This is a genomic window from Staphylococcus sp. HMSC062H10 (genome assembly GCF_001836945.1).
GTDB lineage: Bacteria > Bacillota > Bacilli > Staphylococcales > Staphylococcaceae > Staphylococcus > Staphylococcus aureus.
In genome coordinates this window covers 1-57671 of the sequence record NZ_KV831003.1, presented here as the reverse complement: position 1 = coordinate 57671, position 57671 = coordinate 1, and the positions used below count along the sequence as shown (strand labels likewise).

The following is a 57671-nucleotide window of genomic DNA, read 5'->3' as shown; positions in this document are numbered from 1 at the left end:
TCGGTCAATTGTTGTAGTAATGATGGTAGAGATATTTCATCATTTGTAACATCATCAATTTTGATATTGTGGTGATTTAGCATAACGACATCGTCGATATTGAATTGGTATGAAAATCCTGCTGTTGCTGAATCTGTTAATTTGGCTCCAATATTTAAAATTAAATCGCTGTTGTCCACATAATCGCGTATTTTATCTTCGGCAATTTTCCCATCGTATATACCCATATAATATGGATTTTCCTCATTAAAAGCACCTTTTCCTAATGAAAGTTGTGCTACTGGTATCTGTGTTTGATTTACAAAATCTTCTAATTCTTGATGGAGGTGAAAACTGTTAATTTCATGTCCAGTAATGATGATAGGCTGCTTCGATTGATGCAATTTAGATGCTAATAACTCTATATATGTTGATGCATCAGTATCTTTGGCTGTCGTCACTTCGAATGGTGTTGGTATCTCAATTTCAGAGATTGCGACATCGATCGGTAAATGTAAATGAACTGGGCGTCTTTCGGCGATTGCTGTATTAATTAAACGTGGTATTTCGGTTGTTGCATTTTCAGGTGTGATATAACCTTGTGCAACGGTTATATGCGCAAACATTTTTCGGTAGTCGTCAAATGTACCTTCACCAAGTGAGTGATGTACATATTTACCGGCTTGTTCAACAGCACGTGTCGGCGCACCTGTAATCGCAATGACAGGTATACGTTCAGCATACGAACCTGCGATACCGTTGACGGCACTTAATTCGCCAACACCAAATGTAGTAACTAATGCAGCGAGTCCATTAAGACGGGCATAACCGTCCGCTGCGTAACTTGCGTTTAATTCATTTGTATTTCCTACCCAATCTACATTGGGATTACTGATAATATCGTCTAGAAAAGCGAGATTAAAATCACCAGGAACACCAAAAATTTTATCGACGCCTGCTCGATGAATAGCGTCAATTAAGTAAGCTCCAATGCGTTGTTTCATAAAAAAACCACCTTTTCTCTATATTTACACTTAAAATGATAGCCTCGAATATAGTGTAAGGTCAAGGAAGTTGACTTTGTTGTGAAAACGCTAACAATAGTGAGCAATTAATATTTTTTAGGAAATGAGTATGAAGGGGGATTTAATTGATGATCTTAAAATTCAAAATTTAAGGGGAGAGCGAACTATCAATGATGCTGCAAAACACAATAGCAATGAAAAAACAGGCGCGTCACCTTATGAAGGTATACGCACCTGTTTATAGTAAGCATTATTTAGCTTCAAATAATTGATCGCCAAATGAAATGTTGCCATGTTCACCTTGTTTAAAATCAAGGTTTGTAATGTTTCCTTGTGTAACGATAATAGGCGTAATATCACTCTTTGCATGATTGCGGATGTAGTCTAAATCAAAGTTGATTAATAAATCACCTTGTTTAACTTCTTGACCTTCCTCAACATGTAAAGTAAAGCCTTCTCCGTTTAATTTAACAGTGTCTAAACCGATGTGGATTAATAGTTCTAAACCACTATCTGATACAAGACCAATTGCATGTTTTGTTGGGAAAATCATTTGTACTTTACCGTTGAATGGTGCACGAACGTCACCTTGTGAAGGTTTAATAGCGATACCGTCACCCATCATTTTTTCGCTGAACACTTGATCAGGCACTTCTGATAATGGTGTTACTTCACCAGTTAATGGTGCATGAACGATATGGCTCAATTCGCTTGTTGCAGATGTATCTTCTGCAACAACAACAGTTTCGTCTTTATCGTCTTCCATCGTAGTAGGGTTTTCTACTACTTGACCATTCATAATCTGTTGCATTTCATGTTTGATTTGGTCAGATTTAGGACCAAAAATTGCTTGCATATTATTGCCGACTTCTAATACACCAGATGCGCCTAAATCTTTCAAACCAGGAACATCAACTTTAGATTTGTCGTTAACTTCAACACGTAGACGTGTGATACAAGCGTCTAAATGTTTAATGTTTGCTTTGCCACCCATAGCTTCTAATACTGCATATGGTAATTCAGTTGCTGAAGCAGTAGCCGCTTGTGATTGTTTATCTTCACGACCTGGTGTTTTGTATTTTAATTTTACAATTAGGAATCGGAATACGAAGTAGTAAATAACTGCGTATACAAGACCTACAGGAATGACTAACCACCATTGTGTCTTATTAGGTAGTATACCGAGTAAGAAGTAGTCGATGAAACCACCTGAGAATGTATAACCTAGATGAAGATCTAATAAGTACAATGTTAAGAATGATAAACCATCAAGTACTGCGTGAATAAAGAATAATAATGGTGCTACGAATAAGAATGAGAATTCTAAAGGTTCTGTAATACCAGTTAAGAATGATGTTAAAGCAGCAGAACCCATTAAACCGGCTACTACTTTCTTGTTTTCAGGTTTAGCTGTGTGATAAATTGCTAAAGCTGCTGCAGGTAAACCGAACATCATAACAGGGAATTCACCTTGCATGAATTTACCAGCTGTTAAATGTGCACCTTCACGAATTTGTTCGATAAAGATACGTTGGTCACCGTGAATAATTTCACCAGCTGCATTTTTCCATGAACCAAACTCGAACCAGAACGGTGCGTGGAAAATGTGATGTAGACCGAATGGAATTAATAAACGCTTGATGAAACCAAATAAGAATACGGCAACACCAGTATTTGAATCTAATAATCCTGTACTGAATGCATTTAATCCTGATTGAATCGTTGGCCAAATTAATGCCATTGGGAATGCTAAAATAAATGATGTTGTAGCCATCATAATAGGTACGAAACGCTTACCAGCGAAGAAACCTAAATAAGATGGTAAGTTAATGTTATAGAACTTGTTATAACACCAAGCTGCCAGAGCCCCGATTATAATACCGCCGAACACACCTGTTTGTAATGTTGGGATACCTAAAATGCTAGCGTAACCACTCGCTGGATCACCAATGTTCTTAGGTGTTACTTGTAAAAAGTCACCCATTGTTTTGTTCATGATTATGTAACCGACGAATGCTGCGATAGCTGCTACACCATCACCGCCAGCTAATCCGATTGCGACACCTAATGCGAAAATCATAGGCAAGTTATCAAAAATGATACCACCAGCACCTGTCATTAATTTAGCGACAGTTTGTACGCCACCATTTTGTATAAACGGCAAGTAGTGTTGTAATGCTTCACCTTGCATAGCTGTACCGATAGCTAATAACAGACCCGCTGCTGGTAAAATCGCAACAGGTAACATTAGTGCCTTACCAATACGTTGCAATTGACCGAAAAGTTTCTTCCTCACTTGTCCAACCTCCAAAGTTGTAGTTATTATTTAAGATTCAATAAAAAAGACACGAGCAAATAGACTGTGTTGGTAACCATCACAGCTTAATTTAACTCATGCCTAATCTTACTTAGTAACACGTTGGTGTATGTAATTAATGTAAAAGAAGCAATTGACTAAGTAGTATATAAAACTGATACGTTAGTTTATCTAGCTTACCATCACATCTTATTGAATCTTATTTGTTTGCGACTCCTATTTTAGCATGGTGAAGTATGCGTTTTCAATACAATTATTAAATTCAATTTCAAATCTCTTAATTGTTCACAAATTATTATTAAAATATAATATAAGATAATCCTGAATAAAATGTATAAAAGTTGTTGCAACAATTCAGCAGTAGCAACTGTTTTCGAGCGTTAAATGATAAGAAAAATATGTCGTTTTAAAAAATTAACTTGTGACAGAAATATGTAAGATTATTACAATGAATAGGCTTTAACTGATTAATATTGTAATGTGTTTTCTCTTATAGTAAAATGTAAGCGATTACACAACTCAACTATATTTTCCTAATAATTATATTGTTAAGGAGGGCTACTTTGACAGGCTTTTCAGTGTATTTAGGACAACCTTTAGATGAAGCGTATATTAAGCGAATGATTAAACAAGGTTACCAAATGATTTTTACATCTGTACAAATACCAGAAGAAGATGACGAGACAAAATATCATTATTTCACAAAACTACTCAATTTATTAAAACATGAACAAGTGACTTACCTCATAGATGCTAATCCATCTATATTAACACCATCTTTTTATGAGCATCTTCGACAATATGATGCACAATTTATGATTCGTATCGATCATAGTACATCAATTGAGGCAATCGAAGCGATAATGGCACAGGGTTTAAAGTGCTGTTTGAATGCAAGTATTATTTCCCGGGAATTGTTAACAAGCTTACATCAACAATTGAATGATTTTACATTACTTTCATTTTGTCATAACTATTATCCAAGACCAGATACGGGATTATCTGTTGACTTGGTCAATAAGAAAAATGAACTCATTTATCAATTTAATCCAAAGGCACAAATATATGGTTTTATTGTAGGGAGTGGTTTGCGAGGTCCTTTGCATAAAGGCTTGCCAACAATTGAAGCAACGAGACATAGTCATCCTGTCGTTGCAGCTAAATTATTACAAGAAACTGGTGTATCTGAAGTGTTAGTTGGAGACGCATTGATTGAAATGAGGCAGGCAAAACAACTTATAGATTTTTGCAAGCATAGGCATTTCACGTTATGTATTGAAGAAGTGTTTGATACGACAGTGACTTACCTTTTCGATATGTGTCATAAAGTACGTCCGGATAATCCGGAAAATGTCATTCGTTCGGAAACATCAAGACAAATATGTCCACATTCGATACAACCACAGTTTACAACGCAACGACGCATTGGTTCAGTAACCGTTGATAATTTGAATAACGGACGTTATCAAGGTGAAATGCAAATTGTGAGACAAACGCTTAGTGCACATGACAATGTGAATGTTGTTGCACAAATTATTAAAGAAGACTTACCACTGTTAAGCTGTATCGAGCCGAATGATACATTTGATTTTCAAAAAACTAGGGAGTGTAAGAAGTGATGGAAAATAGTACGACCGAAGCGCGTAATGAAGCGACGATGCATCTTGATGAAATGACTGTGGAAGAGGCTTTAATTACGATGAATAAAGAAGATCAGCAAGTCCCGTTAGCAGTTCAAAAGGCAATACCACAATTGACAAAAGTAATTAAAAAAACAATTGCACAGTATAAAAAAGGTGGACGATTGATCTATATCGGTGCAGGTACAAGTGGACGATTGGGTGTCTTAGATGCAGCGGAGTGTGTACCTACATTCAATACTGATCCTCATGAAATTATAGGTATTATTGCTGGTGGACAACATGCTATGACGATGGCTGTAGAAGGTGCGGAAGATCACAAAAAATTAGCGGAAGAAGATTTGAAAAATATAGATTTAACATCAAAAGATGTCGTTATAGGAATTGCCGCGAGTGGCAAAACGCCATATGTTATAGGCGGTTTAACATTTGCTAACACAATCGGTGCTACAACAGTATCTATTTCATGCAATGAACATGCAGTTATAAGTGAAATTGCGCAGTATCCAGTAGAAGTTAAAGTTGGTCCAGAAGTATTAACTGGTTCAACGCGTTTAAAGTCTGGTACAGCACAAAAATTAATTTTAAATATGATTTCAACCATAACAATGGTTGGTGTCGGAAAAGTTTACGATAACCTCATGATTGATGTTAAAGCAACCAATCAAAAACTGATCGACCGTTCAGTGCGTATTATTCAAGAAATATGTGCTATCACATATGATGAAGCAATGGCGTTATATCAGGTATCTGAGCATGATGTGAAAGTTGCGACAGTTATGGGTATGTGTGGCATTTCTAAGGAAGAAGCAACAAGACGGTTATTAAACAATGGTGACATTGTTAAACGAGCAATCAGAGATAGACAACCTTAGGAGGGATTTAAATGACCAAAGAACAACAACTTGCAGAACGAATTATTGCTGCAGTAGGTGGTATGGATAATATAGATAGTGTCATGAACTGTATGACACGTGTGCGTATTAAAGTATTAGATGAGAATAAAGTAGATGACCAAGAACTAAGGCACATTGATGGTGTCATGGGTGTTATACACGATGAACGCATTCAAGTTGTGGTTGGACCTGGTACAGTCAATAAAGTGGCTAATCATATGGCGGAATTAAGTGGTGTTAAACTAGGTGACCGAATACCACACAATCACAATGATAGTGAAAAAATGGACTATAAATCATATGCAGCTGATAAAGCAAAGGCGAATAAAGAAGCACATAAAGCAAAACAAAAGAATGGTAAGTTGAATAAAGTATTGAAATCAATTGCCAATATCTTTATACCGTTGATTCCTGCATTTATTGGAGCTGGATTAATTGGTGGTATTGCAGCAGTACTGAGTAACTTAATGGTGGCAGGCTACATTTCAGGTGCTTGGATTACGCAACTTATAACAGTATTTAATGTCATTAAAGACGGTATGTTAGCATACTTAGCTATTTTCACTGGTATTAATGCGGCTAAAGAATTTGGTGCGACACCAGGACTTGGTGGCGTGATTGGTGGTACAACGTTATTAACGGGTATTGCTGGTAAAAATATTTTAATGAATGTCTTCACTGGAGAACCATTGCAACCTGGACAAGGTGGAATTATTGGCGTTATTTTTGCCGTTTGGATTTTAAGTATTGTCGAAAAGAGATTGCATAAAATTGTGCCAAATGCGATTGATATTATTGTAACGCCGACTATTGCATTGTTGATTGTAGGACTATTAACTATCTTTATCTTTATGCCATTAGCAGGTTTTGTTTCAGACAGTTTAGTTTCAGTAGTTAACGGAATTATTAGTATTGGTGGCGTATTTAGTGGATTTATCATTGGTGCAAGCTTCCTACCGTTAGTTATGTTAGGGCTTCATCATATTTTTACGCCAATTCATATAGAAATGATTAACCAATCTGGTGCTACTTACTTATTGCCAATAGCAGCGATGGCTGGTGCTGGACAAGTAGGTGCCGCATTAGCACTTTGGGTAAGATGTAAACGCAACACAACATTACGTAATACTTTAAAAGGTGCATTGCCAGTTGGTTTCCTAGGTATCGGAGAACCATTAATCTATGGTGTGACTTTGCCATTAGGTCGACCTTTCTTAACTGCTTGTATTGGCGGTGGTATTGGTGGCGCTGTAATAGGTGGAATTGGACATATTGGTGCCAAAGCAATAGGCCCAAGTGGTGTGTCACTATTACCATTAATCTCAGATAATATGTATTTAGGTTATATTGCAGGGTTACTTGCTGCGTATGCTGGTGGATTCGTTTGTACATATTTATTTGGAACAACAAAGGCGATGCGACAGACAGATTTGTTGGGTGATTAATGATGACAAATATTTTATATCGCATTGATAAGCAGTTGAGTGATTTTACGAAGACAGAAAAGATAATCGCTGATTACATTTTAAAGAATCCACATAAAATCATTGATATGACTGTGAATGATTTAGCAGATGTTACGAATGTTAGTACAGCATCAATTGTTAGATTTAGTCGGAAAATGACACATCAAGGTTTTCAAGAGCTAAAGATTGCGATATCTCGATACTTACCCGAAGATATTGCAACCAATCCACATTTAGAATTGATTGAAAATGAATCTGTAGAAACTTTGAAAAATAAAATGATTGCTAGAGCAACCAATACGATGCGATTTGTAGCTACTAATATCATGGATGCGCAAATTGATGCAATTTGTGATGTGTTGAAAAATGCCAGGACAATATTTTTATTTGGATTTGGCGCATCGAGTTTGACTATTGGTGATCTTTTTCAAAAGTTATCTCGTATTGGCTTAAATGTCAGATTATTACATGAAACGCATTTACTTGTGTCAACATTTGCGACGCATGATGATAGAGATTGCATGATTTTTGTGACGAATCAAGGTAGTCATAGTGAATTGCAGTCAATTGCACAGGTGGCCACACATTACAGTATTCCCATCATAACTATATCTAGTACAGCTAATAATCCAGTGGCCCAAATTGCAGACTATGCATTGATTTATGGCAGAACTGATGAAAATGAAATGCGTATGGCGGCTACAACGTCACTATTTGCACAGTTATTCACAGTAGATATATTGTACTATCGATTTGTAGCATTAAATTATCATGCGATTCTAGATTGTATAACCCAATCGAAAATGGCACTTGATAATTACAGGAAGCATCTTGCGACGATAGATTTTAAACATTAGATATTGTGTGTGTTCTAATATAAAGTTAGTTGCAACGTAAACAATTGAAGTTTTTGATGTGATTCAGTTGCTTGATGAAAAATTGTTGATACAAGTTTGTAAAACTGGCATAGAGGCTATTTTGAAAATGATAAAGGCGTGACAAATTAAAGCAAAGTTCAGATTTGAGCTTTGCTTTTTTCATAGTATAGAAATTAAATGCTGAAGAATAATTTTAATGCTAAATGAACTAATACGAAGGTGCTAAAAGTAATTATTATCAAATTAGTGATATGAATGAAATGTTTAAATCGTTTGCGTTGATTGTATTCGGGACTTTTATAGAGTAGGTAGTAGTACATAAAGAGTATGGCTGCGAACATGCCGAATATTGAAGTGAAGTTACCTACAGTGACTGCCATGAAATGATTTAATGTTAAATAATAACTTAGACTGATAATTAAAAATAAAATAATTTGATAGGCAATTAACACCATTCAAGTCCCTCCATTAATCGTAGGCAAAAAATTTATCAATGATTTGATTATTTATATTCAAATTTTAGTATACGACTTACCTCAAAGACAAATATTAAAAGATAAGACAATAAAATTAGAATAAATTTACGTTTGAAGATAAAAAACAAACATTTTTCATTAAAGTTTATGATATATTTAGAGCAATAGAAAGTGTGTGGAAGGGGATATGAATGGCATACCAAAGTGAATACGCATTAGAAAATGAAATGATGAATCAACTTGAACAATTGGGTTACGAAAGGGTATCGATACGTGATAATAAGCAATTGCTTGATAATTTCAGAACGATTTTAAATGAGCGTCATGCGGACAAATTAGAAGGCAATCCCTTAACAGATAAAGAGTTTCAACGTCTGTTAACGATGATTGATGGGAAAAGTATTTTCGAGAGTGCCCGTATTTTACGTGATAAATTACCACTTAGACGTGATGATGAGTCTGAGATTTATTTGTCGTTTTTAGATACGAAAAGTTGGTGTAAAAATAAGTTTCAAGTGACGAATCAAGTATCTGTCGAAGATACATATAAAGCACGTTATGATGTAACGATATTAATCAACGGACTACCCCTTGTCCAAGTTGAATTGAAACGTCGAGGTATTGATATTAATGAGGCGTTTAACCAAGTAAAACGTTACCGTAAACAAAATTACACAGGCTTATTCCGCTACATACAAATGTTTATCATTAGTAATGGTGTTGAAACGCGATACTTTTCTAATAATGATAGCGAACTATTGAAGAGTCACATGTTTTATTGGAGTGATAAACAGAATAACCGAATCAATACATTGCAATCGTTTGCTGAGTCGTTTATGAGACCTTGTCAATTAGCTAAGATGATATCGCGCTATATGATTATTAATGAAACAGATAGAATACTGATGGCAATGCGCCCGTATCAAGTGTATGCGGTAGAAGCACTAATTCAACAAGCGACTGAGACAGGGAATAATGGATATGTATGGCATACAACTGGAAGTGGTAAGACATTGACTTCTTTTAAAGCGAGTCAGATTTTATCACAACAAGATGACATTAAGAAAGTTATCTTTTTGGTTGACCGTAAAGACTTGGATAGTCAAACAGAAGAGGAATTTAATAAATTTGCTAAGGGTGCTGTCGACAAAACTTTTAATACCTCGCAACTGGTACGCCAACTAAATGATAAAAGTTTGCCACTTATTGTAACGACAATTCAAAAAATGGCTAAAGCGATTCAAGGTAATGCCCATTTATTAGAACAGTATAAAACGAATAAAGTTGTATTTATTATTGATGAGTGTCATCGCAGTCAATTTGGTGACATGCATCGTCTAGTTAAACAACATTTCAAAAATGCCCAATATTTTGGATTCACTGGTACGCCACGTTTCCCAGAAAATAGTAGTCAAGATGGTAGAACAACTGCAGATATTTTCGGTAGATGCTTACATACGTATTTAATTAGAGATGCCATTCATGATGGTAATGTACTTGGTTTCTCAGTTGACTATATTAATACTTTTAAAAATAAAGCTTTAAAAGCAGAAGATAACAGCATGGTTGAAGCAATTGATACGGAAGAAGTATGGTTAGCGGATAAACGTGTGGAATTAGTAACACGACATATCATCAATAATCATGATAAATATACACGTAATCGTCAATATTCAAGTATATTTACAGTTCAAAGTATTCACGCGCTTATTAAATATTATGAGACATTTAAGCGACTTAACAAAAAGTTGGAACAACCATTAACGGTAGCTGGTATATTTACTTTTAAACCTAATGAAGATGATCGTGATGGTGAAGTGCCATATCATTCACGTGAAAAATTAGAGATAATGATTAGTGATTATAATAAAAAGTTCGAGACGAATTTTTCAACAGACACGACTAATGAGTATTTTAATCATATTTCAAAAAACGTTAAAAAGGGCGTTAAAGATAGTAAAATTGATATCTTAATCGTTGTTAATATGTTCTTAACTGGTTTTGATAGTAAAGTACTGAACACTTTATATGTTGATAAGAATTTAATGTATCATGATTTAATTCAAGCGTATTCACGTACAAATAGGGTTGAAAAAGAATCAAAGCCATTTGGTAAAATTGTAAACTATCGTGACTTGAAAAAAGAGACAGACGATGCACTGAGAGTATTCTCACAAACAAATGATACGGATACAATTTTAATGCGTAGTTATGAAGAGTATAAAAAAGAATTTATGGACGCTTATCGTGAGCTTAAAATGATTGTGCCGACACCACACATGGTTGATGACATTCAAGATGAAGAAGAGCTAAAGCGCTTTGTTGAAGCTTATCGTTTATTAGCTAAAATAATATTACGTTTAAAAGCATTTGATGAGTTTGAGTTTACAATTGATGAAATTGGAATGGATGAACAAGAGAATGAAGACTATAAAAGTAAATATTTAGCCGTGTACGATCAAGTAAAAAGAGCGACGGCTGAGAAAAATAAAGTATCCATTTTAAATGATATTGATTTCGAAATAGAAATGATGCGTAATGATACGATTAATGTGAATTATATTATGAATATATTGAGACAAATTGATCTTGAAGACAAAGCGGAACAACGTCGTAACCAAGAACAAATTAGACGTATTTTAGATCATGCAGATGATCCGACATTGAGGTTAAAACGAGATTTAATTAGAGAATTCATCGACAATGTTGTACCTTCTTTAAATAAGGATGATGATATCGATCAAGAATATGTTAATTTCGAAAGTATTAAAAAAGAAGCGGAGTTCAAAGGCTTTGCTGGAGAGAGATCTATCGATGAACAAGCCCTAAAAACAATTTCAAATGACTACCAGTATAGTGGTGTAGTAAACCCACATCACCTTAAAAAAATGATTGGTGATTTGCCATTGAGAGAAAAACGTAAAGCAAGAAAAGCCATTGAATCTTTCGTGGCAGAAACAACTGAAAAATACGGTGTGTAATGATTCAGCCCCCTCGCTAGATTAGTGTAGGGGGCATTATTATTTCATTAGAAAAGGCTCATGTGTTTGGCAATCATCACTTGGTTTCAATACAATTTTATCATCGTATGTGTATAGAAATAATGTCTATAGGCATTTAAAATAGTTTATAATATTAACAGGATAAGTATTAAATGTATGTTGAAGGAGGTGCGTAGCTATGGATAATAGAAATATGATTAATCGTGTTTTTAGTCAAAAGATATTACATCAAATTGCAATCAAAAATAAAAGTGATGTTGTTGATGAGGCATATGATTTTTATATACAGGGACCTAAAAATATCAATGTAATACAGAAGATGAAATCTTTATATAATTATCTTAAAAAGTCTTATCGTAACGAATATTTTTACAAAAACACAATGCTTAATAAACTCCTTCTAGGACGACATTCTGTTAATACAACTACTGCACTTTCTGAGATGCCCATAGGGAAAAGTATTGCTGATTTTATATTGTTAAACGGCAAAGGTGTTGTCTATGAGATTAAAACAGAATTAGATAAGTTGGATAGATTAGATAATCAAATTAATGATTATTATGAAGTGTTTAATTATGTCGTAGTCATTACAAATGACAAACATCTGAATAAAGTTATGGCTAGATACAAAGATACAACAGTTGGAATTTTAGTGTTAACTTCTAGAAATACACTGAGTGAAGTTCAAAAACCTAAAGAAAACAATAGTCTCTTAAACACAAAAGCGATGTACAACTTTTTACGAAAAGAAGAAAGAAAAAGAGTTATTGCACAAAATCATATGGATGTGCCAACTTATAATGATTTCACAGAGTATGATGTGTTATTTGACGTGTTTAAAGAAATACCAATGACGAAACTGCATAACAATATGATTTCTGAGTTGAAAAAAAGAGGCAACATGAAAGAATACAAAGATGAATTTTTAGCAGCTCCGACTGAAATTAAGTTCTTGTTATATTTCGCAAAAATGACAAAGAAAGATAAAAATAAACTATATCATTTTCTTAAGGATGCAAATAATCCCCCGCACTTTATATAGTGGCGGGGGATTTATTCTGGCGTCAAAATACCCAAAGTATGGGTGTGACTCTTAAATCATGGCAAAGCATCTAACACTTGATATGGTGCCGAGCCCTAACTTAGCACAATATAGTTAGTATGACAAAGACATCTAACATAACACATCAGAAGTTGCCCAATTTATTCCAGACCATACAGTGATATAGTTGCACAACGCATGACTTTTATTTAGCAATAACTGCTACTTCTGAAATAAGTTGTTTTGCATAGTCTGATTGCGGATGTTTGATAATATCTTCTGTGTTATTCAGTTCAACGATTTCGCCATTTTTCATAACTGCAACGCGATCACATATTTCATTGATAACACCCATGTCATGTGTGATGAATAAATAAGTGATGCCGAAGTCTAACTGTAATTGTTTTAATAACTCGATGATATCTTTTTGAATTGAAACGTCTAAAGCTGACACTGCTTCGTCGCAAACAATCACTTTAGGTTCTACAGCAAGTGCTCTCGCGATACTTACACGCTGGCGTTGCCCACCAGATAATTCGTGTGGATAGCGATATAAGAAACTTTGATCTAGACCAACTTTTTCTAACAACGATACGACAGTTTTAATAATGTCGTCATTATCTTTGACTTTCCCATGAATGATTAGTGGTCGTTTAATCACATCAATGACTTTAAATCTTGGATTAATAGATGCGAATGGATCTTGGAAAATCATTTGTATCTCTTGTCGTAAAGATTTCAATTCATCATCTTTAAATAAACTTAATGGTAATTCGTTATACCAAATAAAGCCTTCTGACACTTCCTTTAGACCGACGACCGTCTTAGCTAATGTCGATTTCCCTGACCCTGATTCACCGACAATGCCTAATGTTTCGCCTTTTCTAATAGCCAAGTTAATATCATTAACTGCTCGGTATAGGCTACCATTTGGCGATGTATAATCTACACTAACGCGATCAAATTTTAATAAAATATCATTGTTTAACGTTCTTGGCGGACGCGTTTGATGAATATCAGGAATCGCATCTATTAAGCGTTTCGTATAGGTATGTTGTGGCGATTTAAAAATACTTTCAACCGTGCCACTTTCAACGACACTGCCATCTTTCATTACAATCACATCGTCGCAAAATTGATACACAGCGCCTAAATCGTGAGTGATAAAAATAATAGACGTTTCTGTGTACTCATAAAGGGACTTCATTAACTGCAGTAATTGATTTTGTGTACTGGCATCTAATGCCGTTGTTGGTTCATCCGCGATTAAAATTTGTGGCTTTAAAATCAATGCCATTGCTATCATGACACGTTGACGCATACCACCAGAAAGTTCATGCGGATAAGCATCAAATTGTCGAGTTGCATGTTTTATACCTACTTTTTCTAAAATGTCTATTGTCATCGACTTTGCTTCAGATTTAGATACACGTTTATGTTGAAATAGTACTTCTGTAATTTGTTTGCCAATCGTTAATCTTGGATTCAACGAAGAGAGTGGATCTTGAAAAATCATTGAAATATCCTTACCTCGAATTTGTTGTAACGCTGAAGTTGATAAATTAGTTAACGATTGCCCATTAAAAATAATTTCTCCTGTTAACGTGTGATCTGGATAATCTGGTAGTAGCCCTAAAATAGATTTAGCGGTAATACTTTTTCCTGATCCTGATTCACCAACAATACCTAGGATATGTTTTTTTCGTAATTCGAAAGAGACGTTTTTTACCGCTTGAACTGTAGTTTCATCATAATTGAATTGTACATTCAGACTGTTGACTTCTAATAAATTTGACATGATGTTGTGCCTCCCTATTCACAAATGTGTAAATTTATTCTATACTTTTGTATATCATAGTAATCTACTCAAGATTATTTTACAAGGAGTGATTATCATAATTACTTATTTAGAATCTTTTAAGTCGTTGTATCACAAGGCATTTTACAAGTTTGTATTATCGGTATTAAGCTTGCCAATATTTTTATATGCAGTGATAAAGTTTTTCTTTTCTGCTAAGAGAAAAAATTTTTACGCTAATAATTCTGAAATTTCAGAAATTGAACAGGCGTTACATCAAAAATATAAATATTTATCGCAGCAAAAGTCATCCACACAAATACATAAAGAAGCATTAAAAATATTCAAGGCACAAAGTTCTAATACGAATTCAAAGAATATTGAACAAGCACATTTTTCAACATACTTTGAAAATGTATTATTTCATAAGTTCATCATAATCAAAGTGATATTGGCGTTACCGATGTTCATCTTATTGACTATTTATTTACAGCCATTAGTTAGATATATTTTTGAGCGAATTGTCATGGCTGTGATTGTCATCATTGGTGTTATTGTCAGTGTGTTTACCATTCTGTATTTTTCACCGCTTGATGCGGCTTATAGCATACTGGGACAAAATGCAACAAAGGCACAGATACATCAATTCAATGTATTACATCATCTTAACGAGCCTTATTTTATTCAATTGTGGGATACCATCAAGGGTGTTTTTACTTTTGACTTAGGTACGACTTACAAAGGGAATGAGGTTGTGACTAAAGCAGTTGGCGAAAGAATTCCAATTACAATAATTGTCGCAGTATTAGCGCTAATTGTGGCATTAATTATTGCGATACCAATTGGAATTATCAGTGCGATGAAGCGAAATAGTTGGCTTGATATCACGTTAATGATAATTGCATTAATTGGTTTATCTATTCCAAGTTTCTGGCAAGGGTTATTATTCATTTTAGCGTTCTCATTGAAATTGGATATTTTGCCACCATCTTATATGCCAGAACATCCAATATCGTTGATTTTACCTGTACTTGTCATTGGAACAAGTATTGCTGCTTCTATCACGCGTATGACAAGGTCTTCTGTACTTGAAGTAATGCGCAGCGATTATGTTTTAACTGCTTATGCAAAAGGATTATCGACGACACAAGTAGTTATTAAACATATTTTGAAAAATGCCATTATTCCAATTGTAACGCTAGTTGGTCTTCTAGTGGCAGAGTTACTAGGCGGTTCAGCAGTGACTGAACAAGTATTTAACATTAATGGTATCGGTCGTTATATCGTCCAAAAACAACTAATACCTGATATCCCAGCAGTCATGGGTGGGGTCGTATATATATCAATTGTAATATCTTTAGCAAACTTAATTATTGATATATTTTATGCTTTAATCGATCCAAAATTACGTAGTGAAATTAACGAAAGGAAGTGAGGCATATGGTAAAACTTACAACAAAGGTAGCTTCCTTAAAACTATTCGCAAGTTATGCTATTGCAACTTATATTTTAGTTATATTAACGAGTGCATTAAATCTTTTTAAAGGTTATGTGGCCGATACATTCTATATTGCTGAAACATTGCTAATCGTTTTAACCATCATTTTAATTATCATCTTAACAACGGAACAAACATGGAAGCATCGTGACCTATGGCGACGTATCGTCGAAGTGTTGTTATTGTTGATGACATTAACAGGCAACGTTTTTACATTATTAATGTTTGTAAGTATTAGACGTTACCAACGTACATCGCAAATACATAGTTATAACGGGTGGGAATCGTTTATACGAAAAACTACTAGACATCGTATTGCGATTATCGGGTTACTTATTTTAGTCTACATGCTGACATTATCAATTGTGTCACAATTTACATTTGATACGACATTGGCTACTAAAAATCAGTTCAATGCACTGTTACATGGACCGAGTCTAGCCTATCCGTTTGGTACTGATGATTTCGGTAGAGATTTATTTACACGCGTAGTTGTCGGAACGAAACTGACATTTTCAATTTCAATTATTTCAGTAGTTATTGCAGTTATTTTTGGTGTGTTACTAGGCACTATCGCAGGTTATTTTAATCATATTGATAATTTAATAATGCGAATTTTAGATGTAGTGTTTGCAATTCCATCATTATTGTTAGCGGTGGCAATTATTGCATCATTTGGAGCAAGTATTCCAAATTTAATTATTGCTTTAAGTATCGGTAATATACCATCATTTGCACGGACAATGCGTGCCAGTGTTTTAGAAATTAAACGCATGGAATATGTAGATGCAGCACGTATCACTGGTGAAAACACTTGGAATATCATATGGCGTTATATTTTACCGAATGCGATTGCGCCTATGATTGTACGTTTTTCATTAAATATAGGTGTGGTTGTATTAACAACAAGTAGTTTAAGTTTCCTAGGACTTGGTGTTGCACCTGATGTAGCTGAATGGGGCAACATTTTACGTACCGGTAGTAACTACTTGGAAACGCACAGTAATTTAGCTATTGTACCTGGTATTTGTATTATGTTCGTCGTTTTAGCATTTAATTTTATAGGTGATGCAGTGCGTGATGCACTAGATCCAAGAATTCATTAAAAAGGTAGGGATAGATGTGAAGAAAATCATTAGTATCGCAATTATAGTTTTAGCGTTGGTATTAAGTGGTTGTGGTGTCCCTACGAAATCAGAAGTGGCTCAAAAGTCATCGAAAGTTGAAGTGAAAGGCGAGCGACCAACGATACATTTCCTAGGACAAGCAAGCTATGAAAATGATATGAATATCGTTAAAGATCAATTGGAAAATGCAGGATTTAACGTGAAGATGAATATCCAACCAGATTATGGTAGCTATCGTACACAACGTCAAGCCGGCAATTATGATATCCAAATCGATGACTGGATGACAGTATTCGGTGACCCGAACTATGCTATGACGGCATTATTTAGTTCTACAGGATCAAATAGTTTATTGAAAGATAAACATGTAGACCAGTTGTTAAATAAAGCTTCTACTCAAAATGAAGCAGATGTTAAACAAACATATAAGCAAATTGAAGATGAAGTTGTATTTGATAAAGGGTATATGGCGCCTTTATATGGATCAAAAAAGAATTTAGTATATGACAATAAAGTGTTAGATAAAAATAGTGTTGGATTGCCAAATTCACGTGCATTAATATGGCAACAATTTGATTACAACAATAGTAGAGAACGAGATACGCGGCCACTTGTGATGACACAACAAGATGGTGAAATTCCTACATTGGATCCAATACGTTCAATTGCGCCGTCAGTATATTCAATTAATATGAATATGTACACAAGGTTATTATTATTAGATGAAAATGACCACTTAACAACGAAAGGTTCGTTAAGTCGTGATTATGCTGTGAATAAGGACAATAAAGCATTTTATTTCTTGTTAAGAGATGATGATTATTTTGCGAAAGTGGTCAATGGACAAGCACGTAATACTGGAGAGCGTGTATCGGCTGAAGATGTTAAGTTTTCTTTAGATAGAGCACGTGATAAAAAGTCTGTGCCTAACAATAATACTTACAATATGCACAAACATATAAATGACATCAAGATATTAAAAGATGAGGACATCGATCAGTTGCGTAAAGAGAAAGACAAGGACGATAAATCCATCTATGATAAGTTGATTAAAGCTTATAACGTCAAATCGTTAACGACAGATGGTCAAAAAGTAAATAATAAAGACGGTATTTATCAAATTGTTAAAATTACGACAGATCAATCGATGCCTCGAGAGGTAAATTACTTAACACACTCTTCGGCAGGCATTTTATCTAAAAAATTTGTTAATCAAGTAAATCAAGAATATCCAAAAGGATATGGGGATAGCAGTACAATTCCTGCAAATTCAGATGGGAAAAATGCGCTGTATGCAAGTGGCGCATACATTATGACACAGAAAAATGCATATCAAGCAACGTTTCAACGTAATCCAGGATTCAACGAAACAGAAAAAGGTAGTTATGGACCAGCTAAAATTAAAAATATTACATTGAAGTTTAATGGTGACCCGAATAATGCATTGTCAGAACTTAGAAATCATTCAATTGATATGTTGGCAGATGTGAATCAAAAACATTTTGATTTAATTAAGTCGGATAAAAATTTAAGCATTATTCGCAAAAATGGACGCAAGTCAGTCTTTTTAATGCTAAATATTAAAAAAGGTATATTTAAGACGCATCCAAACTTGAGACAAGCAGTAGTTAATGCGATAGATCAGGATCAATTTATTAAGTTTTATCGTGGCGATAAATTTAAAATTGCATCACCGATTACACCACTTGTCGATACTGGTAACGAGCAACGTCAAGATTTAGAAAAAGTAGAAAAAGCCATTAATCAATAATGTTTTAAATATTTAACAGAAAGTAGGAGGATATAGTATGGTCATTAACTTAAATGACAAACAGACAAAAACATCTAAAGAAGGGTTAATTTCCGTATCACATCCTCTTGCGGCTAAAATTGGTAAGGATGTATTAGATCAAGGTGGCAACGCCATGGATGCAGTGATTGCAATTCAACTGGCATTGAATGTGGTAGAGCCATTTGCATCAGGTATTGGTGGTGGCGGGTACTTGCTATATTATGAGCAAAGTACTGGCAGTATAACTGCGTTTGATGCGCGTGAGACAGCCCCTGCACATGTAGACAAACAATTTTATCTAGATGATTCAGGCGAATATAAATCATTTTTTGATATGACTACACATGGTAAAACTGTCGCTGTGCCAGCAATTCCAAAGCTGTTTGATTATATTCACAAGCGTTATGCTAAATTGTCATTGGAAGATTTAATTAATCCTGCAATTGAACTAGCCATTGAAGGTCATGCAGCCAATTGGGCTACTGAAAAATATTCACGCCAGCAACACGCACGGTTGACAAAGTATCATGAAACGGCGAAAGTCTTTACGAATGAAAATCAATATTGGCGTGAAGATGATTGGATTGTACAAACCGAATTAGGTAAGACACTTCAAATATTAAGAGAGCAAGGATTTAATGCATTTTATAAAGGTGACATTGCGAAACAACTAGTTAATGTTGTTAAAGCATGTGGTGGGACAATCACTTTAGAGGATCTAGCAAATTATGACATTCAGATTAAAGCGCCAATCAGTGCGACATTTAAAGACTATGACATTTATTCAATGGGGCCATCTAGTTCTGGCGGTATCACGGTAATTCAAATATTGAAGTTATTAGAACATGTCGATTTACCATCTATGGGTCCAAGATCTGTTGATTACTTGCATCATTTGATACAGGCGATGCATTTAGCATATAGTGATCGCGCGCAATACTTGGCGGATGATAATTTTCATGAGGTGCCTGTACAGTCATTAATTGATGACGATTATTTAAAAGCACGCAGTAAGCTCATTGATAGCAATAAAGCAAATATTGATATAGAGCATGGTGTTGTGTCTGATTGCATTAGTCATACAGATGTTGAAGAAAATCATACCGAAACAACTCATTTTTGTGTGATTGATAAGGAAGGTAATATTGCTTCATTTACGACATCAATCGGTATGATTTACGGATCGGGTATCACGATTCCAGGCTACGGCGTGTTATTGAATACCACAATGGATGGTTTTGATGTTGTGGCGGGTGGGATCAATGAAATTGCACCTTATAAACGACCACTAAGTAACATGGCTCCAACGATTGTGATGCATCACGGGAAGCCAATATTAACAGTAGGTGCACCTGGTGCTATAAGTATCATTGCAAGTGTTGCGCAAACATTAATCAATGTATTAGTGTTTGGTATGGATATTCAGCAGGCTATAGATGAACCTAGAATTTATAGTAGCCATCCTAATCGCATTGAATGGGAGCCTCAATTTTCACAATCTACAATATTAGCATTGATTGCACGTGGACATGCAATGGAACATAAACCAGATGCCTATATTGGAGATGTACATGGACTACATGTTGACCCAACAACGTATGAAGCTTCGGGTGGCAGTGATGATACTAGAGAAGGCACCGTAATGGGTGGCGAGGTGTTAGTGATTAGAAAACAGCCATTACCATATCGGCAAATGTATGATTGTAATGTATATCGTGTATATTTCAATGATGTGCAGTTACCTTTATTGGCAGATCAAGTGCGATGGATGCATGACAAATATTGGGTTGATGAAAGTGTCGTTAGAATCATCTTCTCTGAAGTTAGTGCACATATTGAAGATTTAAGAAGTTATGAAAACGCAGGAGAAAATTATATAGATATTGCCTGGTTAGCACGAAAGAAAGGTTATCAAGTAACATTGAAGGATGACGGTTTATACTTAACTGATGATACATATACTTCAGTGAAACGGAACACAAATGCGTACTATAGATATGATCGAGATAGTATCACAAGATAGTTTATACGCTTGATATGAAATTTGTAGTGGATAAGGGCTTTTGTTGAAAGAAAGGATTCGATTTCGAACTTTAGCGTGACGCTTGAGTGTAGTAATGTTGGAAATGCTATACGAAACGCTAGTCACCTTTGTAAATTATACAACGCCTCACAAATTCGTTTTTGATGTACATTACAATAGTTAGTCTAAAATCTAATGTGATGTGGTTTGGTACAGTTGAACGAGTTATGTGAGGTGTTTTTATAATGTGGGATTTTAGAATGTTAAATGCTAATAAATGATTTGGATATTTTTATAGTTACATCATAAATATTAATGTTCACTTATTTTATTATAAGTAAGGCTTTCTTTATAAATGATTTGGTCTTTTCCAGGACTTGAAAAATAAAAATAAAGTTTCTGATCTTGATGATTATTGCCTTTTAAATCACTCATTCCCTTTAATTCCACCTTTGTTGATGCATTTTGGGGAATATTATATCTACGTTTTAATTGTTTAACGTTTGGATTATCATTCGACAACTTACCAGATAAATTATAATAATCAGTGGTAGGATCATGTGTGACTTTCAAATCATTGCTATTTAAAATGCTTGTTAAATCACCATTTTGAATCAAAAATTGATTGTTTTCGATTTTTTGTTTCAGCGCGGGATCTTTTACGTCTTTTGTGAAAACGATTTTATTATTAACTACTTTTACTGGATAACTTTTGTATGTCGAGTCAGTAGCATTTTTTCTATCGTTTGTAGTTGTGTCATATTCACCAGTTATTTTATGTGTGTTCTTATCTACCTTTAACAACATACGGTCTTCTTTTAAAAGCTCATCTGATCCAACAACTGAATAAGAGGATTCTATATACCATGTGTCTTGATCATTATTTTCATAATGGGGATTATCGTGACCATCAATTTCATAAAGCGTTTCTAAGTTTTTAATAGGATATGTACTTAGTACTTTTTTAAGGCCATCTTTCAAATGAATTTGTTCCCACTTCATTGCCAAAAACATACCGCCACTGACTACAATTGAAATAATAATAATTGCTGCTAAGTTTAACCAGAAAATTTTATACGCTTTCATACATTCCCACCGTTTCTTAAAATACTTCATTAACATTATAATAATATATTTTAAAAAATATTTACATCAGTATTAAAGTGAATATCAAATTTTAAATTTATGAAAATAATAGATATTTATAAAAAACGGGAAAGGTATACAATAAAAAACACTGTATGACGTTTGATCAGTCACACAGTGTAGATAACAATTAAAATGTTGTTGCCAATTTTTCAGCATTATTAATACTAGTTGCTTTAATTTCTTCAGTCTTATGAGGTTCGGCATTGTGGCCTTCGATAATGATTGTTTCATATGATGGCACACCTAAGAATGTCATAATTGTTCTTAAATAACGATCACCCATTTCAAAATCAGCAGCAGGGCCTTCTGTATAATAGCCACCACGTGATTGAATGTGTAATACTTTTTTGTCAGTTAGTAAACCTTGTGGTCCTTCAGCAGAATATTTAAAAGTTTTACCTGCAATTGAAATTGCATCAATATATGCTTTAACTACAGGTGGGAAAGAAAGGTTCCACATAGGCGTTACAAATACATATTTATCTGCACTTAAAAATTCTTCTAAAATGTCACTCAATCTTGAAACTTTCATTTGTTCATCATCAGTTAACGGTTCGCCATTACTCATTTTCCCCCAACCAGTTAATACATCTTTGTCAATAACTGGAATATAAGTTTCAAATAAATCAATATGTTTCACTTCATCTTCAGGATGTTGTTGTTGATATGTTTCGATAAATGCTTTACCAGCCGCCATAGAATTTGATACCAGTTCATTAAAAGGATGTGCTGTAATATACAATACTTTTGCCATTTGAAAATTCTCCTCTGTTTCTGTTATTTTCTTAAGTATAATTATTATACTCGATATAAAATTTAATATCAATCAAAATATTCAAATTACCATCATTTTCTTCATCTATATTTGGCAGTACTACTAAAGTATGAGTGCATTTAATTATGAAATAGTTGATTTAGAATATATACTTAATACCCAAAATATATGAAGGATGGATGCCACTATGACAAAGCGACCAAAACGTATTTTGGCAACAATTATCATTTTTCTTTCACTATTATTTACGATTATTTATATAGATGACATTCAAAAATGGTTTAACCAATATACCGATAAATTGACACAAAATCATAAAGGAAAAGGACACTCAAAATGGGAAGACTTTTTTAGAGGGAGTCGGATTACTGAAACTTTTGGTAAATATCAGCATTCACCATTTGATGGTAAGCATTATGGCATTGATTTTGCATTGCCAAAAGGTACACCAATTAAAGCACCGACGAATGGTAAAGTAACACGTATCTTTAATAATGAATTAGGCGGCAAGGTATTACAGATTGCCGAAGACAATGGAGAATATCACCAGTGGTATCTACACTTAGACAAATATAATGTCAAAGTAGGTGATCGAGTCAAAGCAGGTGATATTATTGCATATTCAGGCAATACAGGTAAACAAACGACAGGCGCACATTTACATTTTCAAAGAATGAAGGGTGGCGTAGGTAATGCATATGCAGAAGATCCAAAACCGTTTATCGATCAGTTACCTGATGGGGAACGTAGCCTATATGATTTGTAGTTATAGAAGAGTGCCCGCAGTCTAAAAAATTAAGCAATTATTATGTGAGTAGAATGCTTACATAATGGTTGCTTTTTTCAATGAAAATCGAAATGCTAAGTCATACTTGTTTGATTTAGATATTACTACAAAAATGTAAGACAAGGTTGTTAGCATTGGCAGTGAAATTTCGCACGTAAAAAAATCATCATTGTCACACTAAAAATAGTTGTGCGCTATATCAATTTTCTGTATAAAAGTTTAATTCTGACAGTAATGTAAACGTTTACAATTTATGATTGACATTAATAATAAGTGACTATATGATTTATGTAAGTACTTGTGCAAACGTTTTCACAAAGTGTATTGCACAATCAAATTGTAAACAAAGTATGGGAGGCATAACATGGCAGAATTAAAGTTAGAGCATATTAAAAAGACGTATGATAACAACAATACTGTAGTGAAAGATTTTAATCTACATATTACTGACAAAGAATTCATTGTATTTGTTGGACCATCGGGATGTGGTAAATCAACAACATTACGAATGGTTGCTGGACTAGAGTCTATCACATCTGGAGATTTTTATATTGATGGGGAACGCATGAACGATGTTGAACCAAAGAATAGAGATATTGCGATGGTATTTCAAAACTATGCATTATATCCACATATGACTGTTTTTGAAAATATGGCATTTGGGCTAAAGCTACGTAAAGTGAATAAAAAAGAGATTGAACAAAAAGTTAATGAAGCAGCAGAAATATTAGGATTAACTGAGTATCTTGGTCGTAAACCAAAAGCGTTATCTGGTGGACAGCGTCAACGTGTTGCTTTGGGCAGAGCTATTGTTAGGGATGCGAAAGTCTTTTTAATGGATGAACCATTATCGAATCTAGATGCGAAGCTTCGAGTACAAATGCGCACAGAAATATTGAAATTACATAAGCGACTTAATACTACGACAATTTATGTTACACATGATCAAACTGAAGCATTGACGATGGCTAGTCGAATTGTTGTTTTGAAAGATGGCGACATTATGCAAGTCGGCACACCTAGAGAAATATATGATGCCCCTAATTGCATATTTGTGGCGCAATTTATCGGCTCACCAGCAATGAATATGTTGAATGCCACAGTTGAAATGGATGGATTGAAGATAGGAACACACCATTTTAAATTACATAATAAAAAATTTGAAAAGTTAAAAGCTGCTGGCTACTTAGATAAGGAAATTATTTTAGGTATTCGAGCTGAAGACATTCATGAAGAACCAATATTTATTCAAACTTCTCCAGAAACACAATTTGAATCTGAAGTAGTTGTATCCGAACTGTTAGGTTCAGAAATTATGGTACATAGCACATTCCAAGGAATGGAAATGATTTCTAAATTAGATTCAAGAACACAAGTGATGGCGAACGACAAGATTACACTAGCATTTGATATGAATAAGTGTCACTTTTTTGATGAAAAAACAGGAAATCGTATCGTCTAAGGGGGAGTATTCATGTCTAAAATTATAAAATGTATCACGTTAGCCGTGGTAATGTTATTAATCGTAACTGCATGTGGCCCTAATCGTTCGAAAGAAGATATAGATAAAGCATTGAATAAAGATAATTCTAAAGACAAGCCTAACCAACTTACGATGTGGGTGGATGGCGACAAGCAAATGGCGTTTTATAAAAAAATTACGGATCAATATACTAAAAAAACTGGCATAAAAGTAAAGCTTGTAAATATTGGTCAAAATGATCAACTAGAAAATATTTCGCTAGACGCTCCTGCTGGAAAAGGTCCAGATATCTTTTTCTTAGCACATGATAATACTGGAAGTGCCTATCTACAAGGCTTAGCTGCTGAAATCAAATTATCAAAAGATGAGTTGAAAGGTTTCAATAAGCAAGCACTTAAAGCGATGAATTATGACAATAAGCAACTAGCATTGCCAGCTATCGTTGAAACAACCGCACTTTTCTATAATAAAAAATTAGTGAAAAATGCACCGCAAACGTTAGAAGAAGTTGAAGCTAATGCTACCAAACTAACTGATAGTAAAAAGAAACAATACGGTATGTTATTTGATGCTAAAAATTTCTATTTTAATTATCCGTTTTTATTCGGCAATGATGATTATATTTTCAAGAAAAATGGCAGTGAATATGATATTCATCAGCTAGGACTAAATTCAAAACATGTCGTCAAGAATGCTGAACGATTACAAAAATGGTACGACAAAGGGTATCTTCCTAAGGCAGCAACACATGATGTCATGATTGGTCTTTTTAAAGAAGGAAAAGTAGGACAATTTGTCACTGGACCGTGGAACATTAATGAATATCAAGAAACGTTTGGTAAAGATTTAGGAGTAACAACATTGCCTACAGATGGTGGCAAACCTATGAAACCATTTCTCGGTGTACGTGGTTGGTATTTATCTGAATATAGTAAACATAAGTATTGGGCTAAAGATTTAATGCTGTATATCACTAGTAAAGATACATTACAAAAATATACAGATGAAATGAGCGAAATTACTGGACGTGTTGACGTGAAATCTTCTAATCCAAATTTAAAAGTGTTTGAAAAGCAAGCACGTCATGCTGAACCGATGCCTAATATCCCTGAAATGCGACAAGTTTGGGAGCCGATGGGCAATGCAAGCATATTTATCTCAAATGGTAAGAATCCTAAACAAGCGTTAGATGAGGCGACGAATGATATAACGCAAAATATTAAGATTCTTCATCCGTCACAAAATGATAAGAAAGGAGATTAGTTATGAAGAAACGTAACCCTAAATTAGCGGCGTTATTATCTGTTATACCTGGTTTGGGACAGTTTTATAATAAAAGACCCATTAAAGGTACGATATTTTTTATCTTTTTCATCAGCTTTATTTCTGTATTTTATAGCTTTTTAAATATTGGTTTTTGGGGATTGTTCACATTAGGGACAGTACCTAAGTTAGACGATTCTCGTGTCTTACTTGCACAAGGTATTATTTCTATCTTACTCGTTGCTTTTGCAATCATGCTATATGTCATTAATATTTTAGATGCATATCGTAATGCTGAACGATTTAATCGCAATGAGGAAATAAAGGATCCGAAGGCACGTATGGTTGCAACATGGGACAAGACGTTCCCATACTTACTAATCTCACCAGGTACATTCTTATTGATATTTGTAGTTGTATTTCCATTAATATTTATGTTTGGAGTAGCATTTACAAACTACAATTTATACAACGCGCCTCCGAGACACACATTAGAATGGGTTGGTTTAGATAACTTTAAAACGTTATTCACAATTGGCGTTTGGCGTAAAACATTTTTCAGTGTTATTACTTGGACATTAGTATGGACGCTTGTTGCAACGACACTTCAAATTGCATTAGGGCTGTTTTTGGCAATTATTGTAAATCACCCTGTCGTCAAAGGTAAGAAATTTATCCGTACTGTGTTAATCCTACCCTGGGCTGTACCATCATTTGTGACAATTTTAATATTTGTAGCGTTATTTAATGATGAATTTGGTGCGATAAATAATGATATATTGCAACCTTTATTAGGTGTTGCACCAGCATGGTTAAGTGATCCATTTTGGGCAAAAGTGGCATTAATTGGCATTCAAGTATGGCTTGGTTTCCCATTTGTCTTTGCACTGTTCACTGGTGTACTGCAAAGTATTTCATCAGATTGGTACGAAGCAGCAGATATGGATGGTGCGTCTAGTTGGCAAAAGTTTAGAAACATCACATTCCCGCATGTCATTTACGCCACAGCGCCATTGTTAATTATGCAATATGCAGGTAATTTCAATAATTTTAATCTTATTTATCTATTTAATAAAGGTGGTCCACCAGTGTCAGGGCAGAATGCTGGTAGTACAGATATCTTGATATCTTGGGTGTATAATCTGACATTTGAGTTTAACAACTTTAACATGGGTGCAGTTGTGTCATTAATTATTGGCTTTATTGTTGCTATTGTCGCATTTATTCAATTCAGACGTACAAGTACGTTTAAAGATGAGGGAGGTTTATAAGGTGGCAAAGAAGAAAAACATATTAAAAGCAATCGGTATTTATAGTTTTATAGCGATGATGTTTGTCATCATTTTATATCCACTACTGTGGACATTTGGCATTTCCCTTAATCCAGGTACGAACTTGTATGGTGCCAAAATGATACCAGACAATGCAACATTTAAAAATTATGCATTCTTACTATTCGATGACAGTAGTCAATACCTGACTTGGTATAAAAATACGCTTATCGTAGCATCTGCAAATGCACTGTTTAGCGTGATATTTGTCACGTTAACAGCATATGCTTTTTCTAGATATCGCTTTGTTGGTCGTAAATACGGGCTGATTACATTTTTGATTTTACAAATGTTCCCTGTATTAATGGCAATGGTCGCAATCTATATTTTGCTAAATACAATTGGATTATTAGATTCTTTATTTGGACTAACACTAGTATATATTGGTGGATCAATACCGATGAATGCCTTTTTAGTGAAAGGTTACTTCGATACGATTCCAAAAGAACTTGATGAATCTGCCAAAATTGATGGTGCAGGGCATATGCGTATTTTCTTACAAATTATGCTACCGCTCGCTAAGCCGATTTTAGCAGTTGTTGCTTTATTCAATTTTATGGGGCCATTTATGGACTTTATATTACCTAAAATACTATTAAGAAGTCCTGAAAAATTCACATTAGCAGTTGGATTGTTCAACTTTATTAATGATAAGTATGCAAATAATTTCACAGTGTTTGCAGCAGGGGCAATTATGATTGCAGTACCTATAGCAATCGTATTCTTGTTCTTGCAACGCTATTTAGTATCAGGTTTAACAACAGGTGCGACAAAAGGTTAGTTTGAAATTAGGAGCGGGGCAGAAATAGTAAAGAACCACTAATGAATTTATTGTGTAGTGGCTCTTACAAACTAGCCACAGCTAATATGTACCTAAAAATAGGAATACATGAGTAAAACTCATGTATAAGAAATACTAATTTCTAAAGAAAAAGTATTTCTTATGTTGAGGGCTCACCAATATAACATTGTATAGCCTAGAACGTTGATTGATGTTTAAGGCTCGACATACGCACTAATGACGATAAAGATTTAAAGGAGGACGTTATGATGACGATTAAAGTTGGAATCATTGGGTGTGGTGGTATTGCGAATGGCAAGCACATGCCAAGTTTACAAAAAGTTGAAAATGTTGAAATGACTGCATTTTGTGACGTAGACATTTCGAAAGCAGCGTGTGCGGCAGAAGCATACGGTACTGACAATGCAAAGGTTTATGATGATTACAAAGCATTGTTAAAAGATGACACGATTGATGTTATCCATGTTTGTACGCCAAATAATTCGCATTGTGAAATTACTGTAGCAGGATTGCATGCCGGTAAACATGTGATGTGTGAAAAACCAATGGCTAAAACGACAGCAGAAGCTCAAAAAATGATAGATACAGCTAAATCAACAGGTAAAAAATTAACAATAGGTTATCAAAATCGCTTCAGAGCAGATAGTCAATTTTTATATAAATCAGCGCAACGTGGCGACTTAGGTGACATTTATTTCGGAAAGGCACATGCCATTCGTCGTCGAGCAGTACCAACATGGGGTGTCTTTCTTGATGAAGAAGCTCAAGGTGGAGGACCATTAATCGATATCGGTACACACGCTTTAGATTTAACGTTATGGATGATGGATAATTATGAACCAGAATCAGTGATGGGTTCAACATTCCATAAATTAAATAAACAGCATGATGCGGCAAACGCATGGGGTTCATGGAATCCAGATGAATTTACAGTTGAAGACTCTGCGTTTGGCTTTATTAAAATGAAGAATGGAGCGACGATCATTTTAGAATCCGCTTGGGCGATTAATTCTTTAGAAGTGGATGAGGCAAAATGTTCATTATCAGGAACGAAAGCAGGGGCTGATATGAAAGATGGTCTACGTATTCATGGTGAAGATATGGGCACACTTTATACCAAACACGTTGAATTGGAAAACAAAGGCGTCGACTTTTATGAAGGTAATGAAGTGGATGAAGCTGAAGAAGAAGCAAAAGCTTGGATTGATGCAGTTGTAAATGATACTGAACCAGTTGTGAAACCGGAACAAGCAATGGTAGTTACAAAAATTCTTGAAGCGATTTATCAGTCTGCAAAATCAGGCAAAGCAATTTACTTTGAATAACATCATACGGTAAGGAGGCACATCATGACAAAATTAAAAGTTGGTGTGATAGGTGTTGGTGGTATTGCACAAGACCGTCATATTCCAGCATTGCTGAAACTCAAAGACACAGTCTCGTTAGTTGCAGTACAAGATATTAATACAGTGCAGATGATTGATGTTGCGAAGCGCTTTAATATACCTCATGCAGTTGAGACACCTAGCGAGCTGTTTAAACTTGTTGATGCGGTGGTCATTTGTACACCTAATAAATTCCATGCTGATCTTTCTATAGAAGCATTGAATCATGGCGTCCATGTATTGTGTGAAAAGCCAATGGCAATGACGACGGAAGAATGTGATCGCATGATTGAAGCGGCTAATAAAAATCACAAATTATTAACTGTCGCATATCATTATCGCCATACGGATGTCGCAATTACTGCTAAAAAAGCAATTGAATCAGGTGTGGTTGGTAAACCTTTAGTAGCACGTGTACAAGCGATGCGTAGGCGTAAAGTGCCTGGCTGGGGCGTTTTTACTAATAAAGCGTTGCAAGGTGGCGGTAGCTTAATCGATTATGGTTGCCACTTGTTAGATTTATCTTTGTGGCTACTAGGTAAAGATATGGTGCCGCATGAAGTGCTAGGAAAAACATATAATCAATTGAGCAAACAACCGAATCAAATTAATGATTGGGGAACATTTGATCACACTAAATTTGATGTAGATGATCATGTTACTAGTTATATGACATTTGCCAATCGAGCAAGCATGCAGTTTGAATGTTCGTGGTCTGCAAATATAAAGGAAGATAAGGTACACGTTAGTTTATCAGGCGAAGATGGCGGTATCAATTTATTTCCATTTGAAATATATGAGCCCCGCTTTGGAACTATTTTTGAAAGCAAAGCTAATGTTGAGCATAACGAAGACATTGCTGGTGAGAGACAGGCGCGTAACTTTGTCAATGCGTGTATAGGGATAGAAGAGATTGTCGTGAAACCGGAAGAAGCACGCAATGTCAACGCCCTTATAGAAGCGATTTATCGTAGCGATCTTGATAACAAGAGCATACAACTTTAATGATTATTATATATAATACAAAATTCTCAATATAAAAAGAAGGAGTGCTTTTCAATGAAAATAGGTGTATTTTCAGTATTATTTTACGATAAAAATTTTGAAGATATGTTAGATTATGTCGCAGAATCTGGATTGGATATGATTGAAGTTGGAACAGGTGGTAACCCAGGAGATAAATTTTGTAAGTTAGATGAGTTGTTAGAAAATGAAGACAAGCGACAAGCATTTATGAAGTCAATCACAGACAGAGGCTTACAAATAAGTGGTTTCAGTTGTCATAACAATCCAATTTCTCCAGATCCGATAGAAGCGAAAGAAGCCGATGAAACGTTACGTAAAACAATCCGTTTAGCAAATCTATTAGACGTGCCAGTTGTTAATACATTTTCTGGCATTGCAGGATCAGATGATACCGCTAAAAAGCCTAATTGGCCTGTTACACCTTGGCCAACAGCCTACTCTGAAATTTATGATTATCAGTGGAGTGAAAAGTTGATACCATATTGGCAAGATTTAGCTGAGTTTGCAAAAGAGCAAGATGTAAAAATTGCCATAGAGTTGCATGCAGGATTTTTAGTGCATACACCATATACGATGTTGAAGTTGCGTGAGGCTACAAATGAATATATCGGTGCTAACTTAGATCCTAGTCATTTATGGTGGCAAGGTATTGACCCAATTGCTGCGATTCGCATATTAGGCCAAGCAAATGCAATTCATCACTTCCATGCTAAAGATACGTATATTAATCAAGAAAATGTAAATATGTATGGTCTAACTGATATGCAACCATATGGTAACGTTGCAACAAGAGCATGGACATTCCGTACAGTTGGTTATGGACATAGTCCATATGTATGGGCAGATATCATAAGTCAACTTATTATTAATGGATATGATTATGTATTAAGTATTGAACATGAAGATCCTATTATGTCAGTAGAAGAAGGTTTCCAAAAAGCTTGTCAAACTTTGAAATCTGTTAATATTTACGACAAGCCAGCAGACATGTGGTGGGCATAATACGAACTCGAGGTTAGTCTGAAGTTTGTCTGAAGTAAGACTGGTGGCAGTGTTGAATAAATGCATATGTCGCCATGCCATTGCCAAAAATTTCACACCTTAAATTAAGTCATTGTTTGTAAAGAAGGTGTACTTTATATAAGTATATAGCGATGGTCATACCCATTTACAGTAACAATCCTCACCATTGAAAAGAGTATATAACCTTTTCAATGGTGAGGTATATGATAATAAAAAAGCCTGTTGTCACAATGGTCATAGACACGACATACTTTAAAGGTTTCTGAATATAATATATCAGAACGCACTTTAAAGATGGACGTCGATGTCGACTAATGTGATGACAGGCTTTCATTTTTAAATATTCATTAATTTTTCTTCTTGTTTAATACGTACATATAAGAAATACGCATACGGTACTAATAAAATAGTTGTATATGTTGCGTGTGTTAATAATAATACACCGATTAATTCAGGAATAATATTTAAGAAGTAATTTGGGTGTTTTGTAATTTTATATAATCCAGATTTAATAATAGGATGGTTAGGTAAAATGAATAATTTTAATGTCCAAATACCACCTAAAGTTTTAATAACCATAAATAACATGATATAAGCAAAGATTAATATAACTAAGCCAATACCATTTGCAAAGCTAAATGTATCTTTATTAATAAATGCCTCTACACCAGCCAATACATAAATTAAAACGTGTGTCATTGCTAAAAACTTCGAATTTTTAACGCCATATTCAACTGCACCGTCTGCTTTTAATTGTTTTGAGTGATTAATAGATATCTTTAAGCTGACAAGTCTGATACAGAAAAAGATAAGTAATATAGATAGAATCATGATGTCCTCCGTCATTATGTCATATGTATAAGCGTTGATTTTGACAACATAAAGTATTTTATAGATAAAACTTGTCAAATACTATTAACTATTTATTAATTTTAGTACATAAATATGTTTCTAAGTATGTGTTTATGTTCAGTATTTTGGATAATTTAATAATTTTAAGGATATTAAGCGCTTACACCGACGTGATATATTTGGCTTAACGAAAATGATTGAGGTGACAGAGATGAACTTTTTTGATATCCATAAGATTCCGAACAAAGGCATTCCATTATCGGTGCAACGTAAATTATGGCTTAGAAACTTCATGCAAGCTTTCTTCGTAGTGTTCTTTGTTTATATGGCTATGTATTTAATTCGAAACAACTTTAAGGCGGCACAACCGTTTTTAAAAGAGGAAATTGGATTATCTACATTAGAACTTGGTTATATCGGATTAGCATTTAGTATCACGTACGGTTTAGGGAAAACATTACTTGGATATTTTGTCGATGGACGTAACACAAAACGTATTATCTCATTCTTACTTATCTTGTCTGCGATTACAGTTTTAATTATGGGATTTGTGTTAAGTTACTTTGGTTCTGTAATGGGATTATTAATTGTACTTTGGGGACTTAACGGGGTGTTCCAATCAGTTGGTGGACCTGCAAGTTATTCAACGATTTCAAGATGGGCGCCAAGAACGAAACGTGGCCGATACTTAGGTTTCTGGAATACATCACATAATATCGGTGGTGCCATTGCAGGTGGTGTTGCACTTTGGGGTGCTAATGTATTCTTCCATGGAAATGTTATAGGGATGTTCATTTTCCCATCGGTGATTGCATTACTTATTGGTATCGCAACATTATTTATCGGAAAAGATGATCCAGAAGAATTAGGCTGGAATCGTGCTGAAGAAATTTGGGAAGAGCCGGTTGATAAAGAAAATATTGATTCTCAAGGTATGACAAAATGGGAGATCTTTAAAAAATATATCCTGGGAAATCCTGTTATATGGATTCTATGTGTTTCAAACGTCTTTGTATACATTGTACGAATCGGTATTGATAACTGGGCACCGTTATATGTGTCAGAGCATTTACACTTTAGTAAAGGCGATGCAGTTAATACGATATTCTATTTTGAAATTGGTGCTTTAGTTGCAAGTTTATTATGGGGCTACGTATCAGACTTATTAAAAGGTCGTCGTGCAATTGTAGCTATTGGCTGTATGTTTATGATTACATTTGTTGTCTTATTCTACACAAATGCTACAAGTGTAATGATGGTTAACATTTCATTGTTTGCATTAGGTGCATTAATCTTTGGTCCGCAATTATTAATTGGTGTATCATTGACTGGTTTTGTTCCTAAAAATGCCATCAGTGTAGCAAACGGAATGACAGGTTCATTCGCGTATCTATTCGGTGACTCAATGGCAAAAGTTGGTTTGGCGGCTATTGCTGATCCAACACGTAACGGTTTAAACATCTTTGGATATACATTAAGTGGATGGACAGATGTTTTCATCGTCTTCTATATTGCATTATTCCTAGGCATGATTTTATTAGGAATCGTTGCTTTCTATGAAGAAAAGAAAATTAGAAGTTTAAAAATCTAATATCAATCGGATTAAAAGTATCGCCAATTTATTGCAGTATAGTTGGCAATCCTGCCCCGACGGCATGTGCGTGAAGAGATGAAAGATACTGCTTCTACCCTTGCAAATATATCATCTCTATGTCTCGGGGCAGATCATAATTCCCTGTTATGAAGTATCCTTATTTGCCCGACTTAGGGTGACTCAATGAATTTACTCCTTACAATAAAGACATATAGCGGTGTCAATATTGTAGGGAGTATTGTTTTATATTTAAACTCTCTAAAAAGCGGACTGAAAGAAAAGTGAAAACTTCTCTAGCAGTCCGCTTTTTCATAGAACAAAATGGATGTGCCATAATCATTAGTTATTTGTTAATCTATTTTGCTTGCTTACAATAATCACTTGGCGACATTTGTAAATATTTTTTAAAATGATAGCTAAACATTTTATACTCTGAAAAGCCTACTTTGTCTGCAATTTCATAGTGCTTATAATGTCGATCTAACAATTGCAGAGATTGTAAAATACGATAGCGATTTAAATAATCGACAATTGTAATACCAACATGATCTTTAAATGTTCGCATCGCATACGATTCACTAACATCGATATGTTGAATTAAATCTGAAACAGTCACTTTCGTTTGATAAGATTGCTTAATTTGATCAACAATCTGATTTACATAATAATCATCGTATTCTACTTTTAATAATGGTTGGAAGGCATCATGACAAGATGCTAAGCTACGGCCGTTCTGTGATTGTTGCTCTAATAAGGTACGAACAAGTCTTCCTAAAATAACTTCTAATTGTGCATGGTCTACTGGTTTTAATAAATAATCAAGAACATGATGTTGAATGCCGGCTTTCATATATTCAAAGTCATCGTAACTCGATAATATGATGACATTACAATCTAGATGCGCAATATCATTGAGTAAATCGACGCCATTTTTACGTGGCATACGAATATCAGTAATTACTAATTCTGGCTGATGTTGTTGAATTAGTGATAATGCTTCAACACCATCTTTAGCAGTGTATATTGTATTGAAATGATAGTCTCCCCAAGGAATGATTTGCTTTAAACCTTCTCGAATAATTCGCTCATCATCACAAATAACTACCTTAAACATCTACATTCCCCCTTGAAAGTGGTATTTTATAACAAATTAACGTACCTTGATTACGCTTTGAAAAAATATGGAGTCGTGCATGTGAACCATATTGAATCATTGCTTTATTGTGTAAATGATTTAATCCCAAATGCTTAGTATCAAATACATCATTATTAAGAGATTGGCGTACATATTGCAGGCGAGATGACGACATCCCAATACCATTGTCGCAAACTAAAACATGTAAATTCTGACGTGCCAATGTCAGGCGTATAGTAATGTCTAGTGACTCAGTATCTCTACCATGTTTAATAGCATTTTCTATGAGTGGCTGAAGCATCATTTTACCAATTGTCTGGTGACGCGCTTCTTCAGAACTTTCGATATGGAGCTTAATCATGTCATCAAAACGGATGTTTTGTATCGCAACATACTGTTCAATGTAGTTCAACTCTTCGTTTAATTCCACTGTATGTGAGTTTGTACGTAATGAGTAACGTAACATTTGCGATAATTGTTGGACCACAGTTTGTGCTAATTTCGGAGATAACGTAATTAAATATTGTATTGTTTGCATCGTATTGAATAGGAAATGAGGTTGGAATTGGCGTTCTATTTCCTTTAACTGAATATCACGCAAGCGACGTTCTGTATGCTCAATAGAATGGATCAGTTGCTCATTTGATTCAAATAAATCGTAAATATAATTATTAATTTCTTCTAGTTCACTGTTGTTTTTTAAAGGCGTATATGTACCTAGATGACGATTTTTGGCATAGTAAATTTTTTGAATAATCGTTTCGATATCTTTTGTTTGTCGTTTAGCCATATTATCTGCGCTAATGAAACCAAATATTACTAGTAAAACAAGAACTACGGCCATAACAATTAACAACGTGATACCATCTTCAATGTTTTCATGTATATCTTTATAAATAATGAGACGATGGTCAGCACGGTTTAATTTTACAGATTCATTCATAAATCCGAATTGTTGTGGTCTATACTTTTCACCTATAGTAAAACGGTCATCGTTGGCGTATAAAATATTGTCATATTGATCAACGATAAGTGCGAATTGTCGGTTATCTTTCTTAATTTCACTTAAACGTGGGGTGTTAGCCATATAAATTTTAAGCATATATGTACTATTTTTGAATTTAAGCTGATGCGTTGAAAATAAATACATATTTTTAGTGTTTAAATGTTCATAATTATTGGTTATAAACTGATTTGGTCCAGATAATTCATAATAAAGTGTTGCGGGCTGTTGGTGTATTAATTTTAATAATTCACGTTTTGTAGCGGTAACATCATGATGATTTGTTAAATCGAGCTCTTGAAACGAATTATTATGCTGTGTAATAAATGTCTGAATCTGCTTTTCAGTGTGATGTAAAGATAACTGACTTTCATCAACATGTTGATGAATCGTACGATGCTCAATCCAAATATAGATGGCATAGAAGCTTACTAGTCCAATAATAATGACTAAAAATACTGGAAAAATAGTAGACGCAAATAACGATCGTCTCAATTGATGTCTATAAGGTTTGTATGCCGTCATTGAATCATCTCCAAAAATTTATGATGTGGAATGTCCGGTAATTTAGATTTCGGTATTAAAGGTATGTTCTTAAGATTTTCGATAGACTGATCGCTTTGTTCACTAACATCCTTTCGAATTGACTTGGCATCGAACTCTGCAACTAATCGTTGTTGTACTGAGCGGCTTGTTAAATATTGCACTAACTTTTTACGCTTAGGATGAGGGTGTGCATTTTTAACTAAAGCAATACCATCAACATTTAACATTGTTCCTTCAATTGGATAAACGATTGATACAGGATAACCTTTGTTTTTCCATGTGCGTGCATCTTGTTCGTAGCTTAGACCTGCGTAATATTTACCTTTTGCAACATCTTCAATGACTTTAGACGTCTTTGACAGTTGCATCGCATGGTTTTGGAATTGATGCACATCACTTACTCGATGATGCATGCTATAAATAGCACGCATATGTTGATAGCCTGTCGTTGTTGTATTTGGATTTGAGTACGCAATTTTACCTTTAAGTATAGGTTGTAATAAATCTTGATAACCTCGAATCTTAATATCTCCTTGTAAATCTGAATTAACTACTATAACTGTTGGCATTAATAGAAAACTAGTAACATATTTATTGTTCGAGCGATAATCCTCTAATTGCTGTGTTACAGATGTATCTTGATAGGGAACAAAATCTTCTGGATGATCAATTGTTTCTGACAACACACCACCCATAAATACATCACCACGCTCCGAAAGATCTTCATTATGCAAGTTTGAAAGCAGTACTTGAGTAGATCCGTGTTTAATTTCAATTTTGACATGCTCTTGTTTTTCAAAATCATTTAAAATTGGACGAATCAAGTTTGATTGATACGGAGAATAAACTGTTAATACATTTTTATCTGATTCAGAGTGACGCGTATTAGCGCATGCTGATAAAAAAATGAGAAATAATAGTAAGATATAAATTTTTGATTTCATGATATCCCATCAATTCTATGTATATTTTAATACAATAATTTTAGCAATAAATGACGCATAAGTAATGTTAAATATTTAGAAATGTTTATAGATGACCTGTTAAGACGTTGCAAATGTTGTGATAGCACATAATTTTTGTTTGTCAAGACGACTTACCGAAGCTGTAAAATCAAACTGTTATATTTTATTTGTAGCTGTTATATAAAAATTGGCAAGATATTGAATGGTTCAAAAGTAAATTTTTACGTCAATAAAAGTATTTAATCCTGTCTCTTCATATATAAAAGTAAATCTTTCTAAGTATTGATTTAACGCTTATTAACAATCATTTTTTATAAACAAATATATCCACCTAAATTAACTTTTAAAGCAATGAAAATAGTGAACATTATAACTGTTGTGTAACAGAATGCAATTAGCATATTACTGTTACACAAATTAGTACAGTTTCTATGTTTTGACATACATTTGATGAAAATTGTACATAATTTATGTGAAAAAAATCACAACAAACATGCTACAATGACTATGAAAACGTTAACATAGCATTTCAAATTCACAACATTATACAGATGGAGGCGTTTAGTATGTTAGAAACAAATAAAAATCATGCAACAGCTTGGCAAGGATTTAAAAATGGAAGATGGAACAGACACGTAGATGTAAGGGAGTTTATCCAATTAAACTACACTCTTTATGAAGGTAATGATTCATTTTTAGCAGGACCAACAGAAGCAACTTCTAAACTTTGGGAACAAGTAATGCAGTTATCGAAAGAAGAACGTGAACGTGGCGGCATGTGGGATATGGACACGAAAGTAGCTTCAACAATCACATCTCATGATGCTGGTTATTTAGACAAAGATTTAGAAACAATTGTAGGTGTACAAACTGAAAAACCATTCAAACGTTCAATGCAACCATTCGGTGGTATTCGTATGGCGAAAGCGGCTTGTGAAGCTTACGGTTACGAATTAGACGAAGAAACTGAAAAAATCTTTACAGATTATCGTAAAACACATAACCAAGGTGTATTCGATGCATATTCTAGAGAAATGTTGAACTGCCGTAAAGCAGGTGTAATCACTGGTTTACCTGATGCATACGGACGTGGACGTATTATCGGTGACTATCGTCGTGTTGCTTTATATGGTGTAGATTTCTTAATGGAAGAAAAAATGCACGACTTCAACACGATGTCTACAGAAATGTCAGAAGATGTAATTCGTTTACGTGAAGAATTATCAGAACAATATCGTGCATTAAAAGAATTAAAAGAACTTGGACAAAAATATGGTTTCGATTTAAGCCGTCCAGCAGAAAACTTCAAAGAAGCAGTTCAATGGTTATACTTAGCATATCTTGCTGCAATTAAAGAACAAAACGGTGCAGCAATGAGTTTAGGTCGTACATCAACATTCTTAGATATCTATGCTGAACGTGACCTTAAAGCAGGTGTTATTACTGAAAGCGAAGTTCAAGAAATTATTGACCACTTCATCATGAAATTACGTATTGTTAAATTTGCTCGTACACCTGATTACAATGAATTATTCTCTGGAGACCCAACTTGGGTAACTGAATCTATCGGTGGTGTAGGTATTGACGGACGTCCACTTGTTACGAAAAACTCATTCCGTTTCTTACACTCATTAGATAACTTAGGTCCAGCACCAGAACCAAACTTAACAGTATTATGGTCAGTACGTTTACCTGACAATTTCAAAACATACTGTGCAAAAATGAGTATTAAAACAAGTTCTATCCAATATGAAAATGATGACATTATGCGTGAAAGCTATGGCGATGACTATGGTATCGCATGTTGTGTATCAGCGATGACAATTGGTAAACAAATGCAATTCTTCGGTGCACGTGCGAACTTAGCTAAAACATTACTTTACGCTATCAATGGTGGTAAAGATGAAAAATCTGGTGCACAAGTTGGTCCAAACTTCGAAGGTATTAACAGCGAAGTATTAGAATATGACGAAGTATTCAAGAAATTTGATCAAATGATGGATTGGCTAGCAGGTGTTTACATTAACTCATTAAATGTTATTCACTACATGCACGATAAATACAGCTATGAACGTATTGAAATGGCATTACATGATACAGAAATTGTACGTACAATGGCAACAGGTATCGCTGGTTTATCAGTAGCAGCTGACTCATTATCTGCAATTAAATATGCACAAGTTAAACCAATTCGTAACGAAGAAGGTCTTGTAGTAGACTTTGAAATCGAAGGCGACTTCCCTAAATACGGTAACAATGACGACCGTGTAGATGATATCGCAGTTGATTTAGTAGAACGCTTTATGACTAAATTACGTAGTCATAAAACATATCGTGATTCAGAACATACAATGAGTGTATTAACAATTACTTCAAACGTTGTATACGGTAAGAAAACTGGTAACACACCAGACGGACGTAAAGCTGGCGAACCATTTGCACCAGGTGCAAACCCAATGCATGGCCGTGACCAAAAAGGTGCATTATCTTCATTAAGTTCTGTAGCTAAGATCCCTTACGATTGCTGTAAAGATGGTATTTCAAATACATTCAGTATCGTACCAAAATCATTAGGTAAAGAACCAGAAGATCAAAACCGTAACTTAACTAGTATGTTAGATGGTTACGCAATGCAATGTGGTCACCACTTAAATATTAACGTATTTAACCGTGAAACATTAATAGATGCAATGGAACATCCAGAAGAATATCCACAGTTAACAATCCGTGTATCTGGTTACGCTGTTAACTTCATTAAATTAACACGTGAACAACAATTAGATGTAATTTCTCGTACATTCCATGAAAGTATGTAACAAAATTTAAGGTGGGAGCACTATGCTTAAGGGACACTTACATTCTGTCGAAAGTTTAGGTACTGTCGATGGACCGGGATTAAGATATATATTATTTACACAAGGATGCTTACTTAGATGCTTGTATTGCCACAATCCAGATACTTGGAAAATTAGTGAGCCATCAAGAGAAGTCACAGTTGATGAAATGGTGAATGAAATATTACCATACAAACCATACTTTGATGCATCGGGTGGCGGTGTAACAGTCAGTGGTGGCGAACCATTGTTACAAATGCCATTCTTAGAAAAATTATTTGCAGAATTAAAAGAAAATGGTGTGCACACTTGCTTAGACACATCGGCTGGATGTGCTAATGATACAAAAGCATTTCAAAGGCATTTTGAAGAATTACAAAAACATACAGACTTGATATTATTAGATATAAAACATATTGATAATGACAAACATATTAGATTGACAGGAAAGCCTAATACACACATCCTTAACTTCGCGCGCAAACTGTCAGATATGAAACAACCTGTATGGATTCGACATGTCCTTGTGCCTGGTTATTCTGATGATAAAGACGATTTAATTAAACTAGGGGAATTTATTAATTCTCTTGATAACGTCGAAAAGTTTGAAATTCTGCCATATCATCAGTTAGGTGTTCATAAGTGGAAAACATTGGGCATTGCATATGAATTAGAAGATGTCGAAGCGCCCGATGATGAAGCTGTTAAAGCAGCCTACCGTTATGTTAACTTCAAAGGGAAAATTCCCGTTGAATTATAAATACAATTCAGACCGAAAAGAAAGCATATGTAACTTCAAGAGTGAAGGGGCATATGCTTCTTTTTCAATTGAGTATAGAGTATTAGCAAGACGTAGTAGGTATATGAGACAACTTCTACAATGGTTGAAGGAAGACGTTTTTGTAAGTAGCTATGCTGATAAAGAATGTGATGCCTTGTTAAAGGTGGGGTTCCAATATCATCGAATGGGTTATTAATTGCTACTTGCATATGAATATGAGTCTTTTCAAATTTTTATTGACCCTGAGTAATGAAAAATATTAAGATGAAACTTAATATTAAAGCAATGCGGAGCGTGATTATGAAGAGAATTAGTAAAGATATATGGGCAGTATTTAAATTACTGTATCAAAATAAAGGGCGTTTTAGCATTAACGCCTTACTATTGCAGTTAATCATGATTTTTATTAGTAGTACATACTTAATTTTACTATTTAATATGATGTTAAAAGTAGCTGGGCAAAGCCAACTTACGATTAACAATTGGATGGAAATCGTAAGTCATCCTGCCAGTGTAATACTTCTTATTATATTCATATTAAGTGTTGCTTTTCTGATTTATGTAGAGTTTTCATTGTTAGTTTATATGGTTTATGCCGGCTTTGATCGACAAATTATTACATTTAAATCCATTTTTAAAAATGCCTTTGTCAATGTGCGTAAACTCATAGGTGTACCAGTTATTTTCTTTGTCATTTATTTAATGTTAATGATACCCATTGCCAACCTAGGACTAAGTTCAGTATTAACAAAAAATATTTACATACCTAAATTTTTAACGGAAGAACTTATGAAAACGACGAAAGGTATAATCATTTACGGTACCTTTATGATTGCTGTATTTATCTTAAACTTTAAATTAATATTTACCTTACCGTTAACGATTTTAAACCGCCAATCGTTATTTAAAAATATGAGACTAAGTTGGCAAATTACGAAGCGAAATAAGTTTCGACTTGTTATAGAAATAGTTATATTGGAACTCATCATTGGTGCGATTTTAACATTAATTATTTCAGGAGCAACATATCTTGCTATTTGTGTAGATGAAGAAGGAGATAAGTTTTTAGTCTCCTCAATTTTATTTGTTGTATTGAAAAGCTCATTGTTCTTTTATTATTTATTTACGAAATTATCATTAATCAGTGTGTTAGTACTGCACTTAAAACAAGAGAATGTATTAGACCAACCGGGCTTAGAATTTAAATACCCAAAACCGAAACGGAAGTCTAGGTTCTTTATAATTTCAATGGTGCTTGCAGTGACATGTTTTGTCGGTTATAACATGTACTTACTTTACAATAATACTATCAATACAAACATCTCCATTATTGGCCATCGTGGTTTCGAAGATAAAGGCGTTGAAAATTCGATTCCGTCATTGAAAGCTGCTGCAAAAGCGAATGTCGAATACGTTGAGTTAGATACAATTATGACGAAAGATAAACAATTTGTTGTTAGTCATGATAACAATTTGAAACGTTTAACAGGTGTTAATAAAAATATTTCTGAATCTAATTTCAAAGATGTCGTCGGTTTGAAAATGCGTCAAAATCGACATGAAGCAAAACTTGTATCCTTAGACGAATTTATTGAAACGGCTAAACAATCAAATGTGAAGCTACTAGTAGAGTTAAAGCCACATGGTAAAGAACCAGCAGATTATACACAACGTGTTATTGATATTTTGAAAAAGCATGGTGTTGAACATCAATATCGTGTGATGTCATTGGATTATGATGTGATGACTAAGTTGAAAAAAGAAGCACCATATCTCAAGTGTGGTTATATCATACCGTTACAGTTTGGTCATTTTAAAGAAACATCATTAGATTTCTTTGTCATCGAAGATTTTTCTTATTCGCCAAGACTTGTTAATCAAGCACACTTGGAAAATAAAGAAGTCTATACTTGGACCATTAACGGCGAAGAAGATTTAACGAAATACTTACAAACCAATGTTGATGGTATTATCACAGATGACCCAGCATTAGCTGATCAGATTAAAGAAGAAAAGAAAGACGAAACATACTTTGATCGTTCTATAAGAATATTATTTGAATAATAAAAACAAAGACCTCTAAAGTTATCAAGATAATACTTTCAGAGGTCTTTTTAACGTTGCCATCTATGAGATAGGCAATCGTTTCATTCGTTTATAATCATATGACAAGTATTTGTAAGGTAATTTGGCGTCACACACACTTACATGATTTATTGGTGAATTATTAATTGTTTTGTGAATGCAAAGGGTTAGAAATTGAATCGTAAATACTTTCTAATCTATGTTTCGCTTTAGTCATTTGATCCAAATTTTTAGTGCGTATAGCGGATTTTGCAATATAGTGCGCAGCTAAAATGTCGCGCTTTTGATATGCATCTAAATTTAGGTACGATAATTTATTTAAGTCAGTGTTTACTATTAATTCATGTAATTGATCTACAAGCGCTTGATGTTGATACGTATGTGATGTAGTTTCAGATTTGCTTGCTAATTTAATACCAGTCGTATCAAGGAGCGCCGCTTTAATACCAGCAACTAAATATGTTTTGATTTTCATTTGTGTTGTCATGCTTTGTTACTCCTTTGATGTACATTAATCAAAAAAATTATACACTATTGTATATTGCAAAGCTAATTAACTATAACAAAAAGATAGTTAATGCTTTGTTTATTCTAGTTAATATATAGTTAATGTCTTTTAATATTTTGTTTCTTTAATGTAGATTGGGCAATTACATTTTGGAGGAATTAAAAAATTATGAAAAAGCAAATAATTTCGCTAGGCGCATTAGCAGTTGCATCTAGCTTATTTACATGGGATAACAAAGCAGATGCGATAGTAACAAAGGATTATAGTGGGAAATCACAAGTTAATGCTGGGAGTAAAAATGGGAAACAAATTGCAGATGGATATTATTGGGGAATAATTGAAAATCTAGAGAACCAGTTTTACAATATTTTTCATTTATTGGATCAGCATAAATATGCAGAAAAAGAATATAAAGATGCATTAGATAAATTAAAAACTAGAGTTTTAGAGGAAGACCAATACCTGCTAGAAAGAAAAAAAGAAAAATACGAAATTTATAAAGAACTATATAAAAAATACAAAAAAGAGAATCCTAATACTCAGGTTAAAATGAAAGCATTTGATAAATACGATCTTGGCGATTTAACTATGGAAGAATACAATGACTTATCAAAATTATTAACAAAAGCATTGGATAACTTTAAGTTAGAAGTAAAGAAAATTGAATCAGAGAATCCAGATTTAAGACCATATTCTGAAAGTGAAGAGAGAACAGCATATGGTAAAATAGATTCACTTGTTGATCAAGCATATAGTGTATATTTTGCCTACGTTACAGATGCTCAACATAAAACAGAAGCATTAAATCTTAGGGCAAAAATAGATTTGATTTTAGGTGATGAAAAAGATCCAATTAGAGTGACGAATCAACGTACTGAAAAAGAAATGATTAAAGATTTAGAATCTATTATTGATGATTTCTTCATTGAAACAAAGTTGAATAGACCTCAACACATTACTAGATATGATGGAACTAAACATGATTACCATAAACATAAAGATGGATTTGATGCTTTAGTTAAAGAAACAAGAGAAGCGGTTTCTAAGGCTGACGAATCTTGGAAAACTAAAACTGTCAAAAAATACGGGGAAACTGAAACAAAATATCCTGTTGTAAAAGAAGAGAAGAAAGTTGAAGAACCTCAATCACCTAAAGTTTCTGAAAAAGTGGATGTTCAGGAAACGGTTGGTACAACTGAAGAAGCACCATTACCAATTGCGCAACCACTAGTTAAATTACCACAAATTGGGACTCAAGGCGAAATTGTAAAAGGTCCCGACTATCCAACTATGGAAAATAAAACGTTACAAGGTGTAATTGTTCAAGGTCCAGATTTCCCAACAATGGAACAAAACAGACCATCTTTAAGTGACAATTATACACAACCATCTGTGACTTTACCGTCAATTACAGGTGAAAGTACACCAACGAACCCTATTTTAAAAGGTATTGAAGGAAACTCATCTAAACTTGAAATAAAACCACAAGGTACTGAATCAACGTTGAAAGGTATTCAAGGAGAATCAAGTGATATTGAAGTTAAACCTCAAGCAACTGAAACAACAGAAGCATCACATTATCCAGCGAGACCGCAATTTAACAAAACACCTAAATATGTGAAATATAGAGAAGCTGGTACAGGTATTCGTGAATACAACGATGGAACTTTTGGATATGAAGCGAGACCAAGATTCAACAAGCCATCAGAAACAAACGCATACAACGTAACGACAAATCAAGATGGCACAGTATCATATGGGGCTCGCCCAACACAAAACAAGCCAAGCAAAACAAATGCATATAACGTAACAACACATGCAAACGGCCAAGTATCATATGGCGCTCGCCCGACATACAACAAGCCAAGTGAAACAAATGCATACAACGTAACGACAAATCGAGATGGCACAGTATCATATGGCGCTCGCCCGACACAAAAGAAGCCAAGCGAAACGAATGCATATAACGTAACAACACACGGAAATGGCCAAGTATCATATGGCGCTCGTCCGACACAAAAGAAGCCAAGCAAAACAAATGCATATAACGTAACAACACATGCAAACGGCCAAGTATCATATGGCGCTCGTCCGACATACAACAAGCCAAGTAAAACAAATGCATACAATGTAACAACACATGCAGATGGTACTGCGACATATGGTCCTAGAGTAACAAAATAAGTTTATAACTCTATCCATAGACATACAGTCAATACAAAACATTACGTATCTTTACAACAGTAATCATGCATTCTATGATGCTTCTAACTGAATTAAAGCATCGAACAATCGGAAGCATATTTCTAAATTACTTATTCATTATAGTCTTAAACATAACATGACCTAATATATTACTAACCTATTAAAATAAACCACGCACATCTATGTGACATACGACAATCACAGCAATAATAATTGCTTTAGAAAGTCGTACCGAACTGGAACTTACAAGTCTAGTTCGAACACACACTGATGTGAGTGGTTTTCTTTATTTTAAACATGAACAATCAGATAAGTTACTAGTAGTAGCAAATATTATTAAATCAAAGGGCTTCGATTCATAAAATTTAAAACAATGATTAAAATTAGACGTGTAAATGTTAAATTCTAAAACGGAAATACCCGCTATCCTATTAAACCACTATTTTGTTCGATCACTATATTTCACACAGCTTCAATAATAAAACGAAACTGCTTCAATCTGCTTCAACTTCAGCCTACTTCATTCAATAACAAAACGAATCCGCTTCATACAAAATCAACCATTCTAACGCACATACTCAAATATAGCAGCTGCACCCATACCGACACCAATACACATCGTAACCATGCCGTAACGGCTATCGGGACGTCTACCCATTTCATTAAGTAAACGCGCGGTTAACATTGCGCCTGTAGCACCTAATGGATGTCCTAAAGCAATAGCGCCACCATTCACATTCGTACGTGATATATCTAGCCCTACTTCTTTAATAGATGCAATCGTTTGTGAAGCAAATGCTTCGTTCAATTCGATTAAATCAATATCTTCAACAGATAGATTGCTGAGTGACAATACTTCAGGAATCGCATATGCAGGCCCAATACCCATAATTTTCGGGTCAACGCCTACTGCCTTATAACCAACGAATCGTGCAATAGGTGTCACGCCGAGTTCTTTCACTTTATCTCCAGACATTAAAACTACAAATCCTGCACCATCAGAAAGTGGGGCAGATGTTCCTGCAGTCACAGTGCCGTCAGCTTTAAATACTGTACGTAATTTGGCTAATGCCTCCATCGTGGTATCAGGTCGTATAAATTCATCTTGGTCAAAGATATTTGTGTGTACTTTTGGTCCTGCGTTTGTATATTCAACTGAGTTTACTTGTATTGGAATAATTTCATCTTTGAACCGACCATCACGTTGTGCGTCATAGGCACGTTGATGACTTCTGACAGCATAAGCATCTTGATCTTCGCGTGATACGTCAAATTGGGATGCTATATTTTCAGCAGTTAAACCCATAGGATATGACGCACCTATATCATCATATTGTAAGGTTGGATTGTTTGTGGGCTCGTTGCCACCCATTGGTACGGCACTCATCAATTCAACGCCACCAGCTACAAGTATATCTCCTTGACCAGCCATAATTTGATTGGCTGCAATCGCGATGGTTTGTAATCCTGATGAGCAGTAGCGATTCACTGTTTGACCCGGTACCGTGTCAGATAATCCCGTACGCAATGCAATCGTTCGTGCAATGTTTTGTCCTTGTAATCCTTCTGGAAAAGCCGTACCAACAATGACATCTTCAATCATATTCTTATTGAATTTTCCGTCAATACGTTTCAATACGCCTTGTAATACTTTGGCTGCGACATCATCAGGTCTTTCGTGGAATAATGCGCCTTGCTTTGCTTTCGCTGCGGCTGAACGCCCATAAGCTACAATGTATGCTTCTTGCATGGTTATCATCCTCTCTTAATGACTATCTTTTAATTACGTAATGGCTTACCGGTTTTTAACATATGCGCAATTCTTTCATATGATTTTTTAGATTTTAGTAAGTCAATAAAGCCAATTTTCTCCAACGATTGAATGTAACGTTGATTGATAAATGTATTTCTTGGTAAATCACCACCCGCTAAAATTGTGGCGATATTTAAGGCGATATGATAATCATGGTCGCTAATAAAATGACCGCGTCTTTGCGCATTTAATTGTCCTTGAATCAACGCTTTGAAGTCTTCACCTAAAGCGATATATTGATGTCTAGGATTCGGAATATAGTTTGTTTCTGCTTCATATTTCGCACGTTTGAGCGCAACTTCGACACGTTGTGTTGTATTGAAAATAATCGTATCTGTATCACGTAAATAACCATAACGACGTGCCTCAAAGGCATTTGTAGAGGCTTTCGCAAATGCGATATTCGTCAGTACTTTTGTCATGGAAGCTTGTTTGTCATCAAACTTATGCGATGTGCGTAATATGCGATCAGCCATTTCTGCAAGGCCACCGCCACTCGGTAATAAGCCAACACCTGCTTCAACAAGACCGATATATGTTTCACTTGCAGCGACAACAATAGGTGAGTAAAGTACAAGCTCACAGCCACCGCCTAAGGCACGACCTTGAACAGCTGTGACTACTGGTTTCAAACTATACTTCAAACGATTAAAGCTATAATGTAATTTATCAATTGATTGTGCAACGACATCATCTACAAGACCGTCTTCATGAGCCTTTTTCATTAAGAAAAGGTTAGCACCCACACTGAAATTATTACCATCTGCATAAATAACCATACTTGTGTAATGTTCATTTTCCAGTAAATCAATCGCATCAACTAACGCATCGTTGAATTCATCGGTAATGACATTATTTTTACTTTGTAATTTCAGTAACAGTTGATTATCATGAGTTACGGAAAGTTTGGCATCACCTTTATCCCAAAGTTCATCTTTTACGAAGTGAGAAACAGGCGTTGCATATTCGATGGTCTCATCTTGTTTATAAAAGCCACCGTCTAAATCACTAATCCATTGTGGTAAGTCTCCAAGTTCGTCTTCCATACGTGTTTTAACACGTTCATATCCCATTGCATCCCATAATTGGAATGGACCAAGTTTCCAGTTGAACCCCCAGACAAGCGCACGGTCTATGTCTCGGAAATCATCGGTAGCTTTAGGTACATTGATGGCAGAGTAATAGAAATTATTACGTAATGTCTCCCATAAAAATAGTCCCGCTTCGTCTTGCGCATTGAATATGACATCAAGGTTATGCACTACGTCTTTATTAAATTCATTTAAAATTGGTAATTGCGGTTGAGATACAGGTACATAATCTTGTTTTTCAACATCGTAAACAAGTCGAGCTTTAGTTTCTTTATCCTTTTTGTAAAATCCTTGTTTCGTTTTACGTCCGAGTGCGCCATTTTCAAACAACGTATTTACAATTTTGACATCATGAAAATAAGGTGTTTCTTCAGGTACTTGTTGCATGCCTTTAATTACTGACACTGCAATATCTAAACCGACTAGGTCAGATAGGGCATATGTACCTGTTTTAGGACGACCAATCGCTTGCCCAGTTAAAGCATCCACATCTACAATGCTTAACTTGTGTTGCTCGGCGCGATACATAATATCATTCATTGTTTGCGTGCCGACTCTATTTGCGACAAAGCCAGGCACATCATTGACGACAATGACACCTTTACCTAACACATTTTGCGCGAAATTTTTTACATCTAATATGATAGATTCCTTCGTGTGTGACGTAGGTATTAACTCCACTAATTTCATAATACGTGGTGGGTTAAAGAAATGTAGACCAAAGAATCGTTCTTGATCCTTCTCGTTAAATGCTTTAGCAATCGCATTAATTGGAATACCTGATGTATTTGTAGCGAATAAAGCATCTTCTTTAGCATGTTGTAGAACTTGTTGCCAAACAGCATGCTTAATTTCAATATCTTCTTTGACTGCTTCGATATATAAATCAGCATCATCATTTACCAAGTCATCATCAAAATTACCATATGTTAAATGACTCGCTAGATTTAAGTCGAATAGAAGCGGCCGTTTCTTATCTGTAATTTTATCGTAAGATTTTTTCGCAATGAGATTTGGATCGTTTTTGTCCACTACAATATCTAATAGTTTTACTTTAAGTCCAGCATTCACAAAGAGTGCTGCCAGTTGAGCGCCCATTGTGCCTGCGCCAAGAACGGTTACTTTATTAATTGTCATAGTGATTCCTCCAATTTAGTTGAGGATAAGATAACCATTAAGATAATTGGAATAACGTTGCTATTTTATAAAATTAATTAAGTATCTTTGACAGTCATCTTAGCCTCTTATTTAAGGAAAAAGCTTTATGCTTAAAATAAGTCTTTTTTTAGTGATATTACTGCATCTCATATAATTCTTTGCTATTTATACGAAAGCAGAATCTCCAGTCAAAGCGCGTCCAATTACTAAGGCATTAATTTCATGTGTACCTTCGTACGTGTAAATCGCTTCTGCATCAGAGAAGAAACGTGCAATATCATAATCGTCAGCTAGTATGCCATTACCACCTGTAATACCGCGGCCCATAGCTACTGTCTCACGCAAACGTAAGGCATTCATCATCTTCGCCGTTGAAGTTGCAACCTCGTCATATTCACCATGTGCTTGCATATTAGCTAATTGAGCACATGTTGCCATTGCTTGAGCTAAATTACCTTGCATCATTGCTAGCTTTTCTTGTATTAACTGATATTTACTAATTGGTTTGCCGAATTGCTTACGCTCAGTGACATAATCTAATGTGGCACGTAAAGCGCCAGCCATACCACCTGTAGCCATATAGGCAACGCCTGCTCTCGTTGAATAAAGGATTTTAGCAATATCTTTAAAGCTTGTTATGTTTTGTAAGCGATCCGCTTCATCTACTTTGACATTAGTTAATTTAATTAGTGCGTTAGGAACAATGCGAAGTGCGATTTTATTATCAATAACTTCAATATTGACGCCATCTTGTTCTGGTCTGACTACAAAGCAATGGGGTTTGCCAGTTTCTTTATTTACTGCGAATACTGGAATGACATCAGATACATGTGCACCACCAATCCATTTCTTTTCACCATTGATAACCCAAGTATCGCCCTGGCGTTCAGCGACTGTTTCAAGACCTCCCGCAACGTCCGAACCGTGTTCTGGTTCAGTTAAAGCAAAGCATGTACGCAGTTCATGTGACTGTAATTTAGGTACATATTTCGCAATTTGTTCTTTGCTACCTCCGAAATAGAAAGTGTTATGCCCTAAACCTTGATGAACACCGAGTAGGGTAGCTAAGGAAATATCAAATCGCGCGAGTAGGTAAGACATGAAAAACTGAAATAGTTGACTAGGCATTTTGGCGTTTGGACGATCCTTGTAAAGTAATGGATTGTTAAAATAATTTAATTCTCCCAGATCTTTAAAATAGTCCTCGGGTACAGTAGCGTCTATCCAATGTTGATTAATATTTTCACGGTACTTACTTTCTAGCAATGAATCTACTTGTTGTAAAAATTCGACTTCACCGTCTGTTAAACCTTTAGCAATACTAAGTACATCTTCAGGAAATAATGTTTTTAAGACTGTTTCTTTTTCAAATGTCATATAAATTCCTCCTAAAAATAATATGAATACTAATGTGAAATGCATTTAATTCAAAAACAACACGCTTCGCTTGTAAACGCTTACAAAAAATATCAAAAATTTTTACCACCTTTAAAGTGTTTGTGAGACTTTGTCATTCATCATTTGTCGAATCGCAAGTTTATCTGGTTTCTGCGTACTGTTTAACGGCATATGTGTCACTGGTACATACATTCTTGGGACTTTATAACCTGCTAAACGACTTCGCATATGTTGGTCTAAAATTTCAGCGTAATGAGGTTCATCTTCGCGAAGTATAATGGCTGCAGCAATTGATTCGCCATATTTTGGATGATCATAGCCAACGACCACACACCGGTCTATTAGTGGATGCTCAGCTAAAGCATTTTCGACTTCGGATGGTAAGACATTTTCGCCACCAGTTATGATTAATTCTTTTTTGCGGTCAATAATAAATATATCGCCATCGTCGTCCATCTTCGCTAAATCTCCTGTCAATAAGTAACGACCATGAAACGCTTTAGCAGTCTCTGCTGGTTTATTCCAATATCCTGGCGTGACATTTTTAGCCTTAATTGCAAGTTCGCCAATTTCACCAGTAGGTACTTCTTCACCGTTATCATCAAGGATACGTGCATCAACAAACATGACTGCTTTACCAATACTCATTGGTTTACGTTTTGAATTTTCCGGTGTATTAACAAGTACAAGCGGTGCTTCAGTTAAGCCATAGCCGTTAATAATGTTTATGCCATATTGTTTAAAAGCTGCTTGGATACTTGGTAATGGTTGTGAACCACCTTGGATGATATAATCCATAGCTTTAAAGTTTTCAGGATTAAAATTACTAGCACGTAGCGTACTATAATACATTGTTGGAATCATGATAATAAATGTAGGGTGATATTGTGCAATCATGTCATTCAATTCTTCGCCATTAAAGTAACGTTGAAGAATAAGTGTGCCACCTGACATTAATACTGGTAATACAGTATCGTTAAACCCTAAAACATGGAACATTGGTGTTGATAAAATCGTAATATAGTTTGAATTGAACTTATACGTCAGCTCTAAGTTTGCGCCGTTATGAACAAATGATTCATATGAGAACATCACACCTTTAGGTGATCCAGTTGTACCACTTGTATAAATTAATGCTGCAAGATCTTGTGGTTCAACAGGTGTTGCTTGAAAAGGTTGGTGATAATCTGGATTTACGATTTCATCATATTGCGCTACATCAATATCCATATGCAATAAGTTTTGGTCAATATCGGTGAGTGAACTTAAATGTTTTTCAGCATAGAAGAGCAGTTTTAATTGTGCATCTTCCACAATAGCTGCAATTTCTTTTGGGTTAAGCCGCCAATTCAATGGTAAAAAAACCGCACCTGTTTTAAAACAAGCAAATAATAAATCTAATATTGCAATATCATTTGGCGCAAAAATACCGATAACATCGCCTTTTTTAACACCTTGAGATGTTAAATAATGTGCCATATTATCAGCGCGTGCATTGAGTTGTTGGTATGTCCAAGATGTTTGTTTTGCGTGATCAATAACGGCAGGCTTGTCATCATCGAAGTCTGAGCGCGTTTTTATCCAATCGAAATTCATTAGTATACCCCCTTTAGCTTCACTTTCATACTTTATGAATTGATTGTTTAAGTTCTCCCCATTTTTCTTTGTAAATGCTGGTATCAATTAATTTTAAATGATCAGCAATAATTGGTTTAAAAGCCATTTGATTCAAAATATCTTTATGCAAATCAAGACCTGGTGCAATTTCAATTAGTTTCAAGCCTTGATTGGTGAGCTCGAATACTGCACGATCAGTAACAAAATAGACTTCTTGCTCGAGTGATTGTGAATATTGTGCATTAAAATCTATATGGCTCACATCTGATACAAATTTCTGGTTTTGTCCTTCAGTTTCAATGCTTAATCGTTGATTATGACATGAGACATGACTGCCTGCTACAAAAGTACCTGAAAAGATAATTTTATTTACAGATTGTGTAATGTCTATAAAGCCACCACATCCATTTAGTCGGCCATTAAAGTAAGACACGTTGACATTGCCGTATTGATCAACCTCAGCAAAGCTAAGATAGGCAACTGATACACCATTGTTATAAATAAAATCCCATGCTCGATCATGAGGCATGCGCACATCTGCATTGTAATTCATACCAAAATGTTCACGACTCCCAACGAATCCACCGAAAATACCTATGTCTAAAATCGGTTGCACATCATGTTCAACACATTCTTCATGCAATAAATTAGAGAGTTCATTATTGATACCATAGCCAATGCTAATTGTATCGCCATAAGTTAAAAACTGAGCTGCACGTCTAAGAATCAGTTTGCGACTGTTAAAAGGTAATGCGGGTTCAGGTATTCCATCAATTCGTTCTTCTCCAGACAAGGCTGGTAAATAATGACTCTGAATTACTTGGCGGTGATTCTTTTCATCTTCTGTGACGTATACATAATCGACAAGATTTCCTGGGATAACAACTTCATTCGGCTTTAGTTGATAGTCATCAACTAAAGCTTTAACTTGTACAATAACTTTCCCATGATTGGCTTTCGTGTTTAATGCGACATGATAACACTCGCTCAAGTACGCTTCTTGAGTTAAATAAATGTTACTTTGTTGATCTGCGTATGTTCCTCTCAGTAGTGCGACATCAACGCTAGGGAATGTGTAGTGTAAGTATGTTTCATCGTCGATAGTTACTAATGAAACTAAATCATCAGTTGTTCGTGTATTTACTTTACCGCCACCGTATCTAGGATCAACAGCTGTGTTTAATCCGATTTTAGTAATAACTCCAGGTAATAATTGATTACTCTGACGATAATGAGTTGTAATGATACCTTGTGGTAAAAAATAAGCTTCAATGTCATTATTTTTCATTGCTTGTGCCGTTTTGGAAGAAGCCGTTAAAATGCTCATAATGACACGTTTAATCATACGACGTTCTATAAAATCATCTAAATCCGGTGCGGCACCTAAACTATGGATATCATTCGCTAATATAAACGTTAAATCATTGGGAGTATGATATGTGTCATGTTGCGCTAACACAGCACGTAGAACTTCGGCGGGTAAGTTGGCTACAGCTAATGCTGGTAAACCAATCACATCACCATCTTTAATGATATGTTGTAAGTCGTGCCATGTGATTTGTTTCAAGCAAGTCACCTCCATCACATTTGATAAATTATAGCGTTTTTACACTTTGTGTAAACCCTTACAAGAAATATAACATAACGACGTTTAAAATCAATTAGAAATATCTTTTTATTCTGATAATAGACACAGTATAGACACATTTTAATGATCGATAACAATTGTAATATCAAGGGTTTGTAATGAATTGAATATCATTAAAATGATGATATAAAAATATTGCTCGGAATATAAAAATAACCCATGTTTATTTAAAAAATGCAAAGACTAATTATCATTTTGATGCATCAGTAAGGCGAGGATGATCATCGCACAATCAGTGGTGTATAATGTAACTGATGAAATCATTGGAGAGTTGAAGGAGATGTTGAACATATGAGAGTCAATGTTTTACAACATACACCAAATGAAGGTGTTGGATACATAGGTGAGTGGGCGAAGGAAAGCGGGCACGAAGTCTATATTTATCATCCATATATGAATGATGGTGTGCTACCTCTTGCGGAAGAAACAGATATGTTAGTGATACTTGGTGGGCCAATGAATCCAGACGATGAGATGCCTTGGATTCAATCAGAACGCGAATTAATTTTAGTATTGATGGCACAAAACAAACCCATTTATGGTGCTTGCTTTGGTGCACAACAGATTTCGAAAGCATTAGGTTATGCGGTGTTAAAATCACCAGTAAAGGAAGTAGGTTGGGATGATGTTTACTTAGAATCAGAAATCATTCCGAATATACCAAGTCGATTGAAGGCACTACATTGGCATGAGGATATGTTTCAAATACCGCAACAAGCAGAATTATTATTTTCAGGGAACCATATTAGGAACCAAGGATTTATCATCGATCATCATGTGATTGGATTACAATTTCATTTTGAGCCTGGTCCAGACGATGTCAGAGAAATGGTACTAAATGATGCCCAATACATCAATCATTCTATTTTAGAGCAATCGGCGGAGGACATATTAGCCTTTGAGGTGCCTAAACAGAATAGGCAGGCCATTTTCCGAATACTTGATTTTATTACTCAAGCGTAAGATGTGATTTGTATTTTAAAATGAGTAAAAAAACGAATGTACACAATCGAACAAAGTAGTTATATAAATATATGGAAAATCCATCAATATTCAATTAAAATAGTTTTATTATGAAAATGAGAGTAGGTAAGTCTATGGAAAGTCTTAATCATCGAAGAGACGAAGAAAAAGAATCGGCAACGCAAACGCAATCAGTTGCACCTAATACAAGTGAAGCGGGGATGTCATCAGCAATTACACAATCAACTAAGACGTCCGATATACATAATGAATCTATCGATAAGCAAATGGACGATAAAGCTTATGAAACAGCGCAAAATACAGATTTGAAACACGAAGCAAGAAGTTTATTTGATAATGCAACCAAATCAATCGGTAGACTAGCGGGCAATGATGAAAGCTTAAATCTTAATTTAAAAGATATGTTTTCTGAAGTATTTAAGCCACATACTAAAAACGAAGCAGATGAAATATTTATAGCGGGTACTGCTAAAACGACGCCAGCAATTTGTGACATATCAGAAGAATGGGGGAAGCCATGGCTCTTTTCTCGAGTATTCATCGCTTTCACAGTAACATTTATTGGATTATGGGTCATGGCAGCATTTTTCAATAATACAAATGCGATTCCGGGTCTCATTTTTATAGGGGCTTTAACAGTACCATTATCAGGTTTATTCTTCTTCTATGAATCAAATGCGTTTAAAAATATTAGCATTTTTGAAGTTATTATCATGTTCTTTATTGGCGGCGTATTTTCATTACTAAGTACGATGGTATTATATAGATTTGTCGTTTTTAGTGATCAATTCGAAAGGTTTGGTTCGTTAACATTTTTCGATGCATTTTTAGTTGGATTGGTTGAAGAAACAGGTAAAGCACTCATTATTGTTTATTTCGTCAATAAATTGAAAACGAATAAAATTTTGAATGGTTTATTAATCGGTGCTGCTATTGGTGCCGGGTTTGCAGTTTTTGAATCGGCAGGTTATATTTTGAATTTCGCTTTAGGGGAAAATGTCCCATTATTAGATATTGTCTTCACACGTGCATGGACTGCAATTGGTGGTCATTTAGTGTGGTCAGCCATAGTCGGAGCTGCTATTGTTATTGCTAAAGAGCAACATGGTTTCGAGTTTAAAGATATTTTAGATAAACGCTTTTTAATATTCTTTTTATCAGCTGTTGGGTTACATGGCATTTGGGATACATCATTAACGATTCTTGGCAGTGATACGTTAAAAATATTCATTTTAATCGTAGTCGTATGGATACTCGTATTCATTTTAATGGGTGCAGGTTTGAAACAAGTTAATTTACTGCAGAAAGAATTTAAAGACCAACAGAAAAAAGTAGACGAATAATAATTTAGGCTTATGTTGCTATGTGTTTTAGCGACATAAGCTTTTTTCGTACGTCGTAAAAATTTTAATACGAAGTGTAAAATGAGGCTGGGATATAAATCAATGTCCTAGGGTCTATAATATTATAT

42 protein-coding genes and 1 pseudogene (1 of these 43 running past the window's edge) are annotated in these 57671 nt (G+C 34.8%); 26 read left to right on the top strand and 17 right to left on the bottom strand.

The genetic code is table 11. From position 1 onward, the window contains the following. Nucleotides 1-983 (bottom strand): annotated as a pseudogene (locus HMPREF2658_RS13270) (alpha-keto acid decarboxylase family protein) (it extends 658 nt beyond the left edge of the window). Between the two features lie 191 nt (nucleotides 984-1174). Between HMPREF2658_RS13270 and HMPREF2658_RS14475 the strand changes: the two are divergent. After that, nucleotides 1175-1276, top strand: a complete 102-nt coding sequence (locus tag HMPREF2658_RS14475; protein ID WP_000979527.1) for a hypothetical protein — start codon at nucleotides 1175-1177, stop codon at nucleotides 1274-1276. Here the strand turns inward: HMPREF2658_RS14475 and ptsG are convergent. Then, entirely contained in the window at nucleotides 1255-3300 is a 2046-nt protein-coding gene (gene ptsG / locus HMPREF2658_RS13265) for a glucose-specific PTS transporter subunit IIBC (RefSeq protein WP_001227717.1), read from the bottom strand. The genes HMPREF2658_RS14475 and ptsG overlap by 22 nt on opposite strands. 584 nt (nucleotides 3301-3884) lie before the next feature. Between ptsG and mupG the strand changes: the two genes are divergently transcribed. The 4 genes from mupG to HMPREF2658_RS13245 are packed head-to-tail and all read left to right on the top strand — an operon-like array spanning nucleotide 3885 to nucleotide 8180. Beyond that, nucleotides 3885-4940, top strand: a complete 1056-nt coding sequence (gene mupG / locus HMPREF2658_RS13260; RefSeq protein ID WP_000145562.1) for a 6-phospho-N-acetylmuramidase — start codon at nucleotides 3885-3887, stop codon at nucleotides 4938-4940. After that, a complete protein-coding gene (murQ, locus tag HMPREF2658_RS13255) occupies nucleotides 4940-5836 on the top strand; it encodes an N-acetylmuramic acid 6-phosphate etherase (protein WP_000432007.1) in 897 nt (298 codons plus the stop codon). The genes mupG and murQ overlap by 1 nt, the downstream gene beginning before the upstream one ends. 11 nt (nucleotides 5837-5847) lie before the next feature. Then, the gene (locus HMPREF2658_RS13250; protein ID WP_000159761.1) at nucleotides 5848-7302 is read left to right on the top strand and encodes a PTS transporter subunit EIIC; all 1455 of its coding nucleotides are present in this window, start codon (nucleotides 5848-5850) and stop codon (nucleotides 7300-7302) included. A gap of 2 nt (nucleotides 7303-7304) precedes the next feature. Beyond that, nucleotides 7305-8180, top strand: coding sequence for a pentose phosphate pathway transcriptional regulator RpiRB (locus HMPREF2658_RS13245; RefSeq protein WP_000181832.1), 876 nt, complete (start codon nucleotides 7305-7307; stop codon nucleotides 8178-8180). Nucleotides 8181-8374: 194 nt separating this feature from the next. On the opposite strand, the gene HMPREF2658_RS13240 is transcribed toward HMPREF2658_RS13245, so the two are convergent. Then, the gene (locus tag HMPREF2658_RS13240; protein ID WP_001621749.1) at nucleotides 8375-8656 is read right to left on the bottom strand and encodes a hypothetical protein; all 282 of its coding nucleotides are present in this window, start codon (nucleotides 8654-8656) and stop codon (nucleotides 8375-8377) included. Between the two features lie 212 nt (nucleotides 8657-8868). Here HMPREF2658_RS13240 and HMPREF2658_RS13235 point away from each other — a divergent pair, with 212 nt between their 5' ends. Further along, nucleotides 8869-11658: a type I restriction endonuclease subunit R gene (locus HMPREF2658_RS13235; RefSeq protein ID WP_000331327.1), complete on the top strand. Its 2790-nt coding sequence runs from the start codon at nucleotides 8869-8871 to the stop codon at nucleotides 11656-11658. 199 nt (nucleotides 11659-11857) lie between these two features. Further along, nucleotides 11858-12721 carry a sce7726 family protein gene (locus tag HMPREF2658_RS13230; RefSeq protein ID WP_000370347.1) on the top strand — a complete coding sequence of 288 codons (864 nt, stop codon included), beginning with the start codon at nucleotides 11858-11860 and terminating at the stop codon, nucleotides 12719-12721. 205 nt (nucleotides 12722-12926) lie between these two features. Here HMPREF2658_RS13230 and HMPREF2658_RS13225 read toward each other — a convergent pair whose 3' ends face one another. Further along, entirely contained in the window at nucleotides 12927-14519 is a 1593-nt protein-coding gene (locus HMPREF2658_RS13225; protein WP_000067369.1) for an ABC transporter ATP-binding protein, read from the bottom strand. Between HMPREF2658_RS13225 and HMPREF2658_RS13220 the strand changes: the two genes are divergently transcribed. The 4 genes from HMPREF2658_RS13220 to ggt are packed head-to-tail and all read left to right on the top strand — an operon-like array spanning nucleotide 14476 to nucleotide 20959. Continuing rightward, the gene (locus tag HMPREF2658_RS13220; protein ID WP_001796619.1) at nucleotides 14476-15954 is read left to right on the top strand and encodes an ABC transporter permease; all 1479 of its coding nucleotides are present in this window, start codon (nucleotides 14476-14478) and stop codon (nucleotides 15952-15954) included. The two genes, HMPREF2658_RS13225 and HMPREF2658_RS13220, sit on opposite strands and share 44 nt — an antisense overlap. Nucleotides 15955-15959: 5 nt before the next feature. Continuing rightward, the gene (locus tag HMPREF2658_RS13215) at nucleotides 15960-17123 is read left to right on the top strand and encodes an ABC transporter permease (protein ID WP_054194490.1); all 1164 of its coding nucleotides are present in this window, start codon (nucleotides 15960-15962) and stop codon (nucleotides 17121-17123) included. Nucleotides 17124-17139: 16 nt separating this feature from the next. Next, nucleotides 17140-18915 (top strand): ABC transporter substrate-binding protein, encoded by a 1776-nt coding sequence (locus tag HMPREF2658_RS13210; RefSeq protein WP_000720813.1) that lies wholly within the window; start codon nucleotides 17140-17142, stop codon nucleotides 18913-18915. Between the two features lie 37 nt (nucleotides 18916-18952). Continuing rightward, nucleotides 18953-20959 carry a gamma-glutamyltransferase gene (gene ggt / locus HMPREF2658_RS13205; protein ID WP_000236398.1) on the top strand — a complete coding sequence of 669 codons (2007 nt, stop codon included), beginning with the start codon at nucleotides 18953-18955 and terminating at the stop codon, nucleotides 20957-20959. 312 nt (nucleotides 20960-21271) lie between these two features. On the opposite strand, the gene HMPREF2658_RS13200 is transcribed toward ggt, so the two are convergent. Together HMPREF2658_RS13200 and HMPREF2658_RS13195 are read right to left on the bottom strand one after the other, a co-directional pair. Then, the gene (locus HMPREF2658_RS13200; RefSeq protein ID WP_000649317.1) at nucleotides 21272-22045 is read right to left on the bottom strand and encodes a tandem-type lipoprotein; all 774 of its coding nucleotides are present in this window, start codon (nucleotides 22043-22045) and stop codon (nucleotides 21272-21274) included. Nucleotides 22046-22235: 190 nt separating this feature from the next. Next, the gene (locus HMPREF2658_RS13195) at nucleotides 22236-22862 is read right to left on the bottom strand and encodes an FMN-dependent NADH-azoreductase (protein ID WP_001151458.1); all 627 of its coding nucleotides are present in this window, start codon (nucleotides 22860-22862) and stop codon (nucleotides 22236-22238) included. Between the two features lie 208 nt (nucleotides 22863-23070). Here HMPREF2658_RS13195 and HMPREF2658_RS13190 point away from each other — a divergent pair, with 208 nt between their 5' ends. The 8 genes from HMPREF2658_RS13190 (at nucleotide 23071) to HMPREF2658_RS13155 (ending at nucleotide 31962) form a co-directional block, all read left to right on the top strand. Further along, the gene (locus HMPREF2658_RS13190) at nucleotides 23071-23649 is read left to right on the top strand and encodes a M23 family metallopeptidase (RefSeq protein ID WP_000166909.1); all 579 of its coding nucleotides are present in this window, start codon (nucleotides 23071-23073) and stop codon (nucleotides 23647-23649) included. A 385-nt stretch (nucleotides 23650-24034) separates the two neighbouring features. Further along, nucleotides 24035-25132 (top strand): ABC transporter ATP-binding protein, encoded by a 1098-nt coding sequence (locus HMPREF2658_RS13185; protein WP_000818909.1) that lies wholly within the window; start codon nucleotides 24035-24037, stop codon nucleotides 25130-25132. Nucleotides 25133-25144: 12 nt separating this feature from the next. Then, complete coding sequence (locus tag HMPREF2658_RS13180) at nucleotides 25145-26416, top strand: maltodextrin ABC transporter substrate-binding protein (RefSeq protein ID WP_070854469.1); 1272 nt, start codon at nucleotides 25145-25147, stop codon at nucleotides 26414-26416. A gap of 2 nt (nucleotides 26417-26418) precedes the next feature. Continuing rightward, on the top strand, nucleotides 26419-27687 hold the full coding sequence (locus HMPREF2658_RS13175; protein WP_000747138.1) for a sugar ABC transporter permease: 1269 nt from the start codon (nucleotides 26419-26421) through the stop codon (nucleotides 27685-27687). Nucleotide 27688: 1 nt separating this feature from the next. Further along, the gene (locus HMPREF2658_RS13170; protein ID WP_001085115.1) at nucleotides 27689-28528 is read left to right on the top strand and encodes a sugar ABC transporter permease; all 840 of its coding nucleotides are present in this window, start codon (nucleotides 27689-27691) and stop codon (nucleotides 28526-28528) included. Nucleotides 28529-28797: 269 nt separating this feature from the next. Further along, nucleotides 28798-29874: a Gfo/Idh/MocA family protein gene (locus HMPREF2658_RS13165; RefSeq protein WP_070854467.1), complete on the top strand. Its 1077-nt coding sequence runs from the start codon at nucleotides 28798-28800 to the stop codon at nucleotides 29872-29874. A 24-nt stretch (nucleotides 29875-29898) separates the two neighbouring features. Beyond that, on the top strand, nucleotides 29899-30939 hold the full coding sequence (locus tag HMPREF2658_RS13160) for a Gfo/Idh/MocA family protein (RefSeq protein WP_000163808.1): 1041 nt from the start codon (nucleotides 29899-29901) through the stop codon (nucleotides 30937-30939). Between the two features lie 54 nt (nucleotides 30940-30993). Beyond that, nucleotides 30994-31962, top strand: coding sequence for a sugar phosphate isomerase/epimerase family protein (locus HMPREF2658_RS13155; protein WP_000690407.1), 969 nt, complete (start codon nucleotides 30994-30996; stop codon nucleotides 31960-31962). Nucleotides 31963-32319: 357 nt separating this feature from the next. On the opposite strand, the gene HMPREF2658_RS13150 is transcribed toward HMPREF2658_RS13155, so the two are convergent. Next, entirely contained in the window at nucleotides 32320-32814 is a 495-nt protein-coding gene (locus HMPREF2658_RS13150) for an isoprenylcysteine carboxyl methyltransferase family protein (protein WP_000603756.1), read from the bottom strand. A 232-nt stretch (nucleotides 32815-33046) separates the two neighbouring features. Here HMPREF2658_RS13150 and uhpT point away from each other — a divergent pair, with 232 nt between their 5' ends. Next, nucleotides 33047-34426: a hexose-6-phosphate:phosphate antiporter gene (uhpT, locus tag HMPREF2658_RS13145; protein WP_001008721.1), complete on the top strand. Its 1380-nt coding sequence runs from the start codon at nucleotides 33047-33049 to the stop codon at nucleotides 34424-34426. A 358-nt stretch (nucleotides 34427-34784) separates the two neighbouring features. On the opposite strand, the gene HMPREF2658_RS13140 is transcribed toward uhpT, so the two are convergent. From HMPREF2658_RS13140 to HMPREF2658_RS13130, 3 genes are read right to left on the bottom strand one after another with little or no spacing between them, the layout of a single operon-like run. Further along, nucleotides 34785-35543, bottom strand: coding sequence for a response regulator transcription factor (locus HMPREF2658_RS13140; RefSeq protein ID WP_000477521.1), 759 nt, complete (start codon nucleotides 35541-35543; stop codon nucleotides 34785-34787). Then, complete coding sequence (locus HMPREF2658_RS13135; RefSeq protein WP_000127975.1) at nucleotides 35536-37092, bottom strand: sensor histidine kinase; 1557 nt, start codon at nucleotides 37090-37092, stop codon at nucleotides 35536-35538. Before HMPREF2658_RS13135 ends, HMPREF2658_RS13140 begins: the two co-directional genes overlap by 8 nt. Beyond that, a complete protein-coding gene (locus tag HMPREF2658_RS13130; RefSeq protein ID WP_000837099.1) occupies nucleotides 37089-38057 on the bottom strand; it encodes an ABC transporter substrate-binding protein in 969 nt (322 codons plus the stop codon). The genes HMPREF2658_RS13135 and HMPREF2658_RS13130 overlap by 4 nt, the downstream gene beginning before the upstream one ends. A 587-nt stretch (nucleotides 38058-38644) precedes the next feature. Between HMPREF2658_RS13130 and pflB the strand changes: the two genes are divergently transcribed. From pflB to HMPREF2658_RS13110, 3 genes are all read left to right on the top strand, one after another. Next, on the top strand, nucleotides 38645-40894 hold the full coding sequence (pflB, locus tag HMPREF2658_RS13125) for a formate C-acetyltransferase (RefSeq protein WP_000894660.1): 2250 nt from the start codon (nucleotides 38645-38647) through the stop codon (nucleotides 40892-40894). Nucleotides 40895-40916: 22 nt separating this feature from the next. Next, nucleotides 40917-41672 carry a pyruvate formate-lyase-activating protein gene (gene pflA / locus HMPREF2658_RS13120; RefSeq protein ID WP_000911657.1) on the top strand — a complete coding sequence of 252 codons (756 nt, stop codon included), beginning with the start codon at nucleotides 40917-40919 and terminating at the stop codon, nucleotides 41670-41672. 321 nt (nucleotides 41673-41993) lie between these two features. Continuing rightward, nucleotides 41994-43757, top strand: coding sequence for a glycerophosphoryl diester phosphodiesterase membrane domain-containing protein (locus tag HMPREF2658_RS13110; RefSeq protein WP_000822598.1), 1764 nt, complete (start codon nucleotides 41994-41996; stop codon nucleotides 43755-43757). Nucleotides 43758-43920: 163 nt separating this feature from the next. Here HMPREF2658_RS13110 and HMPREF2658_RS13105 read toward each other — a convergent pair whose 3' ends face one another. After that, entirely contained in the window at nucleotides 43921-44265 is a 345-nt protein-coding gene (locus tag HMPREF2658_RS13105; RefSeq protein ID WP_000211606.1) for a complement inhibitor SCIN family protein, read from the bottom strand. A 189-nt stretch (nucleotides 44266-44454) separates the two neighbouring features. On the opposite strand from HMPREF2658_RS13105, the gene coa reads away from it, so the two are divergent. Then, nucleotides 44455-46470, top strand: a complete 2016-nt coding sequence (coa, locus tag HMPREF2658_RS13100) for a staphylocoagulase (protein WP_070854465.1) — start codon at nucleotides 44455-44457, stop codon at nucleotides 46468-46470. Nucleotides 46471-46651: 181 nt separating this feature from the next. Here coa and HMPREF2658_RS13095 read toward each other — a convergent pair whose 3' ends face one another. From HMPREF2658_RS13095 to HMPREF2658_RS13070, 6 genes are all read right to left on the bottom strand, one after another. Continuing rightward, nucleotides 46652-46759 (bottom strand): hypothetical protein, encoded by a 108-nt coding sequence (locus HMPREF2658_RS13095; RefSeq protein WP_031774836.1) that lies wholly within the window; start codon nucleotides 46757-46759, stop codon nucleotides 46652-46654. Nucleotides 46760-47056: 297 nt separating this feature from the next. Next, nucleotides 47057-48241, bottom strand: coding sequence for a thiolase family protein (locus HMPREF2658_RS13090; protein ID WP_001154623.1), 1185 nt, complete (start codon nucleotides 48239-48241; stop codon nucleotides 47057-47059). 29 nt (nucleotides 48242-48270) lie between these two features. Beyond that, nucleotides 48271-50532, bottom strand: a complete 2262-nt coding sequence (locus HMPREF2658_RS13085) for a 3-hydroxyacyl-CoA dehydrogenase/crotonase FadB (RefSeq protein ID WP_070854463.1) — start codon at nucleotides 50530-50532, stop codon at nucleotides 48271-48273. A 186-nt stretch (nucleotides 50533-50718) separates the two neighbouring features. Further along, a complete protein-coding gene (locus tag HMPREF2658_RS13080; RefSeq protein ID WP_000142193.1) occupies nucleotides 50719-51930 on the bottom strand; it encodes an acyl-CoA dehydrogenase FadE in 1212 nt (403 codons plus the stop codon). 111 nt (nucleotides 51931-52041) lie between these two features. Then, the gene (locus HMPREF2658_RS13075; protein ID WP_070854460.1) at nucleotides 52042-53547 is read right to left on the bottom strand and encodes a long-chain-fatty-acid--CoA ligase FadD; all 1506 of its coding nucleotides are present in this window, start codon (nucleotides 53545-53547) and stop codon (nucleotides 52042-52044) included. Between the two features lie 25 nt (nucleotides 53548-53572). Beyond that, the gene (locus HMPREF2658_RS13070; RefSeq protein WP_072468777.1) at nucleotides 53573-55150 is read right to left on the bottom strand and encodes a fatty acid degradation protein FadX; all 1578 of its coding nucleotides are present in this window, start codon (nucleotides 55148-55150) and stop codon (nucleotides 53573-53575) included. A gap of 357 nt (nucleotides 55151-55507) precedes the next feature. Between HMPREF2658_RS13070 and HMPREF2658_RS13065 the strand changes: the two genes are divergently transcribed. Continuing rightward, nucleotides 55508-56179, top strand: a complete 672-nt coding sequence (locus tag HMPREF2658_RS13065) for a type 1 glutamine amidotransferase (RefSeq protein WP_001265705.1) — start codon at nucleotides 55508-55510, stop codon at nucleotides 56177-56179. A gap of 221 nt (nucleotides 56180-56400) precedes the next feature. After that, nucleotides 56401-57543: a PrsW family intramembrane metalloprotease gene (locus tag HMPREF2658_RS13060; protein WP_072468834.1), complete on the top strand. Its 1143-nt coding sequence runs from the start codon at nucleotides 56401-56403 to the stop codon at nucleotides 57541-57543. Nucleotides 57544-57671 lie beyond the last annotated feature (128 nt).

Coding starts and splice junctions, on each gene's coding strand:
- HMPREF2658_RS14475 (WP_000979527.1), top strand. CDS start 1,175: ATGATGCTGCAAAACACAATAGCAATGAAAAAACAGGCGCGTCACCTT.
- murQ (WP_000432007.1), top strand. CDS start 4,940: ATGGAAAATAGTACGACCGAAGCGCGTAATGAAGCGACGATGCATCTT.
- HMPREF2658_RS13250 (WP_000159761.1), top strand. CDS start 5,848: ATGACCAAAGAACAACAACTTGCAGAACGAATTATTGCTGCAGTAGGT.
- HMPREF2658_RS13245 (WP_000181832.1), top strand. CDS start 7,305: ATGACAAATATTTTATATCGCATTGATAAGCAGTTGAGTGATTTTACG.
- HMPREF2658_RS13240 (WP_001621749.1), bottom strand. CDS start 8,656: ATGGTGTTAATTGCCTATCAAATTATTTTATTTTTAATTATCAGTCTA.
- HMPREF2658_RS13235 (WP_000331327.1), top strand. CDS start 8,869: ATGGCATACCAAAGTGAATACGCATTAGAAAATGAAATGATGAATCAA.
- HMPREF2658_RS13230 (WP_000370347.1), top strand. CDS start 11,858: ATGGATAATAGAAATATGATTAATCGTGTTTTTAGTCAAAAGATATTA.
- HMPREF2658_RS13225 (WP_000067369.1), bottom strand. CDS start 14,519: ATGTCAAATTTATTAGAAGTCAACAGTCTGAATGTACAATTCAATTAT.
- HMPREF2658_RS13215 (WP_054194490.1), top strand. CDS start 15,960: ATGGTAAAACTTACAACAAAGGTAGCTTCCTTAAAACTATTCGCAAGT.
- ggt (WP_000236398.1), top strand. CDS start 18,953: ATGGTCATTAACTTAAATGACAAACAGACAAAAACATCTAAAGAAGGG.
- HMPREF2658_RS13200 (WP_000649317.1), bottom strand. CDS start 22,045: ATGAAAGCGTATAAAATTTTCTGGTTAAACTTAGCAGCAATTATTATT.
- HMPREF2658_RS13195 (WP_001151458.1), bottom strand. CDS start 22,862: ATGGCAAAAGTATTGTATATTACAGCACATCCTTTTAATGAACTGGTA.
- HMPREF2658_RS13190 (WP_000166909.1), top strand. CDS start 23,071: ATGACAAAGCGACCAAAACGTATTTTGGCAACAATTATCATTTTTCTT.
- HMPREF2658_RS13185 (WP_000818909.1), top strand. CDS start 24,035: ATGGCAGAATTAAAGTTAGAGCATATTAAAAAGACGTATGATAACAAC.
- HMPREF2658_RS13180 (WP_070854469.1), top strand. CDS start 25,145: ATGTCTAAAATTATAAAATGTATCACGTTAGCCGTGGTAATGTTATTA.
- HMPREF2658_RS13175 (WP_000747138.1), top strand. CDS start 26,419: ATGAAGAAACGTAACCCTAAATTAGCGGCGTTATTATCTGTTATACCT.
- HMPREF2658_RS13165 (WP_070854467.1), top strand. CDS start 28,798: ATGACGATTAAAGTTGGAATCATTGGGTGTGGTGGTATTGCGAATGGC.
- HMPREF2658_RS13160 (WP_000163808.1), top strand. CDS start 29,899: ATGACAAAATTAAAAGTTGGTGTGATAGGTGTTGGTGGTATTGCACAA.
- HMPREF2658_RS13155 (WP_000690407.1), top strand. CDS start 30,994: ATGAAAATAGGTGTATTTTCAGTATTATTTTACGATAAAAATTTTGAA.
- HMPREF2658_RS13150 (WP_000603756.1), bottom strand. CDS start 32,814: ATGATTCTATCTATATTACTTATCTTTTTCTGTATCAGACTTGTCAGC.
- uhpT (WP_001008721.1), top strand. CDS start 33,047: ATGAACTTTTTTGATATCCATAAGATTCCGAACAAAGGCATTCCATTA.
- HMPREF2658_RS13140 (WP_000477521.1), bottom strand. CDS start 35,543: ATGTTTAAGGTAGTTATTTGTGATGATGAGCGAATTATTCGAGAAGGT.
- HMPREF2658_RS13135 (WP_000127975.1), bottom strand. CDS start 37,092: ATGACGGCATACAAACCTTATAGACATCAATTGAGACGATCGTTATTT.
- HMPREF2658_RS13130 (WP_000837099.1), bottom strand. CDS start 38,057: ATGAAATCAAAAATTTATATCTTACTATTATTTCTCATTTTTTTATCA.
- pflB (WP_000894660.1), top strand. CDS start 38,645: ATGTTAGAAACAAATAAAAATCATGCAACAGCTTGGCAAGGATTTAAA.
- pflA (WP_000911657.1), top strand. CDS start 40,917: ATGCTTAAGGGACACTTACATTCTGTCGAAAGTTTAGGTACTGTCGAT.
- HMPREF2658_RS13110 (WP_000822598.1), top strand. CDS start 41,994: ATGAAGAGAATTAGTAAAGATATATGGGCAGTATTTAAATTACTGTAT.
- HMPREF2658_RS13105 (WP_000211606.1), bottom strand. CDS start 44,265: ATGACAACACAAATGAAAATCAAAACATATTTAGTTGCTGGTATTAAA.
- coa (WP_070854465.1), top strand. CDS start 44,455: ATGAAAAAGCAAATAATTTCGCTAGGCGCATTAGCAGTTGCATCTAGC.
- HMPREF2658_RS13090 (WP_001154623.1), bottom strand. CDS start 48,241: ATGCAAGAAGCATACATTGTAGCTTATGGGCGTTCAGCCGCAGCGAAA.
- HMPREF2658_RS13085 (WP_070854463.1), bottom strand. CDS start 50,532: ATGACAATTAATAAAGTAACCGTTCTTGGCGCAGGCACAATGGGCGCT.
- HMPREF2658_RS13080 (WP_000142193.1), bottom strand. CDS start 51,930: ATGACATTTGAAAAAGAAACAGTCTTAAAAACATTATTTCCTGAAGAT.
- HMPREF2658_RS13075 (WP_070854460.1), bottom strand. CDS start 53,547: ATGAATTTCGATTGGATAAAAACGCGCTCAGACTTCGATGATGACAAG.
- HMPREF2658_RS13070 (WP_072468777.1), bottom strand. CDS start 55,150: ATGGAGGTGACTTGCTTGAAACAAATCACATGGCACGACTTACAACAT.
- HMPREF2658_RS13065 (WP_001265705.1), top strand. CDS start 55,508: ATGAGAGTCAATGTTTTACAACATACACCAAATGAAGGTGTTGGATAC.
- HMPREF2658_RS13060 (WP_072468834.1), top strand. CDS start 56,401: ATGTCATCAGCAATTACACAATCAACTAAGACGTCCGATATACATAAT.